Source organism: Spongiactinospora sp. 9N601 (assembly GCF_044326295.1).
GTDB classification, from domain to species: domain Bacteria; phylum Actinomycetota; class Actinomycetes; order Streptosporangiales; family Streptosporangiaceae; genus Spongiactinospora; species Spongiactinospora gelatinilytica.
The window spans coordinates 1-57328 of the sequence record NZ_JBIRBB010000029.1 but is presented as its reverse complement, the minus strand read 5'-3'; the positions used below and the strand labels follow the sequence as shown (position 1 = coordinate 57328).

Sequence of the window (57328 nt, the reverse complement as noted above, 5' to 3'; positions counted from 1 at the left end):
TGAGCAGGGTGTCGCGCTGTCCGCATCGCTGGCTGCGCGGCTGGGTACCGACGTCGGGGAGAGCATCGACGTTCGGGTACCCGGGGAACAGCAGAAGCCGTACCGGGTATCGGCCATTTATGAGACTTCGTCGACGGGTGCGCCTGTCTTCGTCCCCACTTCGCCTCGTTCCGCCGACCGCCTCTACCTGCGGACCTCAACGCAGGCCACTCTGGCGGCCGTGCGTTCGACGGCACACCGGATTTCGGTGGACGGCCTCGCACTGGAGGTCCGCACGCGGCAGGAGTCAGTGGATCACCAGACGGTCGAGAACGCTGACAGAAATCGGACCATGATCTACGTGCTGGGCCTGGTCGCAGCCTTCTGCTTGCTTGCCTCGATCAACGGGCTGGGCGTTGGCATGCTGGATCGGCGTGCGGAGTTCGATGGCATGCGCATGCTGGGTGTGTCGCGCCGTCAGGTCTACCGGATGATCGGCTGGGAGGTCGCTCTGACCATCGCGCCCATCGTCATGCTGGCCACCGCGCTTGCGACGTGGGGCATAGTCCTGTTCGCCGTACAGACCCCAGACGCCCTGCCGCTGTTGTCGAGCTTCGTACCATGGGGCTGGATCATGTTCCTCGGTGGGGGCGCATTCGTGCTGAGCGCCGTCGGTGCGCTTGTGGCGGCGCGGACCGTACTCAAGGACGCGTGACCGCAGGTGATGGCGTATGAGAGTTTCGGAAGATTCTTACGACTTTTCGCAGGACGGATCACTGTTCTTGTCCTGTTGATTTGCGGTAACTCCATTCTTGGGCTCCTCCCCATTCTGATCGGCCGCTGGTTCATCGACGACGGCATCGTCCCCCGGAACGAGGAACGCATCTGGCTGCTAGGCGGCATGCTCGCTCTCACGGCCCTCGCGCTCGCCCTGATCGCCCTGCTCCAGAACTGGTATGCCGTCCGCCTGGGCGAGGACATGGTCCTCCGCCTGCGTGAAGATCTCTTCGCCCACCTGCGCGATCAGGCCATCGGCTTTTTCCAGGCTGCCAGGGGAGGCGCGATCGTCTCCCGGCTGCACGGCGATGTGGTGAGCGTTCAGCGGGTCGTCACTTCGACCATTCCGTCTGTGGTGGGAGCGGTCGCCACGATGGTGACCGCGGGCGTGCTGCTGGTCAGTCTCGAATGGCGGCTGGCGTTGGCGACCATGATGCTCGTGCCATTCATGTACGCGATCACAGCGTGGTTCTCACGTTCCCTGAAAGCGGTGAACCGTCGCCAGATGGCGGCGTACGCCACCATGGACGCCCGGATCGCGGAACGTTTCAGCGCCCCAGGTGCCGAGCTCGTGACGCTGTACGGCGACGCCTACCGCGACCTGAAGGCGTTCAAGGAGGACGCTGGAGAGGTTCGGGACCACGCGGTCCACCAAGGCATGCTGGGCGGGGCGTTGTCCGGCTTCCTGGCTCTCACTTTGGGGGTGACCAGTGCCGCTGCCTATATAGCATCCGGGCTGGGCGTGGCCTCCGGTGCCTTGACTCTAGGGGCGATGGTCGCCCTCGTCACGCTGCTGGCTCGGCTGTACAGTCCGATCGTCACGCTGGCCGGAATCCGTGTGGAACTCGTGGCTGGCCTGGTCAGTTTCGACCGTGTGCGGGAAGTGATGAGATTTCCGCCCGCCGTGACGGATGCCGACAGCGTCGGGCGACACCCGGGCCAGGCAGAGCACGGGATCGTTTTCTCTGATGTGGTCTTCGAGTATCCGGCTGGCGGGACCCTGGCCCCCGTGTCCCTGTCGGGAGAGCGGCCAGATGCCGAAGTGGCACGTGGGCGGGTGCTGGACGGGCTCTCCCTCAGCATTGCGCCGGGAGAGATGGTCGGGGTGGTCGGCCTGTCGGGAGGGGGCAAGTCCACGCTCGCCAGGCTCCTCGTCCGCCTCTGGGACGTCACTTCCGGGCAGATATTGATCAATGGACGGCCTATCACAGACATCTCGCTAGAGAGTTTACGGCGCGAGATCGGCGTACTCGGCCAGGAGCCCTTTCTGCTTAACGACACCATGCGTGCGAACCTCCTGCTGGCCAAGCCGGAGGCGAGTGAGGAGGAACTGGAGGCAGCCTGCCGGGAAGCTTGTATCTGGGACACGATCGAGTCCTCGCCTGACCGGCTCGACACTATGGTGGGTAACGGCGGACTGCAACTATCCGGGGGCGAACGGCAGCGCCTTGCCATCGCACGGCTGCTGTTGAAATCGCCATCCATCGTGGTCTTGGACGAAGCCACTTCACACCTGGACAGTTCGACAGAACGCGCCTTGCTGGACACCCTTCGCCCATTTTTGAAAGCCCGGACCTGTCTCATCATCACGCACCGGCTCTCCGCGGCACGAGAGGCGGACACCATCGTCGTCCTCGATGGCGGCCGCGTCGTCGAGCAGGGTACGCACGATCAGCTGAGCCGAGTCGGTGGCCGTTACACGCGATTCCTCCGGGAAAACCGAGCACTTACGGAGCAGCAAGAATGACGCAGCAGGAACAGGCGGCTGAGGTCCTCCGGTTGGTGGACGTGCGCAAGGTGTATGGCTTCGGCCACACTGCGGTCACCGCGCTGGACGGGATATCGATGAGCTTTGCCCAGGGCTCGTTCACAGCGATCATGGGACCGTCCGGGTCGGGCAAGTCCACGTTGCTTCAGTGCGCGGCGGGGTTGACGAAGGCGACCTCCGGCGGGGTATGGCTGGGCGGGCTTCCCATCGACGGCTTGGATGAGAAACGCCTGGCGGAGCTGCGCCGCGACCGGATCGGTTTCGTTTTCCAGTCATTCAATTTACTGCCGGCCCTGACGGTAAGGGAGAATGTGACACTGCCTTTTCGGCTGGGGCACAGGAAGCCGAATGATTCGGCGGTGGACCAACTACTACGCTTCACCGGAATCGCGGACCACGCACACCGGAGACCGAACGAGCTGTCCGGTGGCCAGCAGCAGCGCGTGGCCATCTGCCGAGCGCTGGCCCACCAGCCGGAATGTGTATTCGCTGATGAGCCCACCGGAAACCTTGACCTTGCCTCGAGCAATGAGATCCTTCATCTACTGCGCGGTGTGGTCCGGGATCTGGGGCATACCGTGTTCATGGTCACGCATGATCCTGTTGCCGCGTCCTACGCTGACTCGGTGGTCTTTCTGGCCGACGGCCGTATTGTGGACATCGCGCATGGGCTGTCGGCAGACAAGATCGCTGGCCGATTGGCCCAGTTCGGCCGTCGCTGAGCGTTGTCCCTGAAGCAAGGACCACGTGCGGCATGCCTGCGCTAGCATAAGATGGCGCGGGAACCGGGGCACTTGGTGACCTTGGAGACGGTATCGGGAGGCTTGGTGCCGTAGGCGGCCTCGAACACGGCGACCGCTGTCGGCGCGTGGTGCTGGCTTTCTGTGTTTCAGATCTCGGTCAGGGCCTTCTTCGCGCCCGGATGGCGGACTTTAACGAGCATCTTTGTGCTCTGGTTTGCGGAAATACTCTGCCAGTGCTGGTCAGAAGCCGAGTGCGCCGTCCCGGCCCCGCGAGCGCCGGGGCTTGCATGCCACGCCGGGCGCAATCGCGTAGCAGATCTGCCTTTGATTTGGCCGATTTGCAGTAGCCGTCGATCGGGGCGACGAGTTCCTCACGGGCGTCGGCGCGTACCCCGATCAGCACTCGCAGATAGAGCTTGTGCTCCGGATATCGACGTCGATACCACCGGCCTACAGAGGACCTGGTCGACGCCGACAGGCCGGGGCTGGAGCCGAGAATCCGGCCCAGGGCGGGCACGAGGTCGCCGGTGGACGGGCCGTGCCGATGGGGCTGTGGCAGCACTATCGGTGATGGCCGGGCTCTTGCGGCACACGGGCAGAATCGCCGAGGAGAAGCGCCGACGTTCGTGGGTGGCGTCGTCGATGCGCTGGTCGTTGAGGCGTGGGGCACAGACCTTGATCGCGCCCGCACAGGTCGGTGTGGTCCGCCGTCAGTGTTGGCTGTTGTGGACAGCCAGGCGGCCAGCGCGTTCGTCTGGCAGCGCATCTGTGCCGAGTTTGACCGTCTCGCCATCGCCGCGTTCACCAGGCCCGCTGGCACCTCCGCCCAGATCGTGGAAGTGACCAAGCCGCAATGCGACGTCTTAGCCAGCTGGGCATCCCCACCCCGAAGCAGATCACCGAAGCCCTCCTCGCTAAAGGCGCCTGACCAGGCACAACATCGTGGCCTAGGCGAGCCTCTTCGGACGGTCGTCCCCTGACCGTCTAGTCAGGCTTACCGTTACAGATTCTTAAATTAAGATGATCATGCTCGACCATGCAGGAGGGAGTAGGAGCTTGACTGCTGTCCGTTACGGTATTTTGGGCCCGGTCGCGCTCTGGCGCGATAACCGCGAGGTTCACCCCGCCAAGCAACGAAGCCGGATCGTTCTCGCCCGACTGCTGCTGGGGCATGGGAACTGGGTGCGCATGGAGACACTCATTGACTCTCTCTATCTTGACCGCACGCCGGCTAGGAGTGCTCGGACTCAGGTGCAGAAGGCCATCATGGAGCTACGCGCCCTGGGCGCTCGGGTGGAGTATAGAGAGGGCGGGTATCGCGTGCCCACCAGTCGGCTGACGCTAGACAGCCTAGAATTCATGTCCCTTGTCGAGCTGGCCAGAAAAGGCCCGGCCAACGAGTCCGCAACCTTGGCGAAAAGAGCGTTGAGGCTCGTCAGGGGGCCGATTTTGGACGGAATGGAGGGAGGTGAATTCCGGCTGGTTAGGCTGGAACTACAGGAGAGGCATGCATTCGCGCTCGAGACCTTCTGTGATGCGGAAATCGAACTAGGGCAATACTCCGACGCCATCATCGAGCTCAGCCGATTTCTCGTCGAGCAACCCTATCGCGAGCATCTGGTTGGTAAGCTGATGTTCGCTCTTCATCTTGCTGGCCGCAGTGGCGAGGCGCTCACGGCTTTCTCTGATCTACGCGATAAACTTGCCGAATTGGGTGCCCTGCCCGCCCCCGAGCTACGCCAACTCAATGAGCGCATTCTGAGGCACGATCCATGCATAACGCCTAATTTCCTCGAAAACTTGCGCCTCCCTTCATAGTCAACAACACTCCTTCCAGTGCTCATAGTGAGGAGATGTATCCAATTCGGAGCCGTTATTGGCGTAGCCAGGAAATTATGTCTCGTCCTCAAAGCTATATGCACCACCACCTACAAACAGCGAATCGCCCTCAGGGTGTTGCAAGAAGTTGGATCCGCTATACGTCGGAAATATGATCTGCTGTCGCCCCTTCCGTCAGTGACGTACCAGACGCCCGCTATGCATTCATCGAACATCCATAGCCTGCAACCTTGCCGCAAGAAGCTTCACCCCGCCGACGTGCCGCTGGGTGGCCGATGGTAACCTCGGCCAGCTGATGTTCCATCGCCGCTTACGCGTGACTATGACGTTCTGCTCGCCTGATCCGAAACCATGATTCAGCTTGCCGTGATCGATTTTATAAGCCGCCGCCCCATCCGCGAGTCACCCCAACCTGGCGAAACTCATAAAATGACGACCTGACGGAACTCAAAGGATCAAATTTGCCGAGGCCGCCGCTCACCAGCGTGGCGAGTATCGCCCGGACCAGCCCCGGGGCGCCGAGGATCCAGTTGCCGAACCGGCGGATTACGTGGGTGATGTGGGGGTGGGCCGCCAGGAGAACAGGTTGTGCCGGTTACGGGTTGCGAGTTCAGACACCAGATGGTCGTCAGCAGCACCAAATGCACATGGGTGGGGCCCAGTAAGGTAGGAACCTCGGGCTGTCGTCGGGATTCAACGCCATGGCATATCCTTCTGCCAGCCTCACAAGTGGGCGTTCATGCCAGCAAGTGCGGCGGCCGGGGGAACGGCGGCGCTGCGCTGTTCATGCCGGTTCGGCGGGTGCCGCGAGGCGGAAGTCGACGCCGATCGCCGCCAGGTCCCGCTCGTAGCCGCCGTGCCGGCGGGCGCAACGGGCCAGGTCCCGGTCGTGGCGGAAGGCGCCGCCCCGGGTGATGTGCGGGTCGAACGCCCTGCCCTCCGTGGTCGGCACGTCGGCGGGAGCGCCCGGGTAAGGGGCGTACAGGGTGGAGGTCCATTCGTCGGCGTTGCCCGACATGTCCAGCACGCCGAACGGGCCGGCGCCCCCGGGGAACGAACCGACCGGTGTGGTGGTGCCGATGCCCAGGTCCACCAGATTGGCCAGACCGGTCCGGTCGTCATCACCCCGGGCGGCGCGCTCCCACTCGCCCTCCGTGGGCAGGCGCACGTCGAGGCCGCCGAGCCGCTCCCCCAGCCAGTGGCAATAGTCCACCGCCTCCTGCCAGGTGACACCGATCACCGGATGGTCCGTCGGCGCCTGTTGCGCCGGCCTGCCGGTGGCGTGCGCGAAGAGCGTCCACTGGCCGACGGTGACCAGGGTGCGGGCGATGCGGAACGCCGGAACGTGGATCTCGGGGCGCGGGGACTCTTTGCGGTACCACTCCACCGGCACCCCGGTGGCCGCGTAGCGGTGCGCGACCGCCTCTATCTCTTCGGCGGGTATGCCCCGCAGTAGCACTCCGGCCGGGATCTCGACCCAGTCCACCTGTTCCACGCGCATGATGCCTCTTCCGCCGTTCGATCGAAGAGGCATCATGCTCCCGCCGATGCCCCGGGCGCTCATCAGGCGCCGGACCGAGGTCGGCAGCGTTCTTGGTCCTAGGCCGTCATCGCTGACGTCGTCCGGCGCCATGAGCTGATGCCCTCCCATGAGGGCGGGTGGCCGCCCGCATGAAGATGATCGCCGGGTACTCGATGGCATCGTATGGAAGGTCCGTACCGGGGTGGCCTGGCGTGAGGTGCCGTCCCGATACGGATCACGGCAGAGCCTGTACACCCGGGCCAACACGGCGCCTGGCGAGGCCTTTCAGGAGCATCATCCAGGCTGGAGGGAGGGCATTGCAGCTATCGGCGCGACCAGCAGGGCGTCAGGGGTCGTGGTGCGCTGGATCTTATGCTTTTGGTTGTGCGAGGCGGGCAGAGGCATCCTGTGGCCGGTGTTTGTGGAGTGCTTTAACCTTGTGAGCCCCCTTTGGCCACCTCAAGGCGCGTCTGAACGGTCAGGGAACCGCGCGGAGATGAGGGAGTGGAGGACGTAGATTTGCTGGGTGCCTCGCAGGGGGCACCGCTGATCTTCCTTTGGAAACGCGTGCTGGCCTGCGGAGACGCAGGCCGATCGCGTTTCTGGGGTGTGCGGCCGGGTGCCACCCTGAGCAGCCGAGTGCCTTGATCGCGTACCACTGACGTACCGATCTCCAAGGGCCTGGCGGCGCGCGTAACGCGGAGAGGGGCCAGCAGTCTGGCTGGCCCCCCTCCGCTCGTCTACTTGGTGTCACATGGCTTCGCCGTCGTCGCAGCCGTCCGGTCCGGCCGAATCGCCGAGAGCGCCGTCGATCAGGCCCCGCCAGACGTGGTCTTGCCCGTCGATGACTTGGCGTAGATCTTCAGCAGGACTTCGACACTGTGCCCGGCCCACTGGGCGACCTGGGTTGCGGGGCTTCCGGCGTTGAGCCGCATGGAGATTCCTGCATGCCGAAGGTCGTAAGGCCGCTTGGCGAGCTGCTGTGAGGGCGAACGCGCGGGCGAGCTTCCACATGCGGACGTAGCCGTTGTCGGTCCACTCACTTCCTACGGTGGGTGCTGAGCCTCCCAGTGTCAGCCGTCCCCACCCTGCGGCCGGAAGATCGCAGTCTTCCTCGCGCAATGCCGTGACTTCATGGGACGCATCATGGCGTAGTACATGCAGGCGAAGAAGGCCACGAGTCGTTCTCCGAGTCGCTATCCGGCGTAGCTCACGGCAGTGAGCAGATCCCGGACCTGAGCGGGTGACGCGACCACGGACGGGTCGATTTCCTCGCATACCTCGGCTTCCGGCGCTTTCCAGTCGAGTTCTGCGCTGATCGGGTTTTGGTGAGCCGTTTCTTGGCGACCGCGTAGCGCAGGACGTTGTAGAGCACCCTTCGGCGGAGGCTGTAGTAGCCGGCGGCGGGAGTGTCGTCGAGCTTGGTCGCGCACGCTTCCAGTGCCGTTGTGATGTGGTCGTACTCGGCCAGTTCTGCGACAGGGATCGATGCTTTGGCGATCCATTCCAGGGCCTCGGCGATCTCTTTCGGCTTGTCCGCGTCTCGGTTTCGCTTGTTGAAGGCCCAGCGGTAGAGGGCGCTACGCAGCACCTCGGGTTGAGGGGCGCCGCGTCGGTCTTTGACCAGGACCGGGGTCACGGCCACGAGGGTTTCCGCGATGGACACGCGCTGTCTGCCGGAAACCTTGGCCCATCGGACATCGACGTACTCGCAGGCATGCGCATACCACGTCACCGTGTTCTTGGTACGAGTCTTGGACTCGGGCATGCCGGTTTCGGTGTCGAACGCCTCGCCGCCTTGAGCCGCCTTCTTGAGCTCCGACCGAACGCTGTCGGCAAGTTCCCACGTCGCGTAGTGCTCGGTGAAGGCTTTGCTTTCGACCACCCAGCGGACCATGTAAGGGCGGTTGCCCGTCTTCTTGGTGGAGATCTTCCAGATGCGGACGTTGTAACTCTTCATCCGGTCAGCTCGCCATTCGTTCTTCGGCCAGGGAGTCGAGCCAGTCGTCGAAGTCACTGCGCTTGATGCGCAGTTCGCCGTTCGGAAGGCGGTGGCACCGAGGCGCTATGCCGAGGGCACGCCAGTGCTGCCAGGTACGGCGGGCGATGTCGAGTTCACCGAGGACGTCGGGGATGCTCATACACGTGTCGCGTCGATCGAGCGCGCGTCGCATGTCATTGGGTCTCGTCTGCTTCACCTCTGCTCTGCGTGGTGGCGGGTGGACAGCCATGGATGGGTCGTCTAGGCGGGGAAGGACGGCGGCCGGGGCCGGTGCCGGGTGGGGCGGGTTGGCGGTGGATCCAGCCGAGTTGTTCGAGGACTTCGAGGGCGGGTTCCAGTTCGGTGACCTTGCGGAAGCGGCTCCGGGGGAGCGCGGTGAACGCCTCGCGGGCGGTGAACCGTTCCGGACGGGTGCGCTGTAGCCAGGCGTGGACGGTGCGCGCGCCCTCCATGTCGGGGTCGGCGCCCATCGCGTCGAAGGTGGCCAGCGCGTGAGCGGTGAAGTACGCGCCCAACTCCACGGCGGCGGTCATGGTCTCGGCGCTGATTGGACGTCGCCAGCCGTCGTCAACGTGAGTGGCGAGGTGGATCAGGCCCGCCATGCGGGCAACCGCCCCGTCGAACTTGCCCGCCCAGTCGGCGATGTGACCCAGGTCGCCGGACTCGGGTCGCAGCCGCGGTTCGGTACGGTGACGCTGCTCGGCGAACGCCTCGGCGGCCTCGGGTGAGAGCAACAGCCGGGCGGGATCGTCCCACTGGTGCATGCCGATGACGAGCTTTTGCAGATTGTGCTGATAGCGTGCGGCGCCCTGGGGCGGTACAGGGTCGGGGTCGATGCGCCGGTATCCGATGTTGGATTTGGGGCAGGCTGAGCTGCGGGTCGGCGATCAGCCGCCGATAGCCCCGCTTGCCCGCCGCGTGCCACACGGCACCCAGCAATGCCGTGCAGCTGCCGGGGGTGCCGTCGGTGGTCAGGCAGGCGACCGTGGCAGTGTGGCCGTCGTCAGCCGCCAGGAGGCGGGGCAGTCGGCGAACGCCACTCTGGTCAGCGTTCCTTGCCCGGTTTCGACGCCGAGGACGATCTCGGCGTCGGCCGGCAGAACGACGCGCTGATGAATCCAGGCGGCGAAAGCGCGGGCGGCCTGAATCCGCACTTTCCTCCCGCAGGCGCGGGCCTTCTGTTGTGGTCAGCCCGTGGTGGGCAGTATCCAGGTCATGTTGATGCTCTATTGTTGTGGTCGGGACACGCTGTTTTCCGGATGCGCGCCACCGAGGCCTGCGGGTGCGGGCCGGGTGGCGTGCGGGTGCGGGCCGGGTGGCGTGCGACCGGGCAAACAGACCACTCAGAGCCAGCTCAGAACCTGTTCGGAGACTGGCCAGATCTCGGGCTCGGCCCAGAACCCGGCCGCTAAGATACTAAGAACCCGGTCAGATGCCAAAAAGTTCTGAGGAATTCCTAGCGGATTACCGGCATTCTTCTGAGTCGTTTCTGAGGCGTTTCTGAGGCGGCGTGCATTGTCTTCGACCGGAGCACAGTCATGAACATCCACCGCACGAACCGCCACACCGAATCACCCTTGGACACCGCCGAGACCTCGTTCCGCCTGCTCACCACCGGCCCCGGCGGGCTGGTACTGGACCGCGCCCATATTCCCGGCCTGCCATGCGGTCTGGTCGGGCTGCGCGACCTTCGGCTCCTGCTCGCCGGCCGTGAGGTCACCGATGAGACCCGTGATGCGGTGTGGTGGGAGTCGGCCGGCCGCGCCCGCATCCGCGGCTCGGGTTCGGGGTTGGCGTGGACCGCCGCCGCGGTCGCAGAGCGGCCTGGGTGTAGGGACGCCGCAGATAGAGCTGTCGGCGGCGTTGGAGCAGGCGCCGAGCAGAGAGCCGAGCAGAGAGCCGAGCAAAGAGGCGTCCAACCATACCTAGTGCGGCGCGGTCTGGAGCACGGGATTCACTATGCGTGAGTCACGGCGAGATGATTGATCGGGGCGCACCTGCCGGTTGACCCGTCTTTGTGTTCGGGCGGTTGGCGCGTGTGCGCGCCGCAGTGGTGGATGGTGCTCCTTGGCCGAGTGGTTGTCGAGTCTTGATGGAGACTCACAGGCGGTCGAGGAGTTCCGCCTTTTTCGATGTGAACTCCTCGTCAGTGAGCATGCCCTCCTTGTGCAGTCGTCCGAGCTCGCGGATGCGGTCGTAGACGCTTCGGGAGTCGGCGTCGGCATCGGCCACTGCGCCCGGGCCCGCGGTGAGCTGCGCGTTTCCGGTCTGCGTGTTCCTGGCGTGTTCTGCCGTCGCCGCCCACAGGTGCGCCGTGACCGTCGCGGCCATCACCAGTGTCCAGGCGTCCTGCTTGGCACTGTCCTCGGTGAGCAGGCATGTGAAGTCCTTGCTCGGCTTGGCTGAACCGGCGTCAGCGTCCTCCTCCCGCGTCACGATGCGCAGGTAGCCTTCCTCCAGCGACCTCTGCGGGAACCAATCCATGCGGCGGATGTCCGTCAGCGCGTACTCCATCCGGCGTTTCTTGCTCTTGCGGGAGCTCGCGTCATCGGACCACTCCAGCCGGATCGTCTGCCCGTCGAACCTCGCCGCCCCCTCCGATGTCTGGATGTGCAGCGGCACGGGCGGGACGAGTCCGAGTGCGTACTCCTCCGGCGGGCGCCGGCCGTCGCCGACCTGTGCGGCGTCGGCCATGAGCCGCAGCTGGTCGGCGTGGTACTCGGCGACGAGTTCCGTGTCGGGCCCGCCGGTCAGCAGGAACGGCTGCCCCTTCTCGGCGAGCAGCGAGCCGACGGCGGCGTAGGGGTCGGCGCGTTCGCGCAGCCGGAGCTGGAGCCGCCATCCCTTCTTCCCCGCGGAGGCGAACTCCACCGCCGCGACGGCCGGCAGGGGGACCTCACGGCGGGCGAGGACCTTCAGCAGCGCGTGGGCGCGCCACCTGGTGTTGTACTGGATGACGACCTTCTCCTCGTCAAAGTGCCATGTCGCCGTTCTTCCCTGTAACTCGTCCATGCGCCGAAGTCTAGGAGCGTGAGCGCCGAGACGTGAGGGCGCGGCGAGAGGGATCTTGCGCCCCGCCCCGCTCGCGCTCACTGTCGGTGAACCAGCACAGTGCCCCGGCGGTGGCGTTCGGTGCCCGGCAAGGCGGACAGGAACAGCATGGTCTCCCGGCGTACTTCGACGGGTGGCCAGGTATGTGACGCTTCAGCATGTCGATCTTCGGGCCGCGACCTGCTGGGGGAGCCGAGCACTACGCAGGGTGATGAGCAGCTACTGGCAACAGCTCATTGCAGGATTCGCTGGTAAATACAGAAAGAACACTGGTAACATCCGCCGGCTTTCGTCTAAGCTGACCGATGACCTCACCAGCCAGGGGGCAGGATGAGCGAGGCGGCTAAGGGGATTGTGCAAATGCGTTGACGCTGTACAGCCACTCTAATTGGCGATGATTAGTCTCGGCGTGTGAAGTTCGTCGCAGGGTGAGGCGCGCCAGGTGCGCAGCCCGTACTGCGCAGAAAACTTGAGTCTGACTCGGGTCGCCCATGCAGGGACTGCGCCCGCAGCGGCCCTCTCCGCGAGGATCGAAATTGAGCATCAGTAATAGTCAGAGCCAGTTATGGGAGCACATCAATAAGACTAGCATCACCGAGGAGAGCATCGCCGATCTGGGCACTTTCAAGTCTGGTGGGGTGAATTTCAAGTTGGCTCTGTGGGACACAGAGACCAACGGTGTGCGTTACCTGAAGACCGTGGCCTACAACCTCGCGGCGGGGCTGGGCGAGAGCAACTGGCGGCGGCTGCGCCGGATCGGCAACCGCGACGTCGGCGATCCCATCACGGTGACCTGGGACGGCGAGCGGGTATGCGTGGACTACCTGCGGGCCGTGCACGAGCTGGAATTCATCGCCGAGCGGCTGCGGCTCGACGGGGCGAGGGTACTGGAGATCGGCGCGGGCTACGGCCGTACGTGCCACGCGATGCTGTCCAACCACGACCTGGCCGCGTATGTCGTCGTCGACCTGCCGACGTCGCTGGAACTGGCCAGGCGCTACCTGGGGGCGGTGCTCGCGAGGGAGCAATTCGCCAGGGTGGAGTTCGTCGCGGTCGAGGAGGTCGAGAGCAGCCTCACCGGCGCATTCGACGTGTGCCTCAACATCGACTCCTTCGCGGAGATGACCGAGGACGCCGTTCACTACTACCTGTCGCTTGTGGACGAGCGCTGCGAGCACTTCTACGTCAACAACCCTGTCGGGAAATATCTGGACAAGAGCCTCGACGGGCACGCGCAGGGCCAGCACGTGATCTCGCTGGCACTCAGCACCGGGCTGCTGCGCGAGATCATCGACATCCACGACAACCGGCAGGTGCGCGAGCAGTCGCGCAAGTTCGTGGCCGTCTATCGGCCGGGGGAGCGCTGGGCGGCGGTCGCCGATGGGTGGGCGCCGCCGTGGAGCTACTACTGGCAGGCGCTCTACCGCAGGCATCCCGCGTGATCCAGGGGGACGGATCACCATGAATCACGTCAAGCTCATACCGTGAGGACGGTTCATGTTAGGAGCGCAACATCGCCGGAACCTCGAAGTCCTGAAACAACTGTTGCGGGTGAGCGGCGCAGGCGAGGGGCGTCTGGTGCTGGTCACAGGGGGACTGGCCAGTGGCAAGACGGGGCTGCTGCACTCATTCGCCAGGATCGCCGAGGACCATGGTGCGCTCGTACTGCGCGCCACGGCCGCCCGCGGCGAGCGCTCATTCCAGGCGGGCGTCGTCAAGCAGCTCCTGCACGCCGCCGGCGCGCTCTCGCCGGCCCAGCTCGTCGGGCAGCGGCACCTGCACCTCGGCGGTCGTGAGCGGGACATCGGGACGGTCACCCCGGCGGAGGCGGAGGTCGTCGAGCTGCTGAGCGAGGTGCTGCTGGAGGCGGCGTCGGAGTGCGCGGTCGTGCTGGCGGTGGACGATGTGCACTTCGCCGACCGGTTCTCCCTGGAGGTGCTCCTGCATGTGGCGCGCAGGCTGCCTACGATCAGGATCCTCATGGTCTTGAGCGAATGGGAGCGGCCGGACCCTACCATCCCATACTTCGACGCCGAGATCACGCGGCTGCCCCACAAGCTGCTCCGGCTGGCACCCCTGACCGCGGCGGACGTCGCGCAGTTCCTGGCCGGAGTGATGCCCTCGGACGGCGACACCGGGCTGGCATCCGCCTACCACTGGCTGAGCGGCGGGAACGCCCTGCTGGTCCAGGCGCTCGCCGAGGACTCCTACGGGCTCGGCGGCCGGTACGCCGAGGGCTCGAGCGTCGGCCCGGCCTTCGCGCAGGCGGTGCTGGGCTGCGTGCACCGGTGGGAGCCCGACCTGCTGGAGGTGGTCAGGGCGTTGGCGGTGCTGGGCGAGCTGGGCGACCCCCACCTGGTCGGCAGCCTGTCTGGGATCGAGCCCACGACGGCCGAGCACCTGACGACGATCCTGACCACGGGTGGACTGCTGGCCGACGGCCGGTTCCGTAGCTCTGTGGCCCGGGAGGCCGTGCTCGGCGGGATTCTCGCGGGCGAACGGTCCAGGCTGCACCTGCGCGCGGCGGAGCTGCTGCACCAGCAGGGCGCTGCCGCGGCCGGGGTCGCGTCCCTGCTGCTCGACGCCGGCCGTACTCCGGAGCCCTGGGCCGTGCCCGTGCTGCGCGAGGCCGCCGAGCAGGCGCTGTCCGCCGATGACATGGCCACGGCCGTGCGCTGCCTGGAGCTGGCGCACTCGTGCGCGGGCGACGACGCCGAACGGTTCTCGACGGTGAAGCTGCTGGCCCGCGTGCTGTGGCGGCGGAACCCCTCGGCCGTGGCGCCGTTCCTGCCGCCGTTGCGCCAGGCCATGGCGGACGGCGCGCTGCCGCCGGCCGAGGCCGCGCTCGTCATCCGGCACGACCTGTGGAACGGAGAGCAGGACGCGGTGGCCGCGGCGCTGGGAACGCTCTCCACCAGTTCCGACCCGATCGCGGCGCAGCTACGGATCGCCTGCCAGTGGTTTTACGGCCCGCGCTGGCACGAGCCCGATGCCTCGCGCCTTACCGCCTGGGACGACGCGGCCAGGAACATGTACGCCTTCTGGACCCAGGGCAAGGGTGAGGTGGCGGCCGAAAGCGCCGAGCACGTCCTGCGTAGCTGCCGCCTGGGCGAGACGGTCCTGGAAGTGGCCGCCACCGCGCTGCTCACGCTGGCCGGCGTGGGCAGGTCCGAGGAAGCGATCCGGTGGTGCGAGCGGCTGATCGAGCAGGCGTCCGACGCCGGGGCTGTGACATGGCAGGCACTGCTCGGTGCCGTCCGGGCGGACATCGCCTGCCGCCAGGGCGAAGTGGTGCTGGCGGCACATCTGGCCAGGGCAGCGCTCGATATGCTCTCACCGAGGAGCTGGGGAGTGCTGGTCGGGTACCCACGCTCAATCCTGGTGGCGGCCCACACGGCCGCGGGCCGCCATGACGAGGCGGCTGCCCTCCTGCGAGAGCCGGTGCCCGACGCCATGTTCGACACCCTGATCGGGCTCGGCTACCTGAACGCGCGCGGCCACCATTTCCTGGCCACCGATGGGGTGCTCGCCGCGATCAGCGACTTCCAGACCTGCGGGCGTCGCATGCAGGAAGAAGGCTTCGACGTCGCCATGATCGTGCCCTGGCGGCTCGGACTGGCCCAGGCGAACCTTCGCCTCGGACGCAACGGCGTGGCCAGAGAGCTGGCCAGGGAGCAACTGAACCACCCCGGGCATATCAGCGAGCACACGCGCGGGGGCGCGCTGCTCGTGCTGGCCGCCGCCGGCAAGCCCGCGCAGCGGCTCGGCCTGCTGCGCCAGGCCGTCGCCTGCCTGCGCTCGGCCGGTGACCGGCTGCTGCTGGCACGTGCCATGACCGAGTTGAGCAAGGCGCTCCAGGACAGCGGCGAGCGGCACGAGGCCAGACTATACGCCTCGTACGCAGTCAGGGAGAGCCGCGAGTGCTTCGAGAACGCGCGGCAGCGGGAGCCCGACCGCGGTGCCTGCGATTGGGACCTGACCGTGCTCAGCGACTCGGAGGCCAGAGTCGCCGAGCTGGCGGCCCTCGGCCACACCAACCGTGAGATCAGCCGCAAGCTCTACATCACGGTCAGCACCGTCGAGCAACATCTGACGCGGATCTACCGGAAGCTGGGTGTCAAGAGCCGGGTAGACCTGGCCCGCCCGGGCAAGCAGCGCCTCAGATCCGTTCCCTAATGTGAGGAGCCCGATGTCAGCCACATCCGCCTGCCGCGTCTGCGGGGGGAGAGTCAGCCAGTTCGCCGATTTCGGCCGACAGCCCCTGTCCGACGCGTTCGTCCTGCCCGGCGAGATCGGACAGGAGTTCTTCTACGACCTGGCCGCCGGGTTGTGCGAGTCATGCACGATGGTCCAGCTTATGGCCGAGGTGCCCAGGGAGCGGATGTTCCACCACGACTACCCGTACCTGTCGGCCGGCTCCGCCGTGATGCGCGCGCACTTCATGAAGCTGGCCAAGTGCCTGCTGGTCACGGAGCTGACCGGGCCGGACCCGTTCGTCGTGGAGATCGGCTGCAACGACGGCACCATGTTGCGGGTCATCGCCGACGCCGGGGTGCGCCACCTCGGCGTCGAGCCGTCGGGTGGCGTCGCGGAGCGGGCCAGGGAGCAGGGCGTGCGCGTGCGTACGGACTTCTTCGAGGCCGCGACGGCGGCCGACATCCTGGCTACGGACGGCCCGGCCGACGTCATTTATGCGGCTAACACCCTGTGCCACATCCCCTACATCGACTCGATTCTGACCGGGGTGCGCACGCTGCTGGCGCCGGAGGGCGTCTTCGTGTTCGAGGACCCCTACCTCGCCGACATCCTGGAACGCACCTCCTTCGACCAGATCTACGATGAGCATTTCTTCTTCTTCACCGCCACGTCCGTGCGGGCGATGGCGCGCGGGGCCGGGCTGGAGCTGGTGGACGTGGAGCGGCTGCCCGTGCACGGCGGGGAGGTGCGCTACACCCTGGCCCGCCAAGGCACCAGGACGCCGACGCCCGCGGTGGCCGAGCTGATCGCGGCCGAGGCGGTCGCGCGCGTCGCCGACCTCGCCGTCCTGCGCGCCTTTGGCGCTCGGGTCGCCGCCATCGCGGAGGATCTGACGTCGCTGCTCACCAGGCTCCGGGCAGAGGGGCGGCGAGTGGCCGGGTACGGCGCCACCGCCAAGAGCGCGACCGTGCTCAACTACTGCGGCATCGGCCCCGACCTCGTCCCCTTCGTGTGCGACAGCACCCCCGCCAAGCAGGGGCGGCTCACCCCGGGCGCGCATCTGCCGGTCGTGCCCCCCGACGCCTTCTCCGACCCCTACCCGGACTACGCGCTGCTGTTCGCCTGGAACCACGCCGAGGAGATCATGGACAAGGAGCGGGCGTTCCGCGAGAAGGGCGGCAAGTGGATCCTGTACGTCCCCGAGGTGCGCGTTGTCTGACCGGCCACCGCTGGTAGTCGTGCTCGGGGCTTCGGGCCTCGTGGGTTCCGCCCTGCTGGAACGCCTGGCGGACTGGCCCGTACGCCTGCGTCCGGTCGCCCGCCGGCCGCCCGCCCTGCCCGGGGCGCACGCCGCAGATCTCACCGAGCCCGGCGCGGTGGCCGAAGCCGTCGCCGACGCCGACGTCGTGATCAATCTGCTGCTCTACACGGGGAAGGAGGGCACATGGCGGGCGGCAGCCGAGCCGATGGGGGAGCGGGTCAACGTCGGGGTGGTCCGCGACCTCGTCGCGGCGCTGCGGACCCGGCGGGGAGTGCCCCCCGTGGTGCTGTTCGCAGGCTCGACCTCCCAGGCGGGGCCGTGCGGCGGCGGGCGGCTGAACGGGTCGGAGCCCGACACGCCGGCCACCGCGTACGACCGCCAGAAACTGGCCGCCGAGCGGCTGCTGGAGGCCGCCACGGCCGAGGGCGTCGCACGTGCCGTTACGCTGCGGCTGCCGACGGTCTTCGGTGGCAGGATCGCGCCCACGGCCACCGACCGGGGCGTGGTCGCCGCGATGGCCCGCCAGGCACTCGACGGCCGGCCGCTCACCGTGTGGGGCGACGGCTCGGCCGAACGCGACCTCCTGCACGTGGGGGACGCCGCCGAGGCGTTCTTGGCGGCGCTCGACCACGCTGGCGCGCTCGTCGGCCGGCACTGGCTCGTCGGCACCGGCGTGGGCACCTCGCTGATGGAGCTGTTCACCACGATCGCGGAGCTGGCCGCCGAGCGGACGGGGCGGCCACCGGTCCCGGTGCTGGCCGTGCCGCGGCCCGACGGCCTCACTGCGATGGAGGTGACCAGCGTGGTCGCCGATCCGGCCGCCTTCCATGCGCGGACGGGCTGGCGGGCCAGGACGACGCTGCGTGAGGCGCTCCGGGCCACCATCGCCACGCTGGCGGACACCCCCTATCCACCCCCTGGCGAACCCCTAAGTCGTTGACCCTGCGCGCGGGCTCGCGGAGGCTTTCTGCGATGAAGTCACGCGAGCTCGCCGTCATCGGCGCATTCGAATTCATCCCCGACACGTTTCCCGACGACCGCGGTCTGTTCGTCTCGCCCTTCCAGGAAGCGGCGTTCGTCAGGGCGGTCGGCCACCCGCTGTTCCCCGTCGCTCAGACCAGCCACAGCGTTTCCAGGCGCGGCGTGCTGCGCGGCATCCACTACACGCTGGCCCCACCCGGCACGGCCAAGTACGTGTACTGCTCGCGGGGCAGGGTGCGCGACTTCGTCGTGGACCTCCGAACGGGCTCGCCCACGTTCGGCGCGTGGGAGGAGGTCGCGCTGGACGCCCACGCCCTCAGCGCGCTCTACCTGCCGCCGGGGCTCGGTCACGCCTTTCTCGCGCTGGAGGACGACACGGTCATGAACTACCTGCTTTCGCAGCGGTACCAGGCGGCCAACGAGCTCGCCCTGGCTGTGGGCGATCCGGCCATCGGGCTGCCGGTGCCCGGCGACGCCGTGCTGTCGGAGCGGGACAGGGCCGCACCATCCCTGGCGGCGGCGCCGCTGCCCGAGTACGAGGCGTGCCTGGATATCGAGGCCGCCTTCGGTGCCGCATGACGGCCCAGGTGCCGGTGCGGACGCGAACCTCGACGCACGAGCGGCTGGTGGCCTCCGCGTTCGGCGTGGGCGGACAGTTCGCGACTGTGGCGGAGTTCCAGGACTGGCTTGCGAGCGCGGCCGGTCGCACGCGGATGGAGACGAGCCGCGTGCCCCTGGTCGGGCTGACCGGCTGGCGGGCCGACGAGCGGACCGGCGACCTGCGCCACCACAGCGGCCGGTTCTTCCGCGTGCACGGACTCGACGTGCACCTCCCCCAGCGGGCGGTCCCGCGCTGGAGCCAGCCGATCATCGATCAGCCGGAGATCGGCGTCCTCGGCGTCCTGGTCAAGGAGATCGGCGGGACGCTGCACTGCCTCATGCAGGCCAAACGCGAGCCGGGCAACCACAACGGCGTGCAGCTCTCACCCACGGTCCAGGCCACCAGGAGCAACTACACGCGGGTACACCAGGGGCGGGCGGTGCCGTACCTGGAGCACTTCCGCGACGCCGGGGGGCCCGGGGTGATCGCCGACATCCGGCAGAGTGAGCAGGGCGCCTGGTTCTACCGCAAGCGGAACAGGAACATGGTGGTGGAGGCGGCCGACGACGTGGAGGCGGCCGAGGGTTTCTGCTGGCTGACGCTCGGGCAGGTGCACCGGCTGATAGCGGTGCCTGACCTGGTGAACATGGACGCGCGCACAGTGCTGGCCTGCCTGCCCCTGGCCGGTCCCGGGCTGGCGCGGTCGGCGCCGACCGGCGGGTTCGTCGACACGCTGGCCCGCTCGTACGACCCGGCCGCGGGCAGTCACCACTCGACCGATGAGATCCTGGGCTGGATCACGGAGATGCGCACCAGCACCGAGCTGCGCACCTGGCCGCGCCCGCTCGCCGGCCTGCGCGGCTGGCGGCATGCCGATGGAGCGATCGTCCACGACAGCGGCCGGTTCTTCGGTGTGATCGGGGTGAGCGTGCGCGCAGAGGGCCGGGAGGTGGCCGCGTGGGACCAGCCCATGATCGAGCCGGTCGGCACCGGCGTCATCGCCTTCCTGGTCCGCAGGATCGACGGGGTTCTGCATGTGCTCATGCACGCCAGGGCCGAGGCCGGGTACGCCGACGTGATCGAGCTGGCGCCCACGGTGCAGTGCGCACCCGGCAACTATGACGTGCTGCCCGAGGCGGCACGTCCGCCCTTCCTCGACCTCGTCCTCGGGGCGAGGCCGCCGGACGTCAGGTACGACACGATCCTGTCCGAGGAGGGCGGGCGCTTCCACCGCGCCCGCAATCGCTACCTTGTGGTGGAGACGACCGAGGACCTGAGCCACCCCGAATACCGGTGGGTCGCCCAGCACCAGATCGCGGAGCTGCTGCGGCACAGCTTCTACGTCAATGTACAGGCCCGCAGCCTCTACGTCTGCCTGACCAGCCTCGTCACAGCGCCTCGAGCAAGGCCCTGATCACCCGCTCCTGAACGTGCGTGGGCAGCGAGGGGTACATGGGCAGCGAGAAGATCTGCCCGGCCAGCTCTTCGGTGACTGGTAGCGGCCCCGCGCCGAGGTGGGCGAAGCCGGACATGGTGTGGACCGGCCACCGGTAGCTGACGTTGAGTTGGATGTCGCGGGCGGCCAGCGCGTCGAGGATCGCGTCGCGGCGCGGGTGCCGCACCACGTACAGGTAGTAGACGTGCTCGTTGCCCTCGGCCGTGGCGGGCAGGACGAGCCCGCTGCCGGCGAGGGCCTCGGCGTAGCGGGCCGCCACCGCGCGGCGGCCATCGATGTAGCCCTCCAGCCGCTGGAGCTTGCGGCGCAGAATCTCCGCCTGCAGTTCGTCGAGCCTGCTGTTGTGGCCCGGCGTCTCGACGACGTAGTAGGCGTCCTCCATGCCGTAGTAGCGCAACCTGCGCAGCCGGTTTGCCACCTCGTCGTCCGAAGTGAGCACGGCTCCGCCGTCTCCGTACGCGCCCAGCACCTTCGTCGGGTAGAAAGAGAACGCCGCCGCCCGGCCGATCGACCCGGCCCTCCGCCCATGGTGCATGGCGCCGTGCGCCTGCGCGCAGTCCTCCAGGATCGCCAGGCCGTGCCGCTCCGCCAGAAGTTCGAGCGGCTCCATCGCGACGCACTGCCCGTAGAGGTGGACAGGAAGCAGGCAGCGGGTGCGATCATTGATCGCGGCCTCCACCCGGGTGGTGTCCATGAGGTAGGTGACGGGGTCGACGTCCACGAAGACCGGGACCGCGCCCACGGCGTCGATGGCCACGACCGTCGGCGCGGCCGTGTTCGACACGGTGATCACCTCGTCGCCCGGCCCCACGCCGAGCGCTTGGAGGGCAAGCTTGATGGCGTTGGTGCCGTTGTCCACGCCGACGCCGTGGCGGGCTCCGTGGAAGGCGGCGAACTCGGCCTCGAAACGGCTTACGCTCGCGCCGAGGACGAGCTGCCCCGACCGGAACACGCTCTCTACCGCGTCCAGCAGGTCCTTACGTTCGTTCTCGTATTCCGGCAGGTAGTCCCAGACCCTGATGGGCATCGCCCCGTCCTTCCCTTGAGATCCGGGCAAGGCTATGCGGCTAGGGGGGAGGGGCGATCCCCTATCTCGACCGGCGAGGACCCCAGTTTCCTGGCCTCGCGCCCCCTGAAAGTGTGGGGTCCCGTTGACACGGGTCAGTTCACTACCGTCCGGGACATGACACGACACTTCCTCTTCATGGCCCACCCCGACCACGGTCACGTGATGCCCACGCTGGCCGTGGTGACGGAACTCGTCGCCAGGGGGCACCGCGTGACATACCTGACGGGCGACAGCATGGCCGCCTTCGTCGCGGCCACGGGGGCCACCGTGCTGACCTACGACTCCAAGTATCGCCAGGCGAACCGCTCCCATATCTCCAACGACCCCCTCTACCTGTTCAGTCTGCTCGTGGACGAGAGTCAGGCCATGTTGGAGGAGATCGGCCGGATCGAGGACGACCTTCCCGACGTCATCGTCTACGACATCTCCATCCTGTTCGGCGGGCGGGTGCTGGCCAGGAAGTGGGGGGTGCCGGCCGTGCAGGCCGTCCCGATGTTCGCCTCGAACGCCCACTTCTCCTACCTCAACGCCATCTACAACGAGGAGGGCAGATCCGCGGGCCTGCCGGGCTGGATGGACGACATGTTCGTCAAGATCGAGAACCTTGCCGCCAGTCAGGACGTCAAGGTGCCGCCGGCCGAGCTGTGGTGGGAGATCCAGGACTTCAGCCTGGTCAACATCCCACGCTGCTTCCAGATTGCCGGCTCCACCTTCGACGAGCGGTTCGCCTTCGTGGGGCCGTGCCTGCCCGAGCCCGCCGCGGAGAGCTCGTGGCGACCGCCCGCCGACGCCGGGCCGGTCGCGCTGGTCTCGCTCGGCGGCATCCACAACCAGTACCCGGAGTTCTTTCGCATGTGCGTCCGGGCCTTCGCCGGCACACGCTGGCACATCGTCATGACCGTGGGGGACGGGATGGACCCGGACGACCTCGGCATTTTACCGCCCAACATGGAGATCCACCGCTGGATGCCGCATGAGGCGGTGCTGCCGCACGCCTCGGTCGCCGTCACCCACGGCGGCCTGGGCACGGTGATGATGGCCATGCACGCCGGCTGCCCCATGGTGATCATGCCCGTCTCGGTCATCGACCAGCCCACGGCCAGGCAGGTCAGGGACCTGAATCTTGGGCGTGTCGTGCACAGTGACGAGATCACCGCGGAGTGGCTGATCGGCGCGGTCGAGGAGGTCGTGGCGGACGAGGCCGTCCAGCGGAGCTTGCGCGAGATGAGGCGCGAGGTACACGCGGCCGGCGGGACCCGGCGGGCGGCCGACGAACTGGAACGCTACGCGGCGAGGTTCGTGTGACCGCGCTGGAGTTCCGCGTGATGGGTCCCCTGGAGGTGCAGGGGCAGGGGGGCGAGATCCAGATCGGCAGCGCCAGGGAACGCGCTATCCTGACCGCTCTGGTGCTGCACGCCAACCGGGTCGTCAGCGTCGAGCGGCTCATCGAGGTCGTGTGGGTGGAGGACGTCCCGCGCAGTGCACGGGGGCAGATCGCCATCTGTGTGTCGCGGCTGCGCAAGGCGCTCGGCGACGCGAGCGGGGCCGTCGTCACGTGCAGCCCGGGATACCTGGTCAGGGCGGCCCCCGAGACCATCGACTGGCTCCGTTTCCAGGACATGGTGGCCCGGGCGCGTGCTGCCGCGGCCTCCGGCGACGGGGAGGGGGCGGTGGCGCTGCTGCGCGGCGCGCTGGCCCTGTGGCGGGGCAACGCCTCCGAGGACATGCCTGGCCTGCGGTACGAAATGGACCGGCTGGAGGAGTCTCGGTTGGAGGCCATCGAGCTCTGCCTGGACCTGGAGCTGGACCTCGGCCTTTACCACAGGGTGATCGCCGAGCTGGGTCCCATCGTGGCGAGGTATCCGCTGCACGAGCGGGCGCGGGCGCAGCTCATGCTGGCCCAATACCGCTCCGGCCGCCGGGCCGAGGCGCTGTGCACGTACCTGGACGCGCGTCGTGACCTGATCGAGCAGATCGGCCTGGAACCGGGGCCCGAGCTGCGGCATCTGCATGATCGAATCCTGCGGGATGAGGCCGGGCTGATGCCCTCGGCCCGTTCCTCGCCCGCCTGACCCCGGCTTGGGGTCAGGTCCTCGCCAGGAGCGTCTCGATGACGGAGGTGAGGACGGCGGCGGAGGGTCCGCCTGCCGCCTGCCGCCAGCCCACATGGCCGTCGGGGCGGACCAGTACGGCGCCGGTCGCGGTGAGGCCGTACTCCTCGGCCCAGGTCGGCGAGGCGAGCCGTCCGGCCGACCCGCCCACTCCTATCTCCACCGCCTCAAGGGTGATCCCGCAGTCCTGCGCGCTCTGCTTGGCGGCTTGCACCCAGCCGCTGCCCACCGGCGTGAGCAGGGTGAAGTGGGGGCCGAACAGGTCGAGTGTGGAAACCCGGTGCGGCCCGCCGGACAGCCACACGTGCGGTGCGCGGTGGCCGGGCCTGGCGATTGGGACGTAGGTCCGGTACGGGTCCTCTGAGGCGAGGGCGGGCGTGCCGTCGGGCACCACGGCAGGGGAGTCGTAGTGGACGCCCAGCACCAGGCCCTCGGCCAGGCGCCGCCCCGCCTGCCGCTCGATCGCCTCCTGCAACGACAGGCGGCCCTCCATCATGGTGAAGGTGATGAGCGAATTGTTCAGGCTCTCCTCCGCGGTCCGGTCAGAGATCGGCCGCCGCTCGGCCTGGTAGGTGTCCAGGAGCGCCGGGCCGGCCGCGCCGCGCAGCACTGCCGCCAGTTTCCAGGCCAAGTTGTGCACACCCTGGAGGCCGAGGTTCATCCCGAAACCGCCCTGCGGGGTGCACACGTGCGCGGCGTCTCCGGCCAGGAAGACCGGGCCCCTGCGGAACTCCTCTGCGACGATGGCCTGTTGCAGCCATGGCATGGTGCCGACGACGTCCACGGGCAGGTCGGGCACGCCCACCGCGTTGCGCACGGCCCGCAGGCAGTAGTCCGGGGTGAAGTCGTCCAGGCTGCCGCCCTCGGCCGGGTCGTACCCCGTCTGGATCATCCAGCGGTGGCGGTTGTCGACCGCCTCCACCGCACCGGGCGGGTCGCTGAGTAGGAAGTACAGGGCGGCCTGTCGGCCACGCAGCAGGGGGCGGAGGTCGGCGTCGAACATGATGCTGACCATGTGGCCGATCGGCGGCGGGCCCTCCACCGCGATGCCGAGGTCCCGCCTGATCCCGCTGCGCGCGCCGTCCGCGGCCACCAGGTAGCGGGCGCGCACCCGGCGGGCGGTCCCGGCCGATGTCTCGATCACGGCCTCGACACCGCCCTCACCGGTCGTCTGCATCCCCGTCATCGTCGTCGAGAAGCGCACGTCAGCCCCCGGCTGCGCCTCGGCCAGGTCACGCAGGATCACCTCGAACCTGTCCTGGGAACAGAGGTAGGTAAAGGTCGGGCTCTGCGGGGCGTACGCCTCGATAGGGGCCGCGGCGTGCAGGAGGTCCCCGGCGGTCAGCGAACTGCCGACTCCGACGGCGAGGGTCTCCTCCCTGGGCATCCCGGCCTGCTCGACCTTGGCCTGAACACCCCATGCCCGGACCAGCTCCATCGTCCTCGTGGAAAGCAGGCGTGCTTTCGGAAAAATGGACGTGCTTTCGTGTCGTTCCACCAGGAGCGAGGAGATTCCGTGGCGGGACAGCTCGACCGACATGGACAGCCCGACCGGCCCGCCGCCGACGACCAGGACCTCGACGTCGCTCTCTTCCATGGCGTCAGAGTCGCGTAACGCCATTTAGCGAGTCAATAGGCGGATAAGCAGATGATAACGCCGTGAAATGGCACTCCGATAGTTTCCGGGTAAACGCGAAATCGGACACGGGAGACGTGGATGTTGTTCACCCCTGACTCCGTCGCACTCGTCACCGGGGGATCGCGCGGAATCGGCCGCGCGGTGGCAATCGACCTGGCTCGCGAAGGCGCGCACGTCCTGGTCAACTACGCGCGCTCGGAAGCGGACGCGAAGGAAGTGGTGACCCTCATCGAGGAGGAGGGCGGTCACGCGACGGCGATCCAGGCCGATGTCACCGACGAGGCGGCGGTTCAGCGGATGTTCGCCGGCATCCGTGCCGACCGCGGCCGGCTGGACGTGCTGGTCACCAGCGCGGGGATCACCCGTGACCGGCAACTCGTGGCGATGAGCCTGCGGCAGTTCCTGGAGCCGATGGACGTCAACATGACAGGGACGTTCCTGTGCTGCAGGGCTGCGATGCGGATCATGCAGCACCAGCGCAGGGGCGCGATCGTGCTGCTGTCCTCAGCCAGCGGGCTCGACGGAGGCTTCCCTGGCCAGGCGAACTACGCCGCGTCCAAAGGCGCCATCATCGCCTTCGGCCTGGCGCTGGCCAAGGAGGCCGCGCCCCACGGAGTGCGGGTCAACGTCATGGCGCCCGGATTCATCGCCACCGACATGACCCGCAATGTGCCCGCCGCCATCAGGAAGCAGTACGAAAGCCGCATCCGGCTGGGCCGGATGGGACGCCCGGAGGAGGTTGCCGGCGCAGTGACGTTTCTCGCCTCCGACAAGGCGTCGTACATCACCGGTGAGGTGCTCGTCGCCCACGGTGGCGGCCTGGAGTGATCAGCCGAGCGAGCTTGGAGGATGCATGACGATCGACGAACTGCGCGCGCGTGCGGCACAGCGCAAGCACACCTGCGCCCAGATCAAGAAGATGATCGTATCGCGGCTCGACCTGCCGGTCGAGCCCGACTGGATCACCGACGACCAGCCACTGTTCGGACGGGGCCTGGAGCTGGACAGCCTCGACGTGCTCGAACTGTACGTGGCTATCGAAGCGGAGTTCGGTGTCGCGCTCTACGACAGCGATATGGAGGTGTTCGGCTCGGTCTCGCGGCTGGCCACCGAGATCGACCCCGAGTTGCGGGCGCACAGGTGACGGTCACCGCCCCCGACCCCGCCGCCACCATGACCGACCTGAGCCACGATCAGGTCAGGGAGCTGATCCCGCACCGCTGGCCGATGTTGCTGCTCGACCGCGTCGAACGGGTGGAGCCGGGCGTCAAGGGCGTCGCGATCAAGAACGTGGCCGGGACCGAGCTGTGGTTCCAGGGCCACTTCCCCGAGCGGGCGATCCTGCCGGGCATCGTGGTGATCGAGGCGCTGGCCCAGCTCGCCGGCGTGGTCTTCGTCCTGAAGGGCGCCAGCAGGATCAGCTATCTGGCCGGGGTCAAGTCGATGCGCTTCCGCCGCCCGATCGTCCCGGGGGACCAGCTCGTCCTGTCCGCCGACCGGAGCGCGGGAACGCCCGGCTACGCGGAGTTCAGGGTAGCGGCCCGGGTGAACGGCCAGGTCGCGGCGGACGGACTCATCACCATCGCCGACCCGTCGGCCATCAACCCAGGAAAGGTGTGATCACCATGTACGCCCATCCCGAGGGAACCGTGTTCGGCGAGGTGCTGGACGCCCGCGTGCCGCTACGCTTCGGCACGCTCGACGAGGACTACCGGGCCCTCCGGGAGCGCGCCGCCCTGTTCGACCTCAGCTCTCTGGGACTCATCAAGATCACAGGCGAGGGGGCCGCCGAGTTCGCCCAGCGCGTCCTGGCCCGCGATGTGGAGTACCTCGTCTCTGAGCGCTGCATGATGAGCCTCGTCCTGGACGAGGCCGGCCAGATCGTCGATCAGGTGATCGTCATCGGCCGCGAGGACGGGGTGATCCTGGAGAGTTCCAGTGGCGCGGGCCCGCGCCTGCTCGCTCACCTGCTGGCGCAAGACCACCCCGGCGTCGAGATCGTCGACATCTCGGACGCGCTGATCGTGATCGGTCTGGAGGGCCCGTACGCCTGGGGCGTCGTCGGCCGCCTCCTCGACCCGGAGCTGCCCGCGCTGCCCTTCGAATCGGTCGTGGACACCGAGTGGGAGGGCATGAAGCTGTTGTTCGCCAGGACCGGCTTCACCGGCGAGTACGGCTACCAGTTCATCGTCCCGGTGTCCGACGCGCCCAGGCTGTGGGCCGCGGCGCTGGAGCACGCCCGTCCCGCTGGGCTTGACGCGCTCGAACTGGCCATGCTGGAGGTCCGCCAGCCGGTGGTCCGCCACGAGGCGAGTGAGGGGACCAGCGTCGTCGAGATCGGCGCCAACTGGCTTCTGGACATCACCAAGGAATCCTTCGTCGGCAAGGAACCGGTGCTGGCCGCGTTCGCCGAGCAGGGGCGGCGCACGATCGGATTCAGTGGCGGCACAACGGTCCCCGAACCGGGCGCCACGGTCACGGCAGCCGGGCAGGTCGTCGGCACGGTGGTTCACGCCGTGCACAGCGTCGGGCTCGGCACCCCGCTCGGGCTGATCAGGATCGACGAGGATCTGGCCGCGGCCGGCCTGGAACTGGCTGTGGACGGCGCCGAGATCGTCACTCTGACCAGCCCGTACGTCCTGCCGAAAAGCTGGAGTGTGCCGATCATCTGACGCGTGATCAATAGAGGAGGAGCAGGCATGGCGTTGCGCCCTGTCGTCATCACCGGTCTGGGGGTCATCTGCGCGGCCGGCCGCGACCCCGAGGAGTTCTGGCACCGGCTTGCCACCGGGCAAGGCGGGCTCACGCCGGTCGAGGACGAGAAGTTCGCCGTCTTCGAGGCCCGGTACGCGGGCCAGGTGCCCGACGAGTGGATCACCGGGCCCCCGTCCGACGCCGTGCTGGACCGCACGGCCAAGCTCGCCCTCGTCGCCGCCCGCCAGGCGATGGAGCAGGCCGCGCTCCCGCTGGGCGGGACCGACCCCGGCAGGTTCGGGATCGTCCTTGGCAAGTGCCAGGCCACACCCGACGCCGTCGGCCGCTATCAGCCGATGCACCGCACTGCCGACGTCGTCGCCGCGCGGGTCGGCTCGCGCGGCCCGCGCATTCTGATCTCGACCGCGTGCGCCGCCGGAGGGAACGTCGTCGGCCTGGCCAAGGACAAGATCCAGCGAGGCGAGGCCGACGTGGTGCTCGCCGGCGGGGTGGATCCCCTGCTGTTCGGCACGTACGCAGGATTCGCCGGCCTGCAGGCGCTCAGCACGGGCCCCTGCCGGCCCTACAGCCACTCAGACGGGCTCAATCTGGGCGAGGGCGCGGCGTTCCTGCTCCTGGAGCCGCTCGACGCGGCGCTGGCCAGGGGCGCGACGCCGCTGGCCGAGGTCGCCGGCTACGGACTGTCCGCCGACGCCTACCATGCGACCGCCCCCGACCCCACGGGCCGCGGCGGCATCAGCGCCGTCCGCCGAGCGCTGGCCGAGGCCGGCCTGACCACCGCGCAGGTGGGCTACGTCAGCGGTCACGGCACCGGCACGCCCGCTAACGATGCCATGGAGGCCAAGGTCATGCGGGCGGTCTTCGGCGAACAGGCCGCCCGGGTGCCGACCAGCAGCATCAAGTCGTTCGTCGGCCACACGCTCGGTGCCGCGGGCGCGGTGGAGGCGGTCGCCAGCGTGCTGGCGCTGCGGCACGGGATGGTGCCCCCGACGCTCGGCTTCGGCGACGACGTGCCTGCCAAGGACCTGGATTACGTGCCCAACACAGCCAGGGCGGTGCCGCTGGAGGTGGTGGTGTCCAACAACTACGCCTTCGGCGGCAACAACGTCTCCCTCGTGCTGACCACGCCCTCCGCCCCGCGCGAGCACGACCCGTGGCGGGAACGCGACGTCCTGATCAGCGGCCTGGGCCCGGTCACCGGCCTCGGCATCGGCGTGGCGGACCTGGCCGAGGCCATCCTCAGCGGACGGCACGCCATCGGGACGGGCCCGGCGCTGGATACGCGCACGTTCGCGCCCCGCTCACTGTGGCGGCACATGAACCACCTGTCCAGGATGGCGATCGCGGCCTCCCGGCTGGCCTGGGAGGACTCCGGGCTGAAGCTGCCAAGGGCGGGGCTGGAAAACGTCGGGCTGGTCTTCGCCACCGCTGCCGGCTCGGTGGAGAGCACCGGCGGCTACGACGAGAGTGTCGAGGTCAACCCCACCAAACCGGCTGTCCTGAGCTTCTCCAACGTGGTGCTCAACGCCACCGGAGGCGCGGTCTGCCAGACGCTCGGGCTGCGCGGCCCAACGACCACGATCTGCAACGGCGGGGCCTCGGCCTCCGTCGCGCTCGACTGCGCGGTGGAGCTCATCCAGGCGGGCAAGACCGAAGTCGTGCTGGTGCTGGCCGCGGACGAGACCTCGATGCGGGTGCCCGAGGGGACCGTGGTGTCGCCGTACGACGCCGGCGCGCCCGACGCGGCGCCGGGGTCCGCGGCCGTCGCCCTCGTGCTGGAGTCCGCAGAGCACTGCGCGGCCCGCGGCGGCACGCCGTACGCGCGAGTGCTGGCGAGCAGCCATGCGGGAGCCGGGGACGGGGACGAGGCCGAGTCGCTGACTCGTGCCCTGGCCGGGCTGCCCGCGCAGGAGGCCGGCCTGGTCGTGGGAAACGGCGGGGCCGAGGAGGCCGAGGTCGTGCTGGCGGGCCACTGCGGCGGACCGCTCACCAGCAGCATGGTCCACACCGGCGACTGCCAGGCCGCCACGGGCGCACTCAACCTGGCGGTGGCCGCCCTGGCCATCAGGGAGGGCGTCGCGCCCGCGCTGCGCGGGCTGGGCAGGCCGCAGGTGGGCGAGCTGGACGACTACCTCACCAAGCCGCGGCTGCCGGGGTCCCCGGACCGGGTCCTGGTACTGTCGGCCGCCCCGGGCTCAGTGCGCGGCGCCGTTCTGCTGGGGGCGCCATGACGGGTGCCTTCGACGTGGGAGAGGTGGACCGGCTGCTCACCACGACCCGTTCGGTACGGCGCCGACTCGACCTGGACAGGCACGTCCCCCGCGAGCTCATCGAGGAGGCACTGGAGATCGCGGTCCAGGCGCCAACGGCCAACAACCACCAGAACTGGCGCTGGCTGGTCCTCACCGAAGCGGCGGTCAAGGAGCAGATCGCGGAGCTGGCCGCGTCCGCATGGCGCCACCACCGCAATGCCATGATGGGCGCGGGCCGGCGCAGGCACGCGCCGCAAGCCCGGCGGATGGACGCGTCGGTGGCGGCTTTCACCGCGAACATCGGGCGGATCCCCGCCCTGGTCCTGCCCTGCGTGATCTCCCGGCCGCCCGACAGCAGGGCGGTGGACGAGCAGTGGCAGCGCCAGGTGGCCGGGGCGCCGGAAGGCGATCCCATCCGCGAGGTGAGCCTCGGCCCGCTGCGCTCCAGTGTCTTCTACGGCTCGATCTACCCAGCCATCTGGTCCTTCCAGCTCGCGCTGCGCAGCAGGGGGCTGGGCAGCTCGATCTCCTGCCTGCACCTGCCCTTCGAACGGCAGATCGGCCGGTTGCTCGGCATCCCGTCGGGAGTGACTCAGATCTGCATGGTCGGCGTCGGCTACACCCTGGGCGGCGACTTCCATCCGGCCAAGCGTTACCCGGCCAAGGAACGCACGTTCTGGGAGAGGTGGGCGACATGAGCATCGGCCACACGGACGTGGTCGTCGTCGGAAGCGGCATCGGCGGCGCCGCCGCGGCCTGCCGGCTTGCCGCGGGCGGGCTGTCGGTCGTGCTGTTGGAGAAGCAACGCGCCTTCACCGACCTCGCCCGGGGGGAGTGGCTGGCCCCGTGGGGGATCCAGGAGGCGCAGCGGCTGGGTGTGCTCGACTGCTTCGCCGTGGCCGGCGCCTGCGAGATGCGCCACTGGGTGACCTGGGACGAGGCCGTGCCGCCGGAGGAAGTCGAGTCCGTGGACATGACCCGCTTCCTGCCCAGCGTCGGTGGCCCGCTCTCCTTCCCGCACCACAGGGTGTGCGAGATCCTGGCCGAGCAGGCGGCCGCGAGCGGCGCCCGCGTGGTGATGGAGGCGGCCAAGATCACCATCGCCCCGGGCATGGAGCCGGTCGTCACCTACCAGGGGTTCGACGGGCCGCACACGATCAAGGCCAGGATGGTGCTCGGCGCCACGGGCCGTGCCTGCAAGGTCGGACGGCAGATCGGCGTCACCATGACCACTGCCACCCACGAGTGGGGCGGGGCGCTCAAGGTCGAGGGCATGGGCGACTGGCCGGCCGATACCCAGGCGCTGGGCACCGAGGGCGACGTGATGTTCATGGTGTTCCCGCAGGAGGCGGGGCGGGCCCGCCTTTACATGAACTTCCCCACCACCAACCAGGACCGATACAGGGGCCCCGGCGGGCCCGAGCGATTCATCGCTGACTACGAGCTCGAATGCCTGCCGGACCGGGGCAAGGCGGTCACCGTGGCCAGGCCGGCCGGTCCGCTGGCGATTTGGCCGCGCCTGTCGTCCGTGCCCGACCGGCCCACGGTCGCGGAGGGAGTCGTGCTCATCGGCGACGAGGCCGGCCGGACCGACTCCGTCCTGGGCACGGGGCTCTCCTGCGCGCTGCGCGACGCGCGTATGGTGTCGGAGGTCCTGCTCGCCGGCGACGACTGGCGGCCCGAGGTCTTCGCCCCCTTCCTGGAGGAGCGCACGTTCCGCATGCGGCGCCTGCACTACGGCGCGAGCATCATCGCCAGGCTGCACGCGTCGTTCGGGCACGAGGCGCTCGAACGACGGCGCAGGGTGAACCGGCTGGCGGCCCGCCACTTCGGCGCGCAGGTGACCGGTCTGCTCAACCTGGTGGCCCCCGAGGACGTACCCGACTTCGGCTTCAGCGAGTTCTTCGCCGAGCGCCTTTTCAGGGAGAGCGCGTGACCAAGAACCATCTCACCGTCAACGGCGTCGACCTCGCCTACCTCGACGAGGGCAAGGGCGACCCGGTCATTCTGCTGCACGGATTCCCCGACTCCTCCCACCTGTGGCGGCACCAGATCCCGGCGCTGGTGGGCAGAGGTTTTCGGGTCATCGTGCCCGACCTGCGCGGCTTCGGCGACTCCGGCAAGCCGCAGGAGGCCGAGGCGTACACCATGCAGACGATCGTCAACGATGTCGTCGCGCTCTCCCTGCGGCTTGGCATCCAGCGGGCGCACGTCGTCGGCCACGACTGGGGGGCGGCCATCGCCTGGATGTACGCCTTTCTGACACCTCGCCGCGTCGATCACCTGGTCACGTTGTCGGTCGGGCACCCTGGGGTCTTCGCCTCCCAGTCGATCGAGCAGCGCGCGGCCTCCTGGTACATGCTCTTCTACCAGTTCCCTGGGGTCAGCGAGGAACTGCTGCGGCGCAACGGCTGGCGGCTGTTCAAGGAGATCATCGGGCGCGAGGGCGACCACGACCGCTACATCCGCGACCTGGCCCGGCCGGGAGCGCTGACGGCGGCGCTGAACTGGTACCGCGCCAACCGCTCGCCCGCCGCGGAGCTGGCCGGCCCCCGGGCCTTCCCGCCCGTCTACGCCCCCACGCTCGGCATCTGGTCCAGCCAGGACAGGTCCCTGTTGGAGGAGGGCATGGCGGGCTCCGGGAAGTTCGTCAAGGGCCCGTGGCACTACGAGCGGATCGACGGCGTCGGCCACTACATCCCGATCGAGGCGCCCGACCAGCTCAACAAGCTGCTGCTCGGCTTTCTCGGCACCGAGCGGGCCGCCGAGCCCGAGCGGCGTCCCCGGCGGAGGTTGTGATGCCCGCCTTCCTCTTCCCCGGCCAGGGCACGGTCCGCGTCGGCATGGGCGGCTGGCTGCGCCGCGCGGCGGCGGCCAAGGACGTGTTCGAGGCCGCTGACGAGCTGTTCTCCGAGCCGATCACGCCGCTGTGCGCGCAGGGCCCGCTGGACCGGCTGGTCGCCACCGAGCACGCCCAACGGGCGGTCACCGTGTGCAACCTGGCGGCGCTGGCGGTCCTGCGAGCCGAGGGGCATGAGCCGGCGCTGGTCGCAGGTCACAGCGTGGGCGAGCTGAGCGCCCTTCACGCCGCCGGGGTCCTCGGCCTGAAGCAGACCCTCCGGCTGGTGGAGACCAGGTCGCGGCTGATGGCCGCGGTCGGCGGGACCGGCGGCATGAGCGCCGTCATGGGCCTGCCGGTCGGGGAGGTGGAGGAGCTGGCCGCCGCCGCCGAGCGGCACGGCGAGCCGCTCGTCGTCGGGCTGGAGAACGCCGCAGGCCACGTCGTCGTCTCGGGGGCGTTCCCCGCGCTGGACCGGCTCGCCGGGCTGGCACCGAAGGTCGTGCCGCTCAAAGTTGGCAACGCCTTCCATTCGCCCTTCATGAGCGAGGCGCTCCCCGGCTGGGCGCGGGCCGTGCTCGCCACTCCGATGCGCAAGCCGGACCTCCCTGTCGTCCCGAACGTTACGGCCGAGCCCACCATCGACCTCGCGGTGATCAGGCAGGCCCTGATCACGCAGCTCACAGCCAGGGTCAGGTGGGCCGAGACCATGGCGCACACGGTGCCGCTCGGGCTGTGCGTGGAGGCGGGCGACAGCAAGGTGCTGGCTGGGCTCGCCCGCGCGGCGGGCGTCCGCTGCCTGAGCATGACCGACCCGGCGACCCCGCGGCGCCTTGCGCGGGAGCGTGCCGCGTGAACCGGTGGGGCTTCGCGCAGGTCGGCTTCGCCGGCCTGACCCGGCCACAGGAGCTCGTCGCCGACCTACGGCTGGAGGAGGTCTACACCAGGCCCGAACGGCTGCGCTCAGGAGCCGGCCGCACTCTCCAGCACTGGGCGGGGCGGCTGGCGGCCAAACACGCCGTGCTGCGGCTCCTCGATGTCGCCCCGACCGCCGAGCACCTGCGCGGGGCCGAGGTGCTGCCCCGGCCCGCCGCCAACTGCCGGCGCGACGCCGGGTGCGCTCACGGCCACCCGCCCGCCGTGCGGCTCGTCGGCGACCTGGCGAAGCTCGCGGCCGAGCGGGAGATCAGGATCTCCATCAGCCACACCGGCGACCGGGCGCTGGCGGTGGCCCTGATCTCGGCCCGCCTACCGGAAGACGAGGTGCCGCGATGACCCTGGCCAAGCTGGCCCACGATCACCTCAAGGCATGGGAGGCCGGTGACGCGACCGGCGTGGCCCATACTGTGAGGTCCTACACCGACCCTGACACGGCAGGGCCGCTGAGCGGCGCTGAGCTGGAGGAGCACGCCGGCGCCGTGATGGAGCGGCTGCGCGGCCTGCGCTTCGAGGTGGAGCACGTCGTCGAGGGGCCGGAGGCCGCCGTGGTGTCCTGGACGCTGCGTGCCGACCACCGCACCGCCTACCTGGGCATCCCCGCGGCGGGCCGGTCCTTCGAGGTCACCGGCACCGACCTGGTGACCGGCGGCGCGCACGTCCGCAGGTGCTTCGACCGGCTGGCGGTGGCCGAGGCGCTCGGCTACGGCCCGAGGTTCGTGCCCGCCGCCGACGAGGTCAGGGAGTACGGGGTTAGCGCACGGATGACCGCCGCCAAAGTCGCCCCGCCCGGCGCACTCGCGCTGACCTGCCTACAGGTCGGCGACCGCGCGGAGGCGGCCGAGGTGGACCTGCTCAGCGTCGAGGTCGTCAAGTCCATGCGTGCCTCAACCGGGTTCCTCGGCCTGGCCACGTTCGACATCGGCGATCGCAAGTTCACCCTGAGCGCGTTCGACCGCCCCGAGTCGGTGCGAGCCGTGAACGCCCGCCCGCACCAGCGCGCGATGCGCCGCTTCTTCCGCGGCGGGCTGTGCACGCGGGCGCTGATCAGCCATTGGCTGCCGGCCGCCATACGCGAGTACGCCCGCTGCCCCGGCTGCGCAGGCGTCGTCACCGTCGAGGACGGGACGGCCTGCAACTGCGGCTGGGTTCCCGACCGTGCCTCCCTACTGTGACAGGAGCGCCATGACCGTCTTCACCTTTGAGCACCGGCCGGGCGACGCCGCGCGGCCCACCGTCGCCTTCATGTCGGCCCTGTTCGCCGGCAAGTGGATCTGGGACGGTCAGTACGCCGCTCTCGCCCGTGCCGGCCACCCCGTCCTGCGGACGAACGAGGCGATCTGCGCGTTGGACAGCAAGGTGGCCGGGTCCATCGAACGCCTGGGTGACGCCCTGATCGAGGCGTGCGACGAGGCGGGTGCGCAGGAGATCGTGCTGTGCGCGAATTCGCTCGGCGGGCTGGTGGCGATCGACCTGGCCGGCCGCCGCCCCGAGCGGATCCGCGGCATCGTCGTGAGCGGCGCGCCCGGCCTCACCCCCGACCCCGACGTCGGGCTGAGCTTCGACCGCAGGGCCAGCGTGCGCCCACAGGGCGAGGAGTTCCGCGACCGTATGCTGTGCGCGCTCTTCCACGGCGAGCATCTGTTCACCGACGAACAGATGATGGAGACGGCGCAGATGCTCAGCAAGCCGGCCGCGATGCTCAGCATGGCCAGGAGCATCAAGGCGACACGCACCTACCGCGTCAGGCCGGCGATGGACAAGGTCACCTGTCCCTCCATATACATCTGGGGTCGGCACGACAGGATGACCCCGATCGACGCCTGGCTGGAGCTGCTGACCGACTACCCCGCCTGCGAGGTCGTGGTGGTGGAGGACTGCGGGCACATCCCCATGATCGAACAGCCCGGCGCGTACATCGCGAGTCTGGAGCGCTTCCTGGACGGGCTCGCGGAGAGTGACGCGTGAGCGAGCCCGCCGTCCTAGTCGGTGTGGACATCGTCGCTGAGGAACGGGTCGCCGAGGCCGCCCGGCGCGGCGGCGCCGCCTTCCGGCGACGGCTGCCGACGCCGGAGTCCTTCCCGGTCAAGGAGAGCTTCATCAAGGCCGTGGGCGGGCGGGCGCATGGGTTCCGCTGGGACGACTTCGAGCCTGCCGGACCCGTGCCGCCCCAGGCCGCCGGGCTGCTGGACGATGCCGCGACCTGCCTGGCAGGATCGATCGGCCTGCCCCTGACGCACCGCGCCACCTACACCATCCGCCGGGCCAGCCGCCGAGCCGCGCTGACCAGACTGGGGGTGCATAATGAGGACGCACCGGTGCTGGGCGCGGCCCGCTGGGGCCGGGGCGACGGACTGCTAATCGCGGTGGCGATCGTACTCATCGACGACCCGATGGAGGCATGATGTCCGAGGTGTTCGTCCGGCCGGGGGAGCCGGTCCAGGAGGCGCTCGACGCCGTGGGCGCGGGCGCGACGGTGCGGCTGGCCGAAGGAGAGTACGCCGGAAGCCTGTGGATCAAGCACGGCGGCGTCAGCCTGGTCGGCGCCGGAGCGGGACGCACGGTGCTGGTGCCCGGCAGCGGCGCGCCCCCGGGCATCCCGCCCCTGCACGAGGCCCAGGGAGACGTGCTCAGCGGGATCAGCGTGCACGAGGTCGCCGACGTCACCGTGCGCGGGCTGTCGCTCCGCGGTTTCTCGGGTGCCGGCGTCTACGCGCACACGGTCAGCGGCCTCCTGCTCGACGATCTGGAGGCCCTCGACAATGCCATCTGGGGGCTGTACATCCGCGAGTCCACGGGCTGCGAGGTGACCTCCTGCCGCGCCTCCGGCAGCCAGTACGCCGGGGTGGCCCTGAGCTTCTGCAAGGAGGCCGACGCGCTCGTCGCCGGCAACGAGACGTTCGGCAACGCGTTCGGCATCTTCCTCGACAACTCCTCCAAGGTTCGGCTGCTCCGCAACACCTGCCACGGCAACGCCGCCGGCATCCTGGCCATCAACCAGACCTACGAGGGCGAGCCGGAAGGCGGGGTGGCCGACTGTCTCATCGCTGACAACGACCTGTACGGCAACCGGCTGGCCAGCGGCAGCACCCCCGGCGGGATCGGCGAGGCGGGCCCGCCGATCTCCGGGGTCGGCCTGGCGTTGATCGGCGGCCAGCGGGTTTCTGTGGTGGGCAACCATGTGCACGACAACCACCCGAGCGGCCCGTCCGTGATGGGCTCTGCGTTCGTCGTGGCCTCCTCCAAGGAGTGGGGCGGCGACGACGCCTTCGACAACCACATCCTCTGGAACCGGGTCACCGGCAACAGCCCGCTCGATTTCCAGATCGGCGGGGACCCGGAGGCACACACGTTCTTGGCCAACTTCGCGGGCGCCGGGGAGCCTTCCAACCTGGCGGGCTGGTCAGGCCCGTGACGGCGACCTTAGTCTGCGTGGGCCTGTCCAAGTCGTATGGAGACCTCGCCGCGGTCCAGGACGTCGGTCTCCGAATCGAGCCCGGGGAGTCGTATGGGCTGCTCGGCCCGAACGGCGCCGGCAAAAGCACGACGATCTCCATGCTCGTCGGCCTGCTGCGGCCCGACTCCGGAAAGGTGCTGATCGACGGCAAGGACTTCGCGGCCGACCCGATCGCGGCCAAGAAGAAGATCGGCTACGTGCCCCAGGAGATCGCGCTCTACCCCGACCTGACCGCCCGCGAGAACCTACGGTACTTCGGCCGGCTCTACGGCCTGCCGCGGAAGGCGTTAGCAGGCCGGATCGGCGAGGTGCTCGACCTGGTCGGCCTGACCGACCGGGCGGACGACAAGGTCTCCACGTATTCCGGCGGGATGAAGCGCCGGATCAACATCGGCGCCGCGCTCCTGCACCGGCCCGCGGTGCTCTTCCTCGACGAGCCGACCGTCGGCGTCGACCCCCAGAGCCGCATGGCGATACTCGACGGGGTCGAGCGGCTCGTCGCCGACGGCATGAGCCTGCTTTACACCTCCCACTACATCGAGGAGGTGCAGCGGCTCTGCAAGCGGGTCGGGATCATCGACCACGGCAAGCTCATCGCCGAGGGAACCCCGAAGGAACTGGTCTCCCGCATCGGCGGCGCCGACCGCGTCGAGCTCACCCTCGACACCGACGACATCGAGACCGCGCTCACCCTGCTGCTGGACGTCGAGGGGGTCACCGAAGGCGCCCAGACGGGCGACGGCGAGGTACGGCTGATCGTGGACGGCGGCAGGAACCTGCTCCCCGCCTTGCTCGCGGCCGTGCATGACGTCGCCGGCGTGACCGCGGTCCAGATCGCCGAGCCCGACCTGGAGGCCGCTTTCCTTTTCCTCACCGGCTCCACGCTGCGGGACTGACGATGCTGAGACCCGTCCTGGTCGTGAGCGCGCAGGAACTGCGTACCCGGATCTTCGACGGCACCGCCCTGCTGGTCGCGCTCGTCGCCCCCGTCCTGCTGGCCACGATCTTCGGCCTGGCCCTCGGAGGGGACGACCCGCCGTTGCACGCCACCGTCGGCTACGTCGATCTGGACGGCGGCGAGTTCCCCCGCAGCGTACGCGGCGAGATGGCCGCGTCCGAGGAGCTGAAGGGGGTGCTGACCCTACGCGACCTGCCCTCCCGGGAGGAGGCCCAGCGCCAGATCGACGAGGGAACGATCGGGGCCGCGATCGTCTTCCTGCCTGGCTTCAGCCAGAGCGTGGGTGCCGGGCGGGGCGGCGAGGTGACCGTGCTCAGCGCTCCAGAGGCCCCGCTCGCCGGGATGCTCGCCCAGACCGTCGTGGACGGCATGTCCGCGCTGGTCGAGGCCAGGACGCTCGCCGTGCGCGCCTCGATCGCCACTGGCGTGCCCGCCGCCGAAGTGCAGGCGTTCGTGGAGCGCAACGGCGCGGGCGGTCCCGCGCTGGCGCTGTCGGCCGACTCCCTGTCGGGCGGGAAGGTCGATCTGGCCGTCTACTACGGCACCGGCATGGCCGCGCTCTTCGCCTTCTTCGTGGCCGGGACGTCCGTCCGAGGGCTGCTCACGGAACGGCGGCTGGGCACGCTCGACCGCACGCGGGTGGCGCCCATCCCGCTATGGACGCCCGTGCTGGCCAAAGCGCTGGTCGGGTTCGGGCTGGCGCTGGCCAGCATGTGCGCCACCTGGGCGTCCTCCGTGCTGATCTTCGGCACCACCTGGGGAGACCCGGCCGCGGTGCTGGCGCTGTGCGCCGCGCATTCGGCCGCCGCCGCCGCGATCACCATGCTGGTCGCCAGCCGGGCGCGCACCGAGGCGCAGGCGGACGGGGTCATCATGGGCGTCTCGTTCGTGGTCGCCTTCTTCGGCGGGAGCCTCGTACCGCTGCACAACCTGCCCGAGTTCCTGCGGCAGGCGGCCCTGTTGACCCCCAACGGCTGGATCTCCTCCGGCCTCATCGAACTGGCCGGCTCCGGCGGCGGGATCGCCGCGGTGACGGTCCCGCTCGGCGTGCTGTGCGCTATCGCGCTCGTGGCCGGCGGCCTTTCGGCCGTCGGCTTGCGGAGAGGACTGACCGGATGATGCAGGGAGCGCTGCGTCCCGTGTTCGCCTTGGTGGCGGCCAACCTGCGGCGCCACGCCCGCGACCGGATCGGGCTGTTCTTCATCGTGGTGATGCCGTTCCTGGCCATCGCGTTCGTCGGGCTCGCGATGGGCGGCGCCGCCACCGGCAAGGTACGGCTGCCGGTGGGTGTCGTGGCGCAGGACTCCGACCCGGTGGCGACCGCCGTGCTGGAGCAGATGCGCGGGCACCCCGACCTCGACATCGTCGGAGTAGCCGGCGAACAGGACATGCGGGATCGGGTCAGAACGGGCGAACTGGCCGGCGGGCTGGTGATCCGGCCCGGCTCCACCCGGCTCGACATGGTGGTGACGCAGTCCAACGGCAGCGGCCTGGCCGCCCAACGGACCGTGGGCGTCGCCGTCGGGCGGGTGGCCGCGATGCTGGAGGCCACCCGCGCGGCCCGCGCGGCGGGCGCGACCGAGTCCGAGGCGGCGGCGTACGTACGGGCGGCGCAGGCGGACGCGCCCGACGTCGAGGTGGCCAACACCAGCGCCACCCCCGGCACCCCGCGCGGCTTCGCCTACACCGCCCCCGCCAACCTCCTGCTGTTCACCTTCCTCAACTCCATGGCCGTGGCCGCCGGGCTGGCGGAGAGCCGCGCGCTCGGCGTGATCAGGCGCTCGCTCGCCGCCCCGGTCAGAGAGTGGTCGGTCCTGCTCGGCGAGACGGTGAGCAGGTTCGTCATCGCCGTCGCGCAGGCCGCCATGATCATGGTGGTGAGCGCGCTTCTGTTCGACGTCTCCTGGGGCGACCCGCTCGGCACGGCCCTCGTCGTCGTCGCGTTCTGCCTGGTCGCGACCGGGGCCGCGGTCCTCGTGGGCAGCCTCGTGCGCTCCCCTTCGCAGGCGCCCGCGATCGGCCCGCCCCTGGGGATCGTGCTCGGCATGCTCGGCGGGTGCCTGTGGCCGAAAGAGGTCGCGGGCGAGCCACTGACCACGATCGGCTACCTGTTCCCCCACGCCTGGGGCATGGACGCGCTCCTCGTTCTGACGCGACCCGGAGCAGGAGTCAGGGACGTGGTCACGGAGCTCGCGGTGCTCGCCGGGATGGCGGCGGCCCTGCTGGCGATCGCCCTCGCGGTGTTCCGCCGCGCCACGCGCGAGAACTGACCGCTCCCCCAGAACACCGCGCCGAACCCCGGCGACACCCTTGTGCGATCTGCATGGCTCGCCCGATCCTCACAAGTTGTCCTCGCTTGCGACGCCCACGATCCAGACGACGCCGAAGCGGTCCTTGAGTATTCCGCAGAGAAGGGCCCCACCACGCGGGCCGACCGGCAGCACGGTGCCCGCCAGCGGGGCGGCCAGGACGTACCACTGCTCGCCTGCGTAGGCGCGGATGAACCGCGTCCAGCCGAGACGCCGGGCAGGAGGGAGACCCCAGCACCCCGATGGCCATGCGGCGGGTCAGCGCCACGGTCTGGGCGTCGGCCAGTGGGCCCCGCGCTACTGGCTGGCCGTTGTCGGTGGCGGTCGCGCCGCACGCGAGCATATGCGGAGGGGACCGGTACCGCCGGCAGGTGGTCTTCGCCGTGGCAGAGGCGCAGTTCGTGCATGTGGCGGAAGGAGACGATTGCGGCGATCAACGCGACAAGGGGCACGCCCGTGGTCGTGGTGCGCTGAATTCGGTGATCCGGCACATCTCACGCTCCTGCGGTCCGCCCGGGTGTCCGGTTCCGCCGCGAGGTGGGGGCAGTGGTCGGGATATCTGCAAGACGACCTGACGGCCGCATCTAGTGAGGCCACAGCCAGGGCGATCCTCCTGCCCATAGGGGACTGGACGCCGTTCCCCGGCTGTGGGTGTCTCGCAGGGGGCACCGCTGAACTTCCTTTGGAAACGTGTGCTGGCCTGCGGAAACGCAGGCTGTTCGCGTTTCTGGGGTGTGCGGCCGGGTGCCACCGTGAGCAGCCGAGTGCCTTGATCACGTACCGCTCACGTACCGATCTCCAAGGGCCTGGCGGCGCGCGTAACGCGGAGAGGGGCCAGCAGTCTGGCTGGCCCCCCTCCGCTCGTCTACTTGGTGTCACATGGCTTCGCCGTCGTCGCAGCCGTCCGGTCCGGCCGAATCGCCGAGAGCGCCGTTGATCAGGCCCCGCCAGAGGTGGTCTTGCCCGTCGATGCACTTGGCGTAGATCTTCAGCAGGACTTCGACCCTGTGCCCGGCCCACTGGGCGACCTGGGTCGCGGGAATTCCGGCGTTGAGCCGCATGGAGATTCCTGCATGCCGAAGGTCGTATGGGCGTTTGGCGAGCTGTGTGCCCACCTGCTGTGGTGTGAGGGCGAATGCGCGGGCGAGTTTCCACGTGCGGACGTAGCCGGACTTGTGGGGTGTTCCACCACGTTCCGTGCGGAACAGGCGTCCGTCGGGCGCAACGCCGAACCGCTTGATGTGATCGCGAAGAATGGCCACCAGTTCGGGAGGAATCGGAATGATCCGCTTGGCCTTACGGGGGCGCCCCTTCAATCCGCGTACCTCGTGAACCTGACCGCTGTCGGTCCACTCGCTTCCCACGGTGGGTGTTGATCCTCCCAGCGTCACCCGTTCCCATCCCGCGGCCGGAAGGTCGCAATCCTCCTCGCGCAACGCCGTGACCTCGCTGGGGCGCATCATGGCGTAGTACATGCAGGCGAAGAGCGCCACGAGTTGTTCCCCGCGCCGCCAGCCGGCGGGATTATCTCAGCTTGTCTAGCAAATGGCGACTTGCCGTACTAGCCCACCAATCCCCATAGGGAACTAACCACTATCGAGACATGAATCAGCGAAAGATACTGGATGGGAATCCAAAAAATAGTGTGCTCGCGCTCAGGGCGATTCATTCGTCGCCCTTCGAACCATATCAGTGCAGCCATCCCTAGTTGAAGTACTACAAAGGCTGCCGTGCCCAGCGAAAGAGAGAGATCGTGAGAAATCCAAGCGCTGATTAAAAACGAAACAGGCTGCCATAATAACGATGCTACGAAAACCAGCAACCCATAGCCCTTGTAAAAGATGATCATCGCCGCTCCCTGCCCAAGCCCATGGAGTCTCGCTAATGCGATCCTTTGGTACCGGGGCCTGCATGTCAATGTGGGCAAACGCAAGAGTTGCTGATTCCGTGGCCGTGTCCGCCTCGGCCACCGCATGCGCATGCCGTCCGTGAGCGCTGGCGACAGCAGCGAGGTAGCGAGGGCGGAGCATCGGGTACGGCGGCGCGCATTCGCGGAGAAACCCTCCGTGTAGTGAGGGCTGTCCGGCATCGAATGCCGCGACGGAGCCCCTGAGATGCCTGAGAGCCCCGAACGCGCCGGTAGACCCCATTGGGTGGGGTGGCCTCTCGCGTACCTCCCAGCGCCCCTCAATCTTGATCACGTACGAGTGTCGTATAGGCGATGGCGCGTACCGCACGTTTGCGCAGCTAGGCGCCGTAATGTGTACCGGTCTTCGGAGCCGGGTGCGTAGGTTCGAACCCTACAGGGGCACCGCTGGTCTTCCTTACGTGTGACGCCACGCGGCGGGCGGGGCCGGGTGGTGGCCCTGCCCGCCGGTGGGCTTCGCCGGGTTGGCGAATCCGGAGACGACGGTGGTGATCTGAGGACACCGCCGCACTGGTGGTTCGGGTTCGGCTACCGCCTGGGTACGGCGCCAGGGGTGTCGGCGGTGAAGGTCAGGCTCTGCCCGTTTTTGATCGACGGGCTGTCGTAGGAGTACTGGAACGCGTCGGTGCCGTCGGCGTTCTCGATGCCGATCGTGGCGGCCACGCCGTGGTCGCCGGTGCCGTCCACGTCCTTGTAGCGGTAACTGATCGTGCCGTCCTCACCGAGCAGCACCGAGAACGACAGACGGTCGGTGCTGCCCTCCGGGTCGTCGATGCGGACGTTTCGCCACTCGACCACGAAGGTTCGGTTGGGGGCGGTGCCGGCCGTACCGGTGTAGATGTCGGACTCCGCGTCCACGTTCAGGGTCGCCCAGTACGGATAGAGGGCGAGGTTCGGCGCGTTCGGATTCGGCAGCGGAGTGTGGCCGTCGTTGGAGATGGCCTCGAAGGAGATCACCCCGCTGGACTCGATCCAGACCTCGGAGTAGGTCTTGCCGTAGAACGGCATCGCGAACGGCAGCCTCGCCTGCATGGGGAAGGAGAGCCGGTCGGTGCCCGCGACGTACGGCTCGGTGCCGGCCTCGCAGGTGTACCCGAACGTGTCCCGCCGCACATCCAGCGCGACGTTCCTCGTCACGTTCCCGGCGACCGTGACCTGGTGGGCGGCGGTGGTCACGCAGTGCGAGGCACCGGAGGTCTCCAGCCGATAGGACCCGTGCGGGAGGGTGATCTGATAGCGGCCGGAGGTGTCGGTGACCGCTTTGACCGGCGTGTCCGGCACCAGCACCGTGGCACCCGCCTCGGCTGCGCCGCCGGCGGTGACCGTGCCGGTCACCGTGCCGTGCGGTAGCCGGAGCAGGTCGAAGTTCCCGGTCGCGACCTGCCCGTCCACGATGGTCACGGTCCGGCTGGCACTCTGGTGGCCGAACTTCGACGCCGTGATCTCGTACCGGCCCGGCGGTAGGCGCAGCATCGAGTAGCCGCCGTTCGCCGCCGTGCCCACCTTGTGACCGGAGGTCGCCGTGACCCGCACTTCGGCGTCGTGCAGAGGGCTGCCGCCCGCGGTGACCGTGCCGCGCAGGGCGCCGAGCGCGTCGTCGGGGACGGCCCGCACGGCGGCGTACGCGTCCAGCGCGCCTTCGCCGAAGACGTTGTTGTCGTCCGGCGTCCCGCCGCAGTCGGACGCGGGCATGTCGATGGCGGTGTCGTCGAGCAGCCGCCGGGTGGCGTCGATGTCACCCCGGAGCGAGGGCGCCGCCGACCACATCAGCGCCACCGCGCCCGCCACGTGCGGCGACGCCATCGAGGTGCCGCTCATGAGCCGGTAGTCCCCGTAGGGGGCCGAGGAACGGATATCGACTCCCGGGGCGGAGATGTTCGGCTTGATGTCCCCGTTCCGCCCAGGGCCCATGGCCGAGCCGCGCCCGAGTTCGCCGTCGATGTTCAAGGAGCCCGAACTGTAGCTCTGTGGGTACACCGCCGGCGTGTCGCTCGATCCACAGCCCATTTCGCCGTTGTTGCCGTTGGCGAACATCGGGAAGATCCCCGCCGCGATCCAACTGTCGACGATGTGCTCGTAGCTCCTGTCCGCAGGGATTTCCCAGGAGTTGTTCACGATGTCGGGTACCAGGTCGTAACGGACGTTCTGGCCGTTCAGGTCGGTCGGCTCGATCAGCCACTGCCCGGCCGCGATCAGCGAGGTCTCCGCGCAGCTCCCCACCGTGCACCCTCTGGCGGCGATCCACTTGACTCCGGGCGCGACTCCGATGCCGTTCTCGCCGGCGACGGTGCCGGTCACGTGGGTGCCGTGCTCCTCCGTGCCGCACGGGCCGAAGTTCGCGCATTCCTTGTGAGGGTCGAACCAGTTGTAGTTGTGATCCACGCGTCCGTCGGCATGCCTGCCGCGGTACCGCGCGGCGAGCGCCGGGTGGTCGAAGTCCGGCCACGTGTCGATGATGGCGACGACGATGCCCTCACCGCGGTTGTTCAGCTCGTTCCACACCTGTGGCGCCTTGACGCGGTCGATGTTCCACTCGACCGCGTTCGCCGCCTTCCCCTTGGCCCGCGGCTGGACCTTGCCCGGCTTGGGCTCGGGCATTTCGATCTTATCGATGGGATCGATGGCGGCGACTTCGGGGAGCGCCGCGATCTCGCTCGTCAGCTTCGCGTCGGCGGTGACCTTGACGGCGTTGACGATCCAGAACGGGGTGTGTTCGGCCTTCCGTTCGGTCAGCAGCCGGCGCAGCCCGGCCTGGGACTTGTTCGCGTGGGCGGACTTGGCGTCATGAACCGCCTTGGCCTTGGCCGCCTTTGTGCCGGCCGCGCGGGCGGTGGCGAGGCTCGCCTCGCCCTTGAGCCGGACCAGGTAACTGGCCTTGCCGTCCTTCAGGTCCGTGAGGACCGCTTTGTCGATCTTTTCGTTGCCGGGTTCGGCGTGTGCGCTGATCGGTGGGGCGGCGAGCGTGAGTACGGCGAGCAGCCCGATCAGCGCCCGGAAACGGGTGTCATGTCGTAATCGGTGAAACATGCACTCTCCTTATGCCGAAACGGTGAGGGTCACCGGGATCGTGATGGTGGGTTGTCGTCCGCTGGCGGAGCGGATGGTGACTTCGCCGGTTCTGGTGTCGCCGGGGGCCAGGCCGGTGGTGTCGGCGGTGAGCGTGAGCGTGGCCGAGGCGTTTCGGAGGAGTCCGCCCGCGGCGGGGGAGACGGTCAGCCAGTCGTCCTCGGTGGTGGCCTCATAGGGGGTGGGCGCGGTGCCGCCGTTGGTGAGGGTCACGGTCGCGGTCTTGGTGGTGCCGGGCGGGGCCGTCACATCGCTTCGGGCGGGAGCCGCGGTGACCTTGCCGGTGATGAGTTCGGTGTTCAGGGTGGTGACGTCGTTCGGGGTCACGGTCACGTCTTTGAAGGCGGTGCCGTAGTACTCCTTGGACACTTCGGCGGAGCGTTCTCCAGCGAGGATCTGGCCGGTGAAGGTGCCGTCTTCGCCGGTGGTGAGGGTGGCGAAGTGCGGGAATTCCACTTTCGCGCCGGCGATGGGCTCGCCGTCCCCGGCGTCGGTGACCTTGCCGCGCACCACGCCGTACTCGGCCGCGCTGAACGTGATGCTCTGGCCGTCGCGGAGCGAGAGGGTGTCGTAGGAGTACTGGAGAGGGTCGGTGCCCTCGGCGTCCTCGATGCCGATCGTGGCACTGCTGCCCTGGTCCCGCGCGGTCTGGATGTCCTTGTAGCGGTAACCGATCGTGCCGTCCTCGCCGAGCAGCACGGAGAACGAGTGGCGTTCGTCGTTCGCCTTGCTCGGGGCGACGTTCCGCCATTCGATCACGAAGGATCGGTGCGGTGCCGTGCCCACCGCGGCGGTGTAGACGCCGCTGTCCGCATGGAGCCGCAGCATTTCCCAGAAGGGATAGACGGCCAGATTCGGCTCCGACAGGTCCGGAAGTGGTTCGTTGTCAAAGGTCGGGAAGGGCTCGGCGAAGGAGGCGAAGCCCTGAGCGGTCACCCAGATCTCGGACCGGGCCACGCCGTAGAACGGCACTGGGAAGGGCAGCGCCACCCGCGTGGTGGGTTGCGTGTCTCCCAGCGGGAGTCGTTCGGTGCCCGCCACGTACGGCTCGTCGCCGACCTCGCAGGTGTAGCCGAAGTCGTTCCGCTTGACCGACAGGGCGACGTTTTCGGTGATGTCCCCGGCCACGGTGATCTGCGCTGCGGCGGTGGCGACGCAGTGCGAGGGGGCGGTGATGTCCAGCCGGTGGGAGCCGTGCGGAAGCGGCAGTTCGTACCTTCCGGCGGCGTCGGTGACGGTCTTGAGCGGTGTGTCGGCGGCCACGACCGTGATACCCGCCTGGGGGGTGTTCTCCACGGTGATCGTTCCGGACACCACCCCGTGCGGTACCCGGGTCAGCGTGACGTCCGCGGTCGTGGTCTGGCCTGCGACGACGTTCACGGTCACCGGAGCGGGACTCGTGTGACCGTACCTGGACGCGGTGATCTGGTAGGCCCCGGGGGGCAGACGCGGCACGGAGTAGGTGCCGTCGGTGCCGGTGGCGACCGTACGGCCCTGCGGCCCGGTGACCGTCACGTCGGCGTTCGCCACGGCTTGGCCGTTCGCGGTGACCGTGCCGTTCAGGGTGCCCAGCGGCTGGGCGGGCGCGGCGGTGACGGCGGCGTAGGCGTCCAGGCGGCCTTCGCCGAACACGTTGTTGTCCTCGGCGGTTCCGCCGCAGGTCAGATCCGCCGTGTCGATGGCGGTGCCGTCCAACAGCGCCCGGGTGGCCGCGACGTTTCTGCGCAGTGCGGGGGCGGCCGACCACATCAGCGCCACCGTGCCGGCGACGTGGGGCGACGCGTGCGACGTACCGCGCCGGCTGCCGTATGTGCGGCCGGGCTCTGAGGAGCGGATGTCGACTCCGGGCGCGGCGATGTTGGGCTTGATCTCGCCGCCCTTACCCGCGCCCCTGCTGGAGTCTGAGGCGATCTCGTTGTTCACGTCGAAGGAGCCCGCACTGTAGCTCTCGACGTTCCAGGCGGGAGAGTAGGTCGACGTGTCGCAAATCGCCCCGTAGTTGCCATTGGCGAACGCCGGGAAGATCCCCGCTGCCAGCCACGCGTCGAAAACAGGCTGGAACAAGTCATCTCTGGTGAGCCAGCTCCAGGAGTTGTTGACGATGTCCGGAGCGAGGTCAGGACGGGCGTTCTCGCCGTTGAGGTCGGTGGGAGCGGCCATCCACTGACCGGACTGGATGCCATCCGCCACCGAATCCCCTTCGGTGGCGGCGATCCACCTGGCCTTGGGGGCCACGCCGATGCCGCCCTCGCCGACTATGGTCCCCGCCACGTGGGTGCCATGGCCGGTGCTGTCACACGGAGCGTCTCCGCACAATTCAGTGGTGAACCAGTTGTGGTTGTGGTCCACGCTTCCGTCGGCCCGCCTGCCGCGATACTGCGCGGCGAGCGCCGGGTGCTCGAAGTCCACCCCGGAGTCGATGACGCCAACGAGGATGCCCTCACCCTGGTTGTTCAGCTCGTTCCACACCCGGGGGGCGTTGATGCGGTCAATGTTCCACTCGACGGCGGCGGTCCCGGCCTTGACCCTGGGATGGGTCTTGCCGGGCTTCGGCTTCGGCTTCTCGATCTTCTCGTTGGGCTCGATGGCGATGACCTCGGGCCGTCCGGCGATCTCGGCGGTCAGTTTCGCGTCGGCCGTCACCAGGATCGCGTTGACGATCCAGAACGGCGTGTGCTCGGCCTTCCGCTCGGTCAGCAGTGCGCGGAGCCCGGCCTGCGACGTCTTCGCGTGCGCGGTCTTGGCGTCGTACATCGCCTTGCCCTTGGCGGCCTTGGTGGTGGCGGCGCGGGCGGCGGACAAGTTCGCCTCGCCCTTGAGGCGGACGAGGAACGTGGCCTCGCCGTCCTTCAGGTCCGCGACGACCGCCTTGTCGATCTTTTGGTTGGCGGGTTCGGCGTGTGCCGTACTCTGCGGTAAGATCAAACTTAAGGTGGCGAGCAGGCCGATGAGCAGTCGGCCGAGGGCCGGCCATCGGCGGTTTGGGGGATGGGACACGCGTTCTCCTTCTGATAAGGCGAACTTCCAGGTGCGCGGGACGCGGACCGCCCCGCCCTGCGGCGGAGACCGGAGGTTCATCCCGGTCCCCGCCCGCGAAGACCCTGCACCAGGGCGTTGACCATCCAACAGGCCGATTCGTTGTTCACTTTCTGGTCGCCCCTCTGGCGACACGCGGCGGGCGGGCCCGGTAATGGGGGAATGGACCCGCCTTTTGTGCCAGGCTCACCTGGTCGGGCAGGTGGGGGTCCCGGCGACCGTGAGTTCCGTGCTGGTCGTCTGGCCCGGTCTCACGCCTTTCGCTGTCGCGTGTTCTGCCGGTGCCGTCGTTGCTGGCACGCACGTGAGCAGTACTTGCGGTGCCGGCCCCGGGTCGGCTGGGTGATCGGTGTCGCGCACACGGCGCAGCGGCTCAGGACCGAGACGGTTTCATCACGCGACGCCCTCTTTTCATCACGCTTCCCGCGGGGTGCCTCGCCTCGCTGGATCGACTGCGCCGCGTCGACAAGGCCGTGCGTGCGAACGCGCCCGCACGGCGTATGGTCGGCCAATTCCTGATCAAGGTCCGGGCACTCGCCGATGATGTCGTCGTCTGGGCATCGCAGTAGGTGCAGCAGGTATCCATGAGTGTTCTGAAGCCTGCGGATCTGCTCTTCGAGTAGATCCGCATGCTGCTGCACGGTGCTCCTCCACTGCTGATTTCGATACTTTCCCGACGTGACTACGGCCGCCTGCGCAAGGGGCATCGATCCCGTGACGCAGCACAGATACGCGAGACCGATGCGACGAAGCTCCGTCTCCGTGTAGACGCGGCGCCCGTTCACCCGTGGCGGCTTCGGAAGCACCTGCTGCGACTCCCACCATCTCAACGTTGAGGGGGCCAAGCCGTAGAGGGCCGCTGCTTTGCCTATCGAGACGCCGTCTGGATCACTCATGTCTCTAGTTGACATGAAGTCGGCTTGAAGACTCAAGATTGAAGCGAGGTTAGGCATACCTAACTTCGTCGAGGAGGCCATGGCGGACGCGCGGGAGAGCGCCCCACGGCTCCGCCGATTCGAGTACGGACTGTGGTCCACAGAAGGGACACCGAGTTGAGCGCAACGACCGAGGTGCGTCCGGCATCCGCGAGAGAGCCGGCCGCCGAGACGAGCGAGCCGGTCGGACTGGCCAAACCTGGTGCCCTTGCCCGGTTGTTCGCACCCATCCGGATCCATCTCATCATCTGCGGCATTCTGTCGGCTCTGTCCGCAGCCGCGGGGATCGTGCCGTACATCGCCGCCGCCCAGATCGCTCGTATCCTGCTCGAACACACCTCCGGAGCAGCCGGCGCGGTCTGGACGTGGGTCGCTGTCGGAGCGGGCGGTGCGGCGGTGTGGCTGGTCCTCCTGGTGCAGTCCTCCCGCATCGGTCACTACGCGGATGCGAAGATCCTGCACTCCCTCCGCGTTCGTATCGTCCGGCGGCTGGCCACGTTGCCCCTGGGATGGTTTCGCGCGACGGGCTCTGGACGGGTCAAGCGGGCGATGACCGGCGACCTGGAGGAGATGCACGAGGTCATCGCACATGCCCTCGGCCAGCTCACCGGCGCCGGCACCGTGATCGTCATCAGCGCGACCTACTTGCTGCTCGTCGACGTGCCCATGGCGCTGATCACCCTGGGAGTGCTCGCCCTGATGGGGCTCGGCTACCGCATCTCGATGCGATCGATGACCACTCACGTGAACCGGCTGATCGCCGCCGAAGGGCGTATCAGCGCGGCGAGTGTCGAGTATGCCGACGGAATCCAGGTGGTCAAGGCGTTCGGCACCGGCGGCCGTATCCTCTCGCGGTACGACAGCGCCGTGGATGAGTACGCGGACGCGTTCGCCGCGTGGGTGGCGGAGGTGCGGTACAGCACTGCGGCGACACGACTGTTCGGCTCAGAAATGGCCGTGCTCGTCGTTGTGACGGCGGCCGGGCTCACGCTTGTATCGCACGGGTCGCTCACCGTGGCGGACCTCATCGCCTTCCTGGTCGTGGCGATCGGTCTGCCGACATCGATCCTTCCTGCCGTCAAGGCCGCGCAAGGTGTCCGCAAGGGGCGTATGGGGGCAGCCCATATAGAGCGGCTTCTCAATCGCGCACCGATGCCTGAGCCCGAACAGCCGAAGGTGCCGCAAGCGTTCGACGTTGCTTTCGAACGCGTTTCCTTCTCTTACGACGGAGCGACCAACGCGGTCGAGGATGTCACCGCCGAGTGTCCCGCAGGCCGGGTGACCGCGATCGTCGGTCCATCCGGTGCGGGCAAGACGACGCTGACGAGCCTGCTCCCGCGCTTCTACGACGTGACGGGCGGGGCGATCCGGATAGGAGGTGTCGATGTACGAGACATTCCGTCGACGGAGTTGCTGGGTTCGATGTCCTTGGTGTTCCAGGACGTCGCGCTGTTGAGAGACAGCGTGGCGGAGAACATTCGCATCGGGCGACCAAGGGGCTACGGATGAGGAGGTCCGCCGGGCGGCGGTCGCCGCGCAGATTCACGACGTCATCCGGAGGCTGCCCAAGGGGTACGACACGATTCTCGATGCTGCCGGAGGCAGTCTGTCCGGAGGCGAGCGGCAACGGTTGACGATCGCGCGAGCGATTCTTTCGGGCGCACCGATCGTCGTCCTCGACGAAGCCACCGCCGCGTTGGATCCCGACAGTGAGGCCGCGGTCCAGGACGCGCTGGCCGCTTTGGCGGTCGGCAAGACGGTGATCGTGATCGCGCATCGGCTGAACACGATCGCCGCCTCTGACCAGATTCTCGTGCTGGACAACGGACGGCTCGTCGAACAAGGCAAGCATGCCGCGTTGCTTGAGCGACGAGGTCTTTACGCCCGGATGTGGGCCGCGCAGGAAGGGTCCCTCACGTGATCCGCCGGTTGTACAGGTTGTGGCCGGAACCTCGCCTGCTGGGCCGTCTATGGCTGCTGACCTCGGCGCAAGCCGTTCTACAGGGCCTCCTTCTCGGCCTGCTCGTCCCGATCCTGGACACGGTCGTGGCCCCCGACCCCGATATCTCTGTGGCCGCTCCATGGCTGATGCTCGGGGCACTGGGCGCGGTGGTTTACGGGGTCCTGACCGTCGCCGCCGACCCGGTGGGCTTCGCGGCGGCGGGAACACTCGCGGCCGGGTTGCGCAAGCGGCTGATGCGCCAGGTCAGCACGCTGCCGCTGGGATGGTTCAGCGCCGAGCACAAGGCACGGCTCGCGCGAGGCGTCACCGCGGACGTGGGAGACGCGGCCAACCTGGCCGTGACGATCGGAGGTCCCGTCATCACCTCCACATTGCTGCCCGCGACGGTCGTCGTGGTGACGTTGGCGGTCGATTGGCGCGTCGCGGTGCTGCTCTGTGTCATCGCGCTCCTGGCGGCCTGGGCGTTGCGGCACGCCGCGAAAGTGGCGGCCGAAGCGGAAATCGAGTTGGAGCGGGCTGCGGCCGAAGTGGCCGGCCGTGCCATCGAACTGGGGCAGGCGCAGCCGGTTCTGCGTGCCGCCGGCCAGGCCGAGGGCACACCTCGGATGAACGCCGCGCTGGAGGACCACCGCGATACCTACCGCGATGGTATGGACCGGGCGCGCCGCCCGTTCTTCCTTTACACCGCTGTGATCGCCGCCGGATTCGCCGCGGTTCTCGGACTGATCGCCTGGCTCCTGCTGAGCGAGCACGCCGGCGTCGCCGAGGCGATCGCCCTGCTCGTGCTGGCCACGCGCTTTCTGCAACCGCTCGGCAATCTCATCGACCTCATCGGCGCCCTGCGGGCGATGACCAACAAGATCGCCCGTATTGAAGAACTGCTCGCCTCGCCGGCCCTGCCCGTTCCAGCCGATCCGGTGCGCGGGATCGACGGCGCAGATGTCGAACTCTCTGACGTCACCTTCACCTATCCGGGCGGTGACGTACCGGCACTGCGCGCGGTCTCGATGCGATGCCCATCAGGGACGACGACGGCACTGGTGGGGCCATCGGGCTCAGGAAAGACGACCGTGACCCGACTCGTCGCTCGCTTCTTCGATGTCGACGCCGGGCAGGTGCGCGTCGGAGGCATCGACGTGCGCGAACTCGATCCCGAGACCTTGCTCGACCAGATCGCCATCATTTTCCAGGACGTCTATCTGTTCGATGACACCATCGAGAACAATCTGCGGCTCGCCCGACCCGAGGCGACCTGGGATGAACTCAGGGAGGCGGCCCGCGCGGCCCGCCTCGACGAGGTCATCAAGCGACTCCCGGACGCCTGGAACACCCGCGTCGGTGAGGCCGGCGCGCAACTGTCCGGCGGCGAAAGGCAACGTGTCGCGATCGCCCGCGCGATCCTCAAACAGGCCCGAATCGTGCTCGTCGACGAGGCCAGTTCGGCACTCGACCCCGAAAACGAAGCCGCCATCACCCAAGCCATCGTCAACCTCGGTGCCGACCCTGGCCGTACGGTCATCGTGATCGCGCATCGCCCCGCCACCCTGGCCGCCGCGGACCATGTGGTCTCCCTTGATGCCGGCGAGGTCGTGGAAGCCGGCTCACCCGATGACCTGTTGCGGACCGACGGGGCGTTCGCAAGGATCAGTCGGCAGTACCAGCAGGCGCGGTACTGGCGCATCGGGACAACGAGTCACTGACCAGGGTTCGGGGAAGAGAAGGGCGGGTGACGATGCAGGCGCCGGAGGTCTCGCGTGCGGTGGCTGCGGCGATGGCAGTCGTCTCATCGCTCGGCCTGGCGGCCGACGATGCGGTCGTTCTACACGACTCGAACAGGCTCACCCTGCGACTGCTGATCTTCCTTAAGAAACGTGTGCTGGCCTGCGAAAATGCGGGCCGTTCGCGTTTTTGGGGTGTGCGGCCGAGTGTCACCGTGAGCAGCCGAATGCCTTGATCACGTACCACTCGCGTACCGGCCTCCAAGGGCCTGGCCCCTCTCCACTTCCCTTTCGGGGTTATCGCGTACACGGCCGGCCGTCGCCAGTGCCGGCGGCGATCAGATCTGATGCGGTGTGGTGTCGGCGCGGCAACGGCCCTGAGTGTGCAGCACTTGCGGCGGCGCTCGTGGTCGTCGGCGCTTGCGTCGTATCCGTGGCCCGGGGAGGCCGCGGCGATCGATATCTCCGGCGGGCTGACGCAGCCCGCCTTCTCCAAGGGGAGGGCTGCGGGCCACCGCACAAGCAGCGAGCAGCACCTCGGCTATTCATTGTTGCTACATACTGGTAGTCAGTGTTACTTTGTACCGGTAGTCAGCAGCACTGAGTAGCCGAAGCGGGGGCCCTCCATGGCAAGCGATTCGACGGCAGCGCCGCCTCGTCGACGTGGAGAAGGTCCCCTCCGCGAAGGGCCCCCCGCGCCAGGTGTACTCCCTCAACGATCGGGGGCGGGAGTACCTCGATGCGTTCTGGAAGACCTGGAGCTTCCCGGCCGAGAGGCTCGAACAGCACTCCCTCGGCTCCCTCGCGGCCACCGGGGGGAAGCTTCAGGAGATTCTGCGCGAGATGAATATCGGGTGGCGCTGGAGGGCCGCGCTGCGCCTGACCGTTTCGGCCGATCCGGGCGTGCGTCTTCTCCAAAAGTCTCAGATCCCTGGATTTCAGCTCCCTAGAAAGGAATCAGAGCATGGCAGACACGACAAGCGGGACACCTGAACAGGGACGCCTCGGGCGCCGGACCGTGTTGAAGGGCGCGCTGGGCGCCGGCGCGCTCGCCGGCGCAAACGCCGTCCTCGCCGGCCGCGCCAACGCCTCCGTGAGCGGTGGTGGTGACGAGGTCGAGCGCGGTGTCGAGCACGGCTGGGGGAAAGTCGCCGACGTGTTCCGCGCGAACTTCGGAAACCCTGGTGAGGTCGGCGCGGCGTGCAGCGTCTACGTGGGCGGCCGCCCCGTCGTCAACCTGTGGGGCGGCCTCGCAGACCGTGAGGCGAAGCGGCCGTGGCGCAAGAACACCATCGTCCAGGTCGCCTCCACGACGAAGGGCGCCACCGCGATCTGTGCTCACCTGCTGGTCCAGCGCGGTGAGCTGGATCTGGACGCCCCGGTGGCGCAGTACTGGCCGGAGTTCGCCGCGGCCGGCAAGGAGCAGATACCGGTGCGCTGGCTCCTGTCGCACCAGGCCGGCCTGCCCATCGTCGACGGGCCGCTGACGTTCGAACAGGCGTGCGCCTGGCACCCGGTCATCCGTGCACTTGAGGCCCAGAAGCCGCTGTGGCAGCCGGGCACCGAGCACGTCTACCACGGCGTCACATACGGGTTCCTGGTCGGCGAGGTCGTACGCCGGATCACCGGCAGGTCACTCGGCACCTTCTTCGCCGAAGAGGTGGCCGCCCCTCTCGGGCTGCGGGCCTGGATCGGGCTGCCGGAGAAGGAGGAGAAGCGGGTGGCCCGGCTCCACGACGCGGCCCCGTTCAGCCTGGAGGAGCTGCTGGCCGGGCTGATCGCGACGACCGGGCTCGACGCGGACACGGTCACCGCATGGGTGAACGCCGTGTGGGCTCCGGGCTCGGTCCAGGCCCGCGCCGGCGAGCTCGGCGGCGCCCTCACCGACCCCAAGGTGTTCGCGACGCGCGCCTGGCGCGCGGCCGAGTTCCCTGCCGCGAACATGCTCGCCGACGCCCGGTCGCTGGCGCGGATGTACGCCGCCACGGTCAGCGACGTCGGCGGGGTGCGGCTGCTCAACCCATCGACGGTCGAGACGATGACGGCCGTCCAGACCGACAGGACACCGATGCACGGGCTGCCGCCGGGGCTGAACCTCCCGGCCGACCGTTCCTTCTACATGTCGCTCGGGTTCTGGCGAGCCTGCCCACCGCTGCCGATGACCGGGCCGGGGTCGTTCGGCCACCCGGGCTCCGGCGGATCGATCGGCTTCGCCGACCCCGACGCCGGTGTCGGTTTCGGCTACGTCACGAACCTGTGGAACTACCGGCCCGACGACCCGCGGGCGTCGAACCTGGCCAAGGCCGTCCGATCCTGCCTCGGATGACCGGACTCCAGGAATCACTACAGGAACCGGCAGCCCACCACGACATCCCGGCGCCGCACGCCCCACCCCGCTCGCCCAGATCTACCGAGCCCTGGCTGCCCGGCGCGGCGTAACCCGACTCACCCGTCCGGCCGACTCGACGGGCACACCGGGCCGCTCGCCCGGCTTCGCACATAACACCAACGTCCGGCGCTGACCTGACGGCAGGTTCGTCACCCCATGCCCTCCCGTGGCAGGTCCAGCGCGGGGCCATGTCGTCATGCCCAGAATCCTCTTTGTCTCCTCCTCGTCTCCCTTCTCTCAGGAGTGATCCATGCCTACCGTCCCTCCAGGAAGCGTGCAGGCGCCCCCTCCGACACGGGTCCGTGCGCTTGCTCCCGACCTGGCGCGCGGCGTCATGCTGTTGTTGATCGCGTTGGCGCATGCGCCGACCTTTGTCAGCTACGCCGACCTCGGCCCGTCGGCGCTCAACACCGTCAGCCAGTTCCTCAAGGTCTTGGTCGCCGACAACCTGGCGCGCACGATGTTCGTGTTCCTGTTCGGGTACGGGCTCGGTCAGCTGGCCGGCAACAAGTTCGCCCAGGGCAACGATTGGCCCTCGGTCCGCAAGCTGCTGCGCCGCCGGGGGTTCTGGCTGCTCGTCATCGGGTTCCTGCACGCGACGCTGCTGGTGCCGATCGACATCGTCGCGACGTACGGCATGGCGCTACTGATCATGGCGTCCATGATCCGCGCCCGTGACTCGGTCCTGCTCTGGACCACGGCGATCTCTTTTGTCCCCGCGACGGCCATCGTGGCATGGACGACCGTCCGCGCGCACGCCGCGGCGGTCGGCGGCCACCCGGAGTCGCTGCCGCCGCTGATGAAGGACGACTTCGCCAGTCAGTTGCTCTTTCACCTGCTGCTGTGGCCGGCCAAAGCACCGGGGACGGTCCTGCTCGTGGTGCCCGGCATCGCGATCGGCCTCTGGGCCGCGCGGCGCCGGATCATCGACGAGCCCGAGCTGCACGTGGCCTTGCTCCGCCGCGTCACCGTCTCCTTCCTCGCCCTGGCCGTTGCCGGCAGGCTCCCGATGACGCTGATCTCGGCCGGGATGTGGACGACCGACTCGACCTGGCTACCGGCGATCGCGCACACGATCGCCGGGTACGCCGGCGGCATCGGACTGGCCGCCGCCATGGGGCTGATCGCCGTCAAGATCGGCGACAACCGCGGGCGGCTCACGACCGCGCTGGTGGCGCTCGGCCAGCGCTCGCTGAGCTTCTACCTCTTCCAGTCCGTCGTGTTCGTGGCCCTGTTCTATCCCTTCACGCTGGACCTGGCCGATGCCATGGGCGCCGCCGCCGCACACGCCATCGGCGTGGCGGTCTGGCTGCTGTCGATCGTGCTGGCGGACTGGATGCGCCGGGTCGGCCACCGGGGGCCCTGCGAGATCGCCCTGCGTCGGCTGTCCCGTTGACCTGCACGGCCGGCCACCCCCGCCCTGTGCGTGGGGCCGGCCGCCGCGGGCGCGATCATCCAATCTCCGAGCGGCCGGGTGAAGGCGTACCGCGCCGGGCGGTACTCGGCGCGGCCGTACCACGGGCCACTCGGCGGGTGCCTGCGGGCGTTGCACGCCGGGAGCCGGCCGATCACGCCCTGGGGGCGTTCTAGGGCGTGTATCAAAGTTGATCAGAGCCATTCGTTGACCGCGGCGACGAGGACGGTGGCCTCGTACCGGGTGGCGAGCTTGTCGTATCTGGTCGCGACGGCACGGTGGCGTTTGAGCCGGTTGATACCGCACTCCACAGCGTGACGCAGCCGGTACAGCACCGAGTCGAAGGCGGGCGGCCGCCCTCCCCTGGAGCCCCTGGCACGGCGGTTGGCGTCCTGGTCGGCTTTGCTCGGGATGGTGG

At 68.7% G+C, this 57328-nt stretch carries 50 protein-coding genes and 2 pseudogenes (1 of these 52 cut by a window edge); 38 read left to right on the top strand and 14 right to left on the bottom strand.

Annotated elements, in window-relative coordinates:
• The 4 genes from ACH34R_RS41705 to ACH34R_RS41690 all read left to right on the top strand — a co-directional run.
• Positions 1-694: the end of an ABC transporter permease gene (locus tag ACH34R_RS41705; RefSeq protein WP_397567146.1), read on the top strand. The gene continues 1775 nt to the left of window position 1, outside the view; 694 of the gene's 2469 nt are visible here — the last part of the coding sequence; its start codon lies off the left edge, out of view; the stop codon is at positions 692-694.
• Positions 695-703: 9 nt separating this feature from the next.
• On the top strand, positions 704-2503 hold the full coding sequence (locus ACH34R_RS41700) for an ABC transporter ATP-binding protein (protein WP_397567150.1): 1800 nt from the start codon (positions 704-706) through the stop codon (positions 2501-2503).
• Positions 2500-3246 carry an ABC transporter ATP-binding protein gene (locus tag ACH34R_RS41695; RefSeq protein WP_397567145.1) on the top strand — a complete coding sequence of 249 codons (747 nt, stop codon included), beginning with the start codon at positions 2500-2502 and terminating at the stop codon, positions 3244-3246. Before ACH34R_RS41700 ends, ACH34R_RS41695 begins: the two co-directional genes overlap by 4 nt.
• Positions 3247-4323: 1077 nt before the next feature.
• Entirely contained in the window at positions 4324-5085 is a 762-nt protein-coding gene (locus ACH34R_RS41690) for a BTAD domain-containing putative transcriptional regulator (protein ID WP_397567144.1), read from the top strand.
• A gap of 805 nt (positions 5086-5890) precedes the next feature.
• Here ACH34R_RS41690 and ACH34R_RS41685 read toward each other — a convergent pair.
• On the bottom strand, positions 5891-6607 hold the full coding sequence (locus ACH34R_RS41685) for a formylglycine-generating enzyme family protein (protein WP_397567143.1): 717 nt from the start codon (positions 6605-6607) through the stop codon (positions 5891-5893).
• A 148-nt stretch (positions 6608-6755) separates the two neighbouring features.
• On the opposite strand from ACH34R_RS41685, the gene ACH34R_RS41680 reads away from it, so the two are divergent.
• Positions 6756-7145, top strand: coding sequence for a transposase (locus ACH34R_RS41680; protein WP_397567142.1), 390 nt, complete (start codon positions 6756-6758; stop codon positions 7143-7145).
• A 693-nt stretch (positions 7146-7838) separates the two neighbouring features.
• On the opposite strand, the gene ACH34R_RS41675 is transcribed toward ACH34R_RS41680, so the two are convergent.
• From ACH34R_RS41675 to ACH34R_RS41660, 4 genes and pseudogenes are all read right to left on the bottom strand, one after another.
• Positions 7839-8588 carry a hypothetical protein gene (locus tag ACH34R_RS41675; RefSeq protein WP_397567141.1) on the bottom strand — a complete coding sequence of 250 codons (750 nt, stop codon included), beginning with the start codon at positions 8586-8588 and terminating at the stop codon, positions 7839-7841.
• A 4-nt stretch (positions 8589-8592) separates the two neighbouring features.
• Entirely contained in the window at positions 8593-8769 is a 177-nt protein-coding gene (locus ACH34R_RS41670) for a helix-turn-helix transcriptional regulator (RefSeq protein ID WP_397567140.1), read from the bottom strand.
• A gap of 34 nt (positions 8770-8803) precedes the next feature.
• Positions 8804-9487 (bottom strand): annotated as a pseudogene (locus ACH34R_RS41665) (DUF3987 domain-containing protein); the annotation flags it as partial.
• Between the two features lie 114 nt (positions 9488-9601).
• Complete coding sequence (locus ACH34R_RS41660) at positions 9602-9784, bottom strand: hypothetical protein (protein ID WP_397567139.1); 183 nt, start codon at positions 9782-9784, stop codon at positions 9602-9604.
• A gap of 384 nt (positions 9785-10168) precedes the next feature.
• Between ACH34R_RS41660 and ACH34R_RS41655 the strand changes: the two genes are divergently transcribed.
• Positions 10169-10597: a hypothetical protein gene (locus ACH34R_RS41655; protein WP_397567138.1), complete on the top strand. Its 429-nt coding sequence runs from the start codon at positions 10169-10171 to the stop codon at positions 10595-10597.
• A 133-nt stretch (positions 10598-10730) separates the two neighbouring features.
• Here ACH34R_RS41655 and ACH34R_RS41650 read toward each other — a convergent pair whose 3' ends face one another.
• Positions 10731-11642, bottom strand: a complete 912-nt coding sequence (locus ACH34R_RS41650) for a DUF4429 domain-containing protein (protein ID WP_397567137.1) — start codon at positions 11640-11642, stop codon at positions 10731-10733.
• Between the two features lie 530 nt (positions 11643-12172).
• Between ACH34R_RS41650 and ACH34R_RS41645 the strand changes: the two genes are divergently transcribed.
• Genes ACH34R_RS41645 through ACH34R_RS41620 form a run of 6 tightly spaced genes read left to right on the top strand, consistent with a single transcriptional unit; the run spans position 12173 to position 20135 of the window.
• Entirely contained in the window at positions 12173-13123 is a 951-nt protein-coding gene (locus ACH34R_RS41645) for a putative sugar O-methyltransferase (RefSeq protein ID WP_397567136.1), read from the top strand.
• Between the two features lie 55 nt (positions 13124-13178).
• Positions 13179-15857 (top strand): LuxR C-terminal-related transcriptional regulator, encoded by a 2679-nt coding sequence (locus ACH34R_RS41640; protein ID WP_397567135.1) that lies wholly within the window; start codon positions 13179-13181, stop codon positions 15855-15857.
• A gap of 13 nt (positions 15858-15870) precedes the next feature.
• Complete coding sequence (locus ACH34R_RS41635) at positions 15871-17097, top strand: methyltransferase domain-containing protein (protein WP_397567134.1); 1227 nt, start codon at positions 15871-15873, stop codon at positions 17095-17097.
• Positions 17090-18079 carry an NAD-dependent epimerase/dehydratase family protein gene (locus tag ACH34R_RS41630; protein ID WP_397567133.1) on the top strand — a complete coding sequence of 330 codons (990 nt, stop codon included), beginning with the start codon at positions 17090-17092 and terminating at the stop codon, positions 18077-18079. The genes ACH34R_RS41635 and ACH34R_RS41630 overlap by 8 nt, the downstream gene beginning before the upstream one ends.
• Positions 18080-18111: 32 nt before the next feature.
• Positions 18112-18699, top strand: coding sequence for a dTDP-4-dehydrorhamnose 3,5-epimerase family protein (locus ACH34R_RS41625; protein ID WP_397567132.1), 588 nt, complete (start codon positions 18112-18114; stop codon positions 18697-18699).
• Between the two features lie 14 nt (positions 18700-18713).
• Positions 18714-20135: an NDP-hexose 2,3-dehydratase family protein gene (locus tag ACH34R_RS41620; protein ID WP_397567131.1), complete on the top strand. Its 1422-nt coding sequence runs from the start codon at positions 18714-18716 to the stop codon at positions 20133-20135.
• On the opposite strand, the gene ACH34R_RS41615 is transcribed toward ACH34R_RS41620, so the two are convergent.
• A complete protein-coding gene (locus ACH34R_RS41615) occupies positions 20110-21204 on the bottom strand; it encodes a DegT/DnrJ/EryC1/StrS family aminotransferase (RefSeq protein ID WP_397567130.1) in 1095 nt (364 codons plus the stop codon). The two genes, ACH34R_RS41620 and ACH34R_RS41615, sit on opposite strands and share 26 nt — an antisense overlap.
• Before the next feature lie 156 nt (positions 21205-21360).
• On the opposite strand from ACH34R_RS41615, the gene ACH34R_RS41610 reads away from it, so the two are divergent.
• Both ACH34R_RS41610 and ACH34R_RS41605 read left to right on the top strand, forming a co-directional pair.
• Positions 21361-22551, top strand: a complete 1191-nt coding sequence (locus ACH34R_RS41610) for a macrolide family glycosyltransferase (RefSeq protein ID WP_397567129.1) — start codon at positions 21361-21363, stop codon at positions 22549-22551.
• 20 nt (positions 22552-22571) lie between these two features.
• Entirely contained in the window at positions 22572-23318 is a 747-nt protein-coding gene (locus ACH34R_RS41605; RefSeq protein ID WP_397567149.1) for a BTAD domain-containing putative transcriptional regulator, read from the top strand.
• A gap of 13 nt (positions 23319-23331) precedes the next feature.
• Here ACH34R_RS41605 and ACH34R_RS41600 read toward each other — a convergent pair whose 3' ends face one another.
• The gene (locus ACH34R_RS41600; RefSeq protein ID WP_397567128.1) at positions 23332-24954 is read right to left on the bottom strand and encodes an FAD-dependent monooxygenase; all 1623 of its coding nucleotides are present in this window, start codon (positions 24952-24954) and stop codon (positions 23332-23334) included.
• Between the two features lie 120 nt (positions 24955-25074).
• Between ACH34R_RS41600 and fabG the strand changes: the two genes are divergently transcribed.
• The 17 genes from fabG to ACH34R_RS41515 are packed head-to-tail and all read left to right on the top strand — an operon-like array spanning position 25075 to position 40423.
• Positions 25075-25824 carry a 3-oxoacyl-ACP reductase FabG gene (fabG, locus tag ACH34R_RS41595; protein ID WP_397567127.1) on the top strand — a complete coding sequence of 250 codons (750 nt, stop codon included), beginning with the start codon at positions 25075-25077 and terminating at the stop codon, positions 25822-25824.
• A 25-nt stretch (positions 25825-25849) separates the two neighbouring features.
• Complete coding sequence (locus ACH34R_RS41590; protein WP_397567126.1) at positions 25850-26140, top strand: acyl carrier protein; 291 nt, start codon at positions 25850-25852, stop codon at positions 26138-26140.
• A complete protein-coding gene (gene fabZ / locus ACH34R_RS41585; protein ID WP_397567125.1) occupies positions 26137-26616 on the top strand; it encodes a 3-hydroxyacyl-ACP dehydratase FabZ in 480 nt (159 codons plus the stop codon). Before ACH34R_RS41590 ends, fabZ begins: the two co-directional genes overlap by 4 nt.
• Positions 26617-26621: 5 nt before the next feature.
• The gene (locus ACH34R_RS41580; protein ID WP_397567124.1) at positions 26622-27668 is read left to right on the top strand and encodes an aminomethyltransferase family protein; all 1047 of its coding nucleotides are present in this window, start codon (positions 26622-26624) and stop codon (positions 27666-27668) included.
• Positions 27669-27695: 27 nt separating this feature from the next.
• The gene (locus ACH34R_RS41575) at positions 27696-29942 is read left to right on the top strand and encodes a beta-ketoacyl synthase N-terminal-like domain-containing protein (RefSeq protein ID WP_397567123.1); all 2247 of its coding nucleotides are present in this window, start codon (positions 27696-27698) and stop codon (positions 29940-29942) included.
• Positions 29939-30661 carry a nitroreductase family protein gene (locus ACH34R_RS41570; protein ID WP_397567122.1) on the top strand — a complete coding sequence of 241 codons (723 nt, stop codon included), beginning with the start codon at positions 29939-29941 and terminating at the stop codon, positions 30659-30661. The genes ACH34R_RS41575 and ACH34R_RS41570 overlap by 4 nt, the downstream gene beginning before the upstream one ends.
• Positions 30658-31899: an NAD(P)/FAD-dependent oxidoreductase gene (locus ACH34R_RS41565; RefSeq protein WP_397567121.1), complete on the top strand. Its 1242-nt coding sequence runs from the start codon at positions 30658-30660 to the stop codon at positions 31897-31899. Before ACH34R_RS41570 ends, ACH34R_RS41565 begins: the two co-directional genes overlap by 4 nt.
• The gene (locus ACH34R_RS41560; protein WP_397567120.1) at positions 31896-32762 is read left to right on the top strand and encodes an alpha/beta fold hydrolase; all 867 of its coding nucleotides are present in this window, start codon (positions 31896-31898) and stop codon (positions 32760-32762) included. The genes ACH34R_RS41565 and ACH34R_RS41560 overlap by 4 nt, the downstream gene beginning before the upstream one ends.
• Positions 32762-33658 carry an ACP S-malonyltransferase gene (locus ACH34R_RS41555; RefSeq protein WP_397567119.1) on the top strand — a complete coding sequence of 299 codons (897 nt, stop codon included), beginning with the start codon at positions 32762-32764 and terminating at the stop codon, positions 33656-33658. Before ACH34R_RS41560 ends, ACH34R_RS41555 begins: the two co-directional genes overlap by 1 nt.
• Entirely contained in the window at positions 33655-34077 is a 423-nt protein-coding gene (locus ACH34R_RS41550) for a phosphopantetheinyl transferase (protein WP_397567118.1), read from the top strand. The genes ACH34R_RS41555 and ACH34R_RS41550 overlap by 4 nt, the downstream gene beginning before the upstream one ends.
• Positions 34074-34913, top strand: a complete 840-nt coding sequence (locus ACH34R_RS41545; protein WP_397567117.1) for an ester cyclase — start codon at positions 34074-34076, stop codon at positions 34911-34913. The genes ACH34R_RS41550 and ACH34R_RS41545 overlap by 4 nt, the downstream gene beginning before the upstream one ends.
• Positions 34914-34923: 10 nt before the next feature.
• Entirely contained in the window at positions 34924-35706 is a 783-nt protein-coding gene (locus tag ACH34R_RS41540) for an alpha/beta fold hydrolase (protein ID WP_397567116.1), read from the top strand.
• The gene (locus ACH34R_RS41535) at positions 35703-36143 is read left to right on the top strand and encodes a hypothetical protein (RefSeq protein ID WP_397567115.1); all 441 of its coding nucleotides are present in this window, start codon (positions 35703-35705) and stop codon (positions 36141-36143) included. The genes ACH34R_RS41540 and ACH34R_RS41535 overlap by 4 nt, the downstream gene beginning before the upstream one ends.
• A complete protein-coding gene (locus ACH34R_RS41530; RefSeq protein WP_397567114.1) occupies positions 36143-37153 on the top strand; it encodes a right-handed parallel beta-helix repeat-containing protein in 1011 nt (336 codons plus the stop codon). The genes ACH34R_RS41535 and ACH34R_RS41530 overlap by 1 nt, the downstream gene beginning before the upstream one ends.
• Positions 37150-38091, top strand: a complete 942-nt coding sequence (locus tag ACH34R_RS41525; protein WP_397567113.1) for an ABC transporter ATP-binding protein — start codon at positions 37150-37152, stop codon at positions 38089-38091. The genes ACH34R_RS41530 and ACH34R_RS41525 overlap by 4 nt, the downstream gene beginning before the upstream one ends.
• 2 nt (positions 38092-38093) lie before the next feature.
• Positions 38094-39272, top strand: coding sequence for an ABC transporter permease (locus tag ACH34R_RS41520; protein ID WP_397567112.1), 1179 nt, complete (start codon positions 38094-38096; stop codon positions 39270-39272).
• Positions 39269-40423 carry an ABC transporter permease gene (locus ACH34R_RS41515; protein WP_397567111.1) on the top strand — a complete coding sequence of 385 codons (1155 nt, stop codon included), beginning with the start codon at positions 39269-39271 and terminating at the stop codon, positions 40421-40423. Before ACH34R_RS41520 ends, ACH34R_RS41515 begins: the two co-directional genes overlap by 4 nt.
• A 914-nt stretch (positions 40424-41337) precedes the next feature.
• Here the strand turns inward: ACH34R_RS41515 and ACH34R_RS41510 are convergent.
• The 5 genes from ACH34R_RS41510 to ACH34R_RS41490 all read right to left on the bottom strand — a co-directional run bounded on the left by ACH34R_RS41510 (position 41338) and on the right by ACH34R_RS41490 (position 49387).
• A complete protein-coding gene (locus ACH34R_RS41510; protein WP_397567110.1) occupies positions 41338-41955 on the bottom strand; it encodes a tyrosine-type recombinase/integrase in 618 nt (205 codons plus the stop codon).
• A 68-nt stretch (positions 41956-42023) separates the two neighbouring features.
• Positions 42024-42311 carry a hypothetical protein gene (locus tag ACH34R_RS41505; RefSeq protein WP_397567109.1) on the bottom strand — a complete coding sequence of 96 codons (288 nt, stop codon included), beginning with the start codon at positions 42309-42311 and terminating at the stop codon, positions 42024-42026.
• A gap of 606 nt (positions 42312-42917) precedes the next feature.
• Positions 42918-45416, bottom strand: a complete 2499-nt coding sequence (locus ACH34R_RS41500; protein ID WP_397567108.1) for a S8 family serine peptidase — start codon at positions 45414-45416, stop codon at positions 42918-42920.
• A 9-nt stretch (positions 45417-45425) separates the two neighbouring features.
• Positions 45426-48380 (bottom strand): S8 family serine peptidase, encoded by a 2955-nt coding sequence (locus ACH34R_RS41495; protein WP_397567107.1) that lies wholly within the window; start codon positions 48378-48380, stop codon positions 45426-45428.
• Positions 48381-48742: 362 nt separating this feature from the next.
• Complete coding sequence (locus tag ACH34R_RS41490) at positions 48743-49387, bottom strand: MerR family transcriptional regulator (protein ID WP_397567106.1); 645 nt, start codon at positions 49385-49387, stop codon at positions 48743-48745.
• Between the two features lie 156 nt (positions 49388-49543).
• On the opposite strand from ACH34R_RS41490, the gene ACH34R_RS41485 reads away from it, so the two are divergent.
• The 7 genes from ACH34R_RS41485 to ACH34R_RS41455 all read left to right on the top strand — a co-directional run bounded on the left by ACH34R_RS41485 (position 49544) and on the right by ACH34R_RS41455 (position 56892).
• Positions 49544-50935, top strand: coding sequence for an ABC transporter ATP-binding protein (locus ACH34R_RS41485; protein ID WP_397567105.1), 1392 nt, complete (start codon positions 49544-49546; stop codon positions 50933-50935).
• A 31-nt stretch (positions 50936-50966) separates the two neighbouring features.
• Positions 50967-51347: an ATP-binding cassette domain-containing protein gene (locus ACH34R_RS41480; RefSeq protein WP_397567148.1), complete on the top strand. Its 381-nt coding sequence runs from the start codon at positions 50967-50969 to the stop codon at positions 51345-51347.
• Complete coding sequence (locus ACH34R_RS41475) at positions 51344-53089, top strand: ABC transporter ATP-binding protein (RefSeq protein WP_397567104.1); 1746 nt, start codon at positions 51344-51346, stop codon at positions 53087-53089. The genes ACH34R_RS41480 and ACH34R_RS41475 overlap by 4 nt, the downstream gene beginning before the upstream one ends.
• 26 nt (positions 53090-53115) lie before the next feature.
• A complete protein-coding gene (locus ACH34R_RS41470) occupies positions 53116-53343 on the top strand; it encodes a hypothetical protein (RefSeq protein WP_397567103.1) in 228 nt (75 codons plus the stop codon).
• Positions 53344-53770: 427 nt separating this feature from the next.
• The gene (locus tag ACH34R_RS41465; RefSeq protein ID WP_397567102.1) at positions 53771-54100 is read left to right on the top strand and encodes a hypothetical protein; all 330 of its coding nucleotides are present in this window, start codon (positions 53771-53773) and stop codon (positions 54098-54100) included.
• A complete protein-coding gene (locus ACH34R_RS41460) occupies positions 54072-55433 on the top strand; it encodes a serine hydrolase domain-containing protein (protein WP_397567101.1) in 1362 nt (453 codons plus the stop codon). The genes ACH34R_RS41465 and ACH34R_RS41460 overlap by 29 nt, the downstream gene beginning before the upstream one ends.
• Before the next feature lie 313 nt (positions 55434-55746).
• The gene (locus tag ACH34R_RS41455) at positions 55747-56892 is read left to right on the top strand and encodes a DUF418 domain-containing protein (protein WP_397567100.1); all 1146 of its coding nucleotides are present in this window, start codon (positions 55747-55749) and stop codon (positions 56890-56892) included.
• Positions 56893-57104: 212 nt separating this feature from the next.
• Here ACH34R_RS41455 and ACH34R_RS41450 read toward each other — a convergent pair.
• Positions 57105-57328 (bottom strand): annotated as a pseudogene (locus tag ACH34R_RS41450) (IS5/IS1182 family transposase); the annotation flags it as partial.

What these genes read in the sequence shown, in the direction of transcription:
- ACH34R_RS41565 (WP_397567121.1), top strand. Translation starts at nt 30,658, where the DNA reads ATGAGCATCGGCCACACGGACGTGGTCGTCGTCGGAAGCGGCATCGGC.
- ACH34R_RS41520 (WP_397567112.1), top strand. Translation starts at nt 38,094, where the DNA reads ATGCTGAGACCCGTCCTGGTCGTGAGCGCGCAGGAACTGCGTACCCGG.
- ACH34R_RS41500 (WP_397567108.1), bottom strand. Translation starts at nt 45,416, where the DNA reads ATGTTTCACCGATTACGACATGACACCCGTTTCCGGGCGCTGATCGGG.
- ACH34R_RS41640 (WP_397567135.1), top strand. Translation starts at nt 13,179, where the DNA reads ATGTTAGGAGCGCAACATCGCCGGAACCTCGAAGTCCTGAAACAACTG.
- ACH34R_RS41685 (WP_397567143.1), bottom strand. Translation starts at nt 6,607, where the DNA reads ATGCGCGTGGAACAGGTGGACTGGGTCGAGATCCCGGCCGGAGTGCTA.
- ACH34R_RS41650 (WP_397567137.1), bottom strand. Translation starts at nt 11,642, where the DNA reads ATGGACGAGTTACAGGGAAGAACGGCGACATGGCACTTTGACGAGGAG.
- ACH34R_RS41615 (WP_397567130.1), bottom strand. Translation starts at nt 21,204, where the DNA reads ATGCCCATCAGGGTCTGGGACTACCTGCCGGAATACGAGAACGAACGT.
- ACH34R_RS41655 (WP_397567138.1), top strand. Translation starts at nt 10,169, where the DNA reads ATGAACATCCACCGCACGAACCGCCACACCGAATCACCCTTGGACACC.
- ACH34R_RS41600 (WP_397567128.1), bottom strand. Translation starts at nt 24,954, where the DNA reads ATGGAAGAGAGCGACGTCGAGGTCCTGGTCGTCGGCGGCGGGCCGGTC.
- ACH34R_RS41570 (WP_397567122.1), top strand. Translation starts at nt 29,939, where the DNA reads ATGACGGGTGCCTTCGACGTGGGAGAGGTGGACCGGCTGCTCACCACG.
- ACH34R_RS41670 (WP_397567140.1), bottom strand. Translation starts at nt 8,769, where the DNA reads ATGAGCATCCCCGACGTCCTCGGTGAACTCGACATCGCCCGCCGTACC.
- ACH34R_RS41695 (WP_397567145.1), top strand. Translation starts at nt 2,500, where the DNA reads ATGACGCAGCAGGAACAGGCGGCTGAGGTCCTCCGGTTGGTGGACGTG.
- ACH34R_RS41455 (WP_397567100.1), top strand. Translation starts at nt 55,747, where the DNA reads ATGCCTACCGTCCCTCCAGGAAGCGTGCAGGCGCCCCCTCCGACACGG.
- ACH34R_RS41575 (WP_397567123.1), top strand. Translation starts at nt 27,696, where the DNA reads ATGGCGTTGCGCCCTGTCGTCATCACCGGTCTGGGGGTCATCTGCGCG.
- ACH34R_RS41675 (WP_397567141.1), bottom strand. Translation starts at nt 8,588, where the DNA reads ATGAAGAGTTACAACGTCCGCATCTGGAAGATCTCCACCAAGAAGACG.
- fabG (WP_397567127.1), top strand. Translation starts at nt 25,075, where the DNA reads ATGTTGTTCACCCCTGACTCCGTCGCACTCGTCACCGGGGGATCGCGC.
- ACH34R_RS41605 (WP_397567149.1), top strand. Translation starts at nt 22,572, where the DNA reads ATGGGTCCCCTGGAGGTGCAGGGGCAGGGGGGCGAGATCCAGATCGGC.
- ACH34R_RS41530 (WP_397567114.1), top strand. Translation starts at nt 36,143, where the DNA reads ATGTCCGAGGTGTTCGTCCGGCCGGGGGAGCCGGTCCAGGAGGCGCTC.
- ACH34R_RS41460 (WP_397567101.1), top strand. Translation starts at nt 54,072, where the DNA reads ATGGCAGACACGACAAGCGGGACACCTGAACAGGGACGCCTCGGGCGC.
- ACH34R_RS41580 (WP_397567124.1), top strand. Translation starts at nt 26,622, where the DNA reads ATGTACGCCCATCCCGAGGGAACCGTGTTCGGCGAGGTGCTGGACGCC.
- ACH34R_RS41635 (WP_397567134.1), top strand. Translation starts at nt 15,871, where the DNA reads ATGTCAGCCACATCCGCCTGCCGCGTCTGCGGGGGGAGAGTCAGCCAG.
- ACH34R_RS41490 (WP_397567106.1), bottom strand. Translation starts at nt 49,387, where the DNA reads ATGAGTGATCCAGACGGCGTCTCGATAGGCAAAGCAGCGGCCCTCTAC.
- ACH34R_RS41555 (WP_397567119.1), top strand. Translation starts at nt 32,762, where the DNA reads ATGCCCGCCTTCCTCTTCCCCGGCCAGGGCACGGTCCGCGTCGGCATG.
- ACH34R_RS41645 (WP_397567136.1), top strand. Translation starts at nt 12,173, where the DNA reads ATGCAGGGACTGCGCCCGCAGCGGCCCTCTCCGCGAGGATCGAAATTG.
- ACH34R_RS41505 (WP_397567109.1), bottom strand. Translation starts at nt 42,311, where the DNA reads ATGATCATCTTTTACAAGGGCTATGGGTTGCTGGTTTTCGTAGCATCG.
- ACH34R_RS41540 (WP_397567116.1), top strand. Translation starts at nt 34,924, where the DNA reads ATGACCGTCTTCACCTTTGAGCACCGGCCGGGCGACGCCGCGCGGCCC.
- ACH34R_RS41515 (WP_397567111.1), top strand. Translation starts at nt 39,269, where the DNA reads ATGATGCAGGGAGCGCTGCGTCCCGTGTTCGCCTTGGTGGCGGCCAAC.
- ACH34R_RS41700 (WP_397567150.1), top strand. Translation starts at nt 704, where the DNA reads ATGGCGTATGAGAGTTTCGGAAGATTCTTACGACTTTTCGCAGGACGG.
- ACH34R_RS41610 (WP_397567129.1), top strand. Translation starts at nt 21,361, where the DNA reads ATGACACGACACTTCCTCTTCATGGCCCACCCCGACCACGGTCACGTG.
- ACH34R_RS41590 (WP_397567126.1), top strand. Translation starts at nt 25,850, where the DNA reads ATGACGATCGACGAACTGCGCGCGCGTGCGGCACAGCGCAAGCACACC.
- ACH34R_RS41680 (WP_397567142.1), top strand. Translation starts at nt 6,756, where the DNA reads ATGAGGGCGGGTGGCCGCCCGCATGAAGATGATCGCCGGGTACTCGAT.
- ACH34R_RS41545 (WP_397567117.1), top strand. Translation starts at nt 34,074, where the DNA reads ATGACCCTGGCCAAGCTGGCCCACGATCACCTCAAGGCATGGGAGGCC.
- ACH34R_RS41625 (WP_397567132.1), top strand. Translation starts at nt 18,112, where the DNA reads ATGAAGTCACGCGAGCTCGCCGTCATCGGCGCATTCGAATTCATCCCC.